Here is a 56,579-nt window from a genome sequence, read left to right as displayed (position 1 = left end):
AAGCAAGGGGCAGAGTGTTAAAAGTAGCCCCAGTTACGCCGGTCAACTTTATTTACCTGCTCGGATTGAGCAGTATCTTGTAGTCAATCACCCGTTGGACGCGCTTATGGCGCAGGAAAAGACGCGTTTTGAAGAAATCCACCGCAGCACCTAAACCTGTTGTTCCGCTCTGGCGTCAGCAATTGCACTACCGGCTCAAGGAAGGTGCATTGATCGCCATTGGAGCCCTGTGCCTGTTCTTGATGATGGCACTTCTGACCTACGGTAAAGATGATCCGGGTTGGAGTCATAACAGCAAGATCGAAGATGTGCAGAACTTCGGCGGTCCCGCAGGCTCTTACAGCGCCGATATCCTGTTTATGGTGTTGGGTTACTTCGCCTATATCTTCCCGTTGCTGTTGGCGATCAAGACTTACCAGATCTTCCGCCAGCGCCATGAACCCTGGCAGTGGAGCGGCTGGCTGTTTTCCTGGCGGCTGATTGGCCTGGTGTTCCTGGTGCTGTCTGGCGCTGCCCTGGCACATATTCATTTCCATGCTGCCACAGGCCTGCCGGCCGGTGCCGGTGGTGCTCTGGGCGAGAGCCTGGGCGACCTGGCCAAGAATGCACTGAACGTGCAGGGCAGTACCCTGATGTTCATTGCCCTGTTCCTGTTCGGCCTGACGGTGTTCACCGACCTGTCGTGGTTCAAGGTGATGGACGTCACAGGCAAGATCACACTTGACCTGTTCGAACTGTTCCAGAGCGCCGCCAATCGTTGGTGGGATGCTCGCGTCGAGCGCAAGCAACTGGTGGCGCAATTGCGCGAAGTGGATGCCCGGGTCGATGAGGTGGTGTCCCCGAGCATTGCCGACAAGCGCGAGCAGGCCAAGGTCAAGGAGCGTCTTATCGAGCGCGAACAGGCCTTGAGCAAGCACATGTCCGAGCGCGAGAAGCAGGTGCCGCCGGTGATCACTCCGGTGGTCACCAAGGCGCCGGAGCCGAGCAAGCGCGTGCAGAAAGAGAAGCAGGCACCGCTGTTCGTCGACAGCGCGGTGGAAGGCACCTTGCCGCCGATCTCGATCCTCGATCCGGCGGAAAAGAAACAGCTCAATTACTCCCCCGAATCCCTGGCGGCCGTCGGCCATCTGCTGGAAATCAAGCTCAAGGAATTCGGCGTCGAAGTTGCGGTGGATTCCATCCATCCCGGCCCAGTGATTACCCGTTACGAAATCCAGCCGGCGGCCGGGGTGAAAGTCAGCCGTATCGCCAACCTGGCCAAGGACCTGGCGCGTTCCCTGGCGGTGACCAGTGTGCGCGTGGTGGAAGTGATTCCCGGCAAGACCACCGTGGGCATCGAGATCCCCAACGAAGACCGGCAGATCGTGCGCTTCTCCGAAGTGCTCTCGACCCCGGAATACGACAACTTCAAATCCCCGGTCACCCTGGCCCTGGGTCACGACATCGGCGGCAAGCCGATCATCACCGACCTGGCGAAAATGCCTCACCTGCTGGTGGCCGGTACCACCGGTTCCGGTAAGTCGGTGGGGGTCAACGCGATGATCCTGTCGATCCTGTTCAAGTCCGGCCCGGAAGACGCCAAGCTGATCATGATCGACCCGAAGATGCTCGAACTGTCGATCTACGAAGGCATTCCGCACCTGCTGTGCCCGGTGGTCACCGACATGAAGGACGCGGCCAACGCCCTGCGCTGGAGCGTGGCGGAGATGGAGCGGCGCTACAAGCTCATGGCCAAGATGGGCGTGCGCAACCTTTCGGGCTTCAACGCCAAGGTCAAGGAAGCCATTGAGGCCGGTACGCCGCTGGCGGACCCGCTGTACAACCGCGAAAGCATCCACGACGAAGCGCCGCTGCTGACCAAGTTGCCGACCATCGTGGTGGTGGTGGACGAATTTGCCGACATGATGATGATCGTCGGCAAGAAGGTTGAAGAACTGATCGCCCGTATCGCCCAGAAGGCCCGTGCTGCCGGCATCCACTTGATTCTCGCGACCCAGCGGCCGTCGGTGGACGTGATCACTGGCCTGATCAAGGCCAACATCCCGACCCGCATGGCGTTCCAGGTGTCGAGCAAGATCGACTCGCGGACCATCATCGACCAGGGCGGCGCCGAACAACTGCTGGGCCACGGTGACATGCTCTACATGCCACCGGGCACCAGTCTGCCGATTCGTGTCCACGGTGCCTTCGTCTCCGACGATGAAGTGCACCGCGTGGTGGAAGCCTGGAAACTGCGCGGCGCGCCGGAATACAACGACGACATCCTCAACGGCGTCGAAGAGGCGGGCAGCGGTTTCGAAGGCAGCAGCGGCGGTGGTGACGGTGATGATCCGGAAGCCGACGCGCTCTACGACGAAGCCGTGCAGTTCGTCCTGGAAAGCCGCCGGGCCTCGATCTCGGCGGTACAGCGCAAGCTGAAGATTGGCTACAACCGCGCTGCCCGGATGATCGAAGCCATGGAAATGGCCGGGGTGGTGACGGCGATGAACACCAACGGCTCCCGCGAAGTGCTGGCGCCGGGCCCGATGCGCGACTGATCCCTGTTTCGTTTTCAGCGGCGTGAGGCCACGCCGCTCGCATACCCATCCAATTTATGAGGAATTCCATGCGCCTGATTCGCATGTTGCTGCTGCCGGTACTGGCTGTGACCTCCCTGTCGGCCCACGCCGACCCCAAAGACGTGGCCCGCCTGACCCAGTTGCTGGAAAAGTCCCAGACCCTGACCGCGCGTTTCTCCCAGCTGACCCTGGACGGCAGCGGCACCCAGTTGCAGGAAACCGCCGGCGAGATGTCCCTGCAGCGCCCAGGCCTGTTCTACTGGCACACCGATGCGCCACAAGAACAGCTGATGGTTTCCGACGGCCAGAAAGTTTCCCTGTGGGACCCGGACCTGGAGCAGGTGACCATCAAGAAGCTCGACCAGCGCCTGACCCAGACCCCAGCCTTGCTGCTGTCCGGTGACGTGTCGAAGATCAGCGAAAGCTTCGACATCACCTCCAAGGAGGCCGGTGGTGTGATGGACTTCACCCTCAAGCCGAAAACCCGCGACACTCTGTTCGACAGCCTGCGCCTGTCGTTTCGCAACGGCATGATCAACGACATGCAGTTGATCGACAGCGTCGGCCAGCGCACCAATATCCTGTTCACCGGGGTCAAGGCCAACGAAGCGATCCCGGCGTCCAAGTTCAAGTTCGACATCCCCAAGGGTGCCGATGTGATCCAAGAGTAAGCAGCCGCAACCGCAAGGTTTCGAAGGTAGTCCATGGACCTGTTTCGTAGTGCCCCGATCGCCCAGCCACTGGCCGCACGCTTGCGTGCGACCAACCTGGACGAGTACGTCGGTCAGCAGCACCTGCTGGCTCGGGGCAAGCCGCTGCGTGAGGCCTTGGAGCAGGGTGCCCTGCATTCGATGATCTTCTGGGGCCCTCCGGGAGTGGGTAAGACCACCCTGGCGCGGCTGCTGGCGGAAGTCTCGGATGCTCACTTCGAAACCGTCTCGGCGGTGCTGGCCGGGGTCAAGGAGATCCGCCAGGCGGTGGAAATCGCCAAGCAGCAGGCCGGGCAATACGGGCGGCGGACCATCCTTTTCGTCGATGAAGTGCACCGTTTCAACAAGTCCCAGCAGGATGCCTTCCTGCCCTACGTGGAAGACGGCACGCTGATTTTTATCGGCGCCACCACGGAAAACCCGTCCTTCGAACTCAACAACGCCTTGCTCTCCCGGGCCCGGGTCTATGTGCTCAAGAGCCTGGATGAAGCGGCCCTGGGCACCCTGGTACAGCGCGCCCTGACCGAGGAGCGCGGTCTGGGCAAGCGCCAGTTGCGCCTCAGCGACGAAGGTTTCCAGATGCTGCTGTCGGCGGCCGATGGCGATGGCCGGCGCATGCTCAATCTGCTGGAGAACGCCTCGGACCTGGCCGAAGACGGCGGCGAGATCAGTGTCGATCTGTTGCAAAGCCTGTTAGGGGATACCCGCCGCCGTTTCGACAAGGGCGGCGAGGCGTTCTATGACCAGATTTCCGCCTTGCACAAATCCGTGCGCGGCTCCAACCCCGACGGCGCCCTGTATTGGTTTTCACGCATGCTTGATGGCGGTTGCGACCCGCTGTACCTGGCCCGGCGCGTGGTGCGCATGGCCAGCGAAGACATCGGCAACGCCGACCCGCGGGCGCTGAGCCTGTGCCTGGCGGCTTGGGATGTACAGGAGCGCCTGGGCAGCCCTGAAGGCGAGCTGGCGGTGGCCCAGGCCATTACCTACCTGGCCTGTGCGCCGAAAAGCAACGCCGTGTACATGGGCTTCAAGGCCGCCATGCGCGCCGCTGCCGAGCACGGTTCCCTGGAAGTGCCGATCCATCTGCGCAACGCCCCAACCAAGCTGATGAAGCAGTTGGGTTACGGCGACGAGTACCGCTACGCCCACGACGAGCCGGATGCCTACGCCGCCGGTGAAGATTACTTTCCCGAAGAACTCGAACCCTTGCCGCTCTACCAGCCGGTGCCCCGTGGCCTGGAACTGAAGATCGGCGAGAAGCTCAAGCACCTGGCCGCCCTTGACCGGGCCAGCCCCCTGCAGCGGAGAAAACCTTGATCCCTCTGATCCTCGCAGTTTCCGCCGGCGGCGTGGCCGGTACCCTGTTGCGCTTCACCACGGGCAACTGGATCAACGCCAATTGGCCGCGGCACTTCTATACCGCGACGCTGGCCGTTAATATCGTGGGCTGCCTGCTGATCGGCGTGTTGTACGGACTGTTCCTGGTCCGTCCGGAAGTGCCGATCGAAGTGCGTGCCGGTTTGATAGTGGGCTTCCTCGGTGGCCTGACGACTTTTTCATCCTTTTCACTGGATACCGTGCGTCTGCTGGAAAGCGGACAAGTGGTGCTGGCCCTGGGCTATGCGGCACTGAGCGTATTCGGCGGGCTGCTTGCTACCTGGGCCGGCCTGTCCTTGACCAAACTTTGATAAACGAGAGAACGACATGCTCGATTCCAAACTGTTACGTAGCAACCTCCAGGACGTAGCGGATCGTCTGGCATCCCGCGGCTTTGCCCTGGATGTGGCACGCATCGAAGCGCTGGAAGAACAGCGCAAGACCGTGCAGACCCGCACCGAGCAACTGCAGGCTGAACGTAACGCGCGCTCCAAGTCCATCGGCCAGGCCAAGCAACGCGGCGAAGACATCGCCCCGCTGATGGCCGACGTTGAGCGCATGGGGAACGAGCTGAGCACCGGCAAGGTGGAGCTGGAAAACATCCAGAGCGAACTGGATTCGATCCTGTTCGGCATTCCCAACCTGCCTCACGAATCGGTGCCGGTCGGCGAAGACGAAGACGGCAACGTTGAAGTGCGCCGCTGGGGCACCCCGACCACCTTCGACTTCCCGATCAAGGACCACGTGGCCCTGGGCGAAACCCACGGCTGGTTGGATTTTGAAACCGCGGCCAAGCTGTCCGGCGCGCGCTTCGCCCTGTTGCGCGGCCCTATCGCCCGTCTGCACCGCGCCCTGGCGCAGTTCATGATCAACCTGCACACCGGCGAGCACGGCTACGAAGAGGCCTACACTCCGTATCTGGTGCAGGCTCCGGCCCTGGTGGGCACCAGCCAGCTGCCGAAGTTCGAGGAAGACCTGTTCAAGATCACTCGCGAAGGCGAAGCCGATCTGTACCTGATCCCGACCGCCGAAGTGTCCCTGACCAACATCGTGGCCGGCGAGATCCTCGATCCGAAGCAACTGCCGCTGAAGTTCGTCGCCCACACGCCGTGCTTTCGCAGTGAAGCCGGTGCTTCGGGCCGCGACACCCGCGGCATGATCCGCCAGCACCAGTTCGACAAGGTCGAGATGGTCCAGGTGGTCGAGCCGTCGACTTCGATGGAAGCCCTGGAAGGCCTGACCGCCAACGCCGAAAAGGTCCTGCAACTGCTGCAACTGCCGTACCGCGTACTGGCCCTGTGCACCGGCGACATGGGCTTCAGCGCGGTCAAGACCTACGACCTGGAAGTCTGGGTGCCGAGCCAGGACAAGTACCGCGAGATCTCCTCGTGCTCCAACTGCGGCGACTTCCAGGCCCGGCGCATGCAGGCACGCTTCCGCAACCCGGAAACCGGCAAGCCGGAGCTGGTGCACACCCTCAACGGTTCCGGCCTGGCCGTGGGCCGCACCCTGGTGGCGGTGCTGGAGAACTACCAGCAGGCCGACGGTTCGATCCGTGTGCCGGACGTGCTGAAGCCTTACATGGGTGGTCTTGAGGTCATCGGCTAAATGGAATATCTGCCGCTGTTTCACAACCTTCGCGGCAGTCGTGTGTTGGTGGTCGGTGGAGGGGAGATTGCCTTGCGCAAATCCCGTCTGCTGGCCGATGCCGGTGCGCAGCTGCGAGTGGTCGCACCTGAAATAGAAGCGCAATTGCAGGAACTGATCGTCGCCAGCGGCGGTGAGTCCCTGCTGCGCGGGTATGTCGAGGCCGACCTCGACGGCTGCACCCTGATCATCGCCGCCACCGACGACGAATCCCTCAATGCCCAGGTTTCCGCCGATGCCCATCGGCGTTGCGTCCCGGTCAATGTGGTGGACGCGCCGGCCCTGTGCAGCGTGATCTTTCCCGCTATCGTCGACCGTTCGCCGCTGGTCATCGCGGTCTCCAGCGGCGGCGATGCACCGGTGCTGGCGCGGTTGATCCGGGCCAAGCTGGAAACCTGGATTCCCTCCACTTATGGCCAACTGGCCGGGTTGGCGGCGCGTTTTCGGGCACAGGTCAAAGGCCTGTTTCCGGATGTGCAGCAGCGCCGGGCGTTCTGGGAAGACGTATTCCAGGGTCCTATCGCCGATCGCCAACTGGCGGGGCAGGGTGCGGAAGCCGAACGTCTGTTGCAGGCCAAGATTGCCGGCAAGGCGCCCCATGCGCCGGGCGAGGTGTATCTGGTGGGTGCGGGCCCGGGTGATCCGGACCTGCTGACCTTTCGCGCCCTGCGCCTGATGCAACAGGCCGACGTGGTGCTCTACGACCGTCTGGTGGCACCGGCGATTCTCGACCTGTGCCGCCGCGATGCCGAGCGCATCTACGTTGGCAAGCGCCGCGCCAATCATGCCGTGCCTCAGGAGCAGATCAACCAGCAACTGGTGAACCTAGCCCGGCAAGGCAAGCGCGTGGTGCGGCTCAAGGGTGGCGATCCGTTCATCTTTGGCCGTGGCGGCGAAGAGATCGAAGAACTGGCGGCCCACGGCATTCCATTCCAGGTGGTGCCGGGGATTACCGCGGCCAGTGGTTGCTCGGCCTATGCCGGGATTCCCCTGACTCACCGCGACTACGCGCAGTCGGTGCGCTTTGTCACCGGTCACCTCAAGGACGGCACCAGCAACCTGCCCTGGAGCGACCTGGTGGCGCCAGCGCAGACCCTGGTGTTCTACATGGGCCTGGTGGGTTTGCCGACCATCTGCGAGCAACTGATCAAGCACGGGCGCAGCGCCGACACTCCGGCGGCCCTGGTTCAGCAGGGCACCACCAGCAACCAGCGAGTCTTCACCGGCACCCTGGCCAACCTGCCGACGCTGGTGGCGGAGCACGAAGTGCACGCGCCGACCCTGGTGATCGTTGGCGAAGTGGTCCAGCTACGCGAGAAGCTGGCCTGGTTCGAAGGCGCTCAGTCCGAGGTCTGAAAAGCTTCGCCGGCAAGCCGACTCCTACAGGATCGATGTAGGAGCTGGCTTGCCAGCGAAAGCGTTCTCAACCCCTGCACCAAACCCCTTGTCCGCTCAACCGTTGCCGATCATGGGCGCGGCTGAAGTCCTGCTGCGGCCCCTTTGGCACAATTCCGGTCGGATTGATGGTGCTATGGCTGGCGTAGTAGTGCCCCTTGATATGGGCAAAATCCACCGTCTCGGCAATCCCCGGCCACTGGTACAACTCCCGCAGCCAGTTCGACAGGTTGGGATAATCGGCAATCCGCTGCAGGTTGCACTTGAAGTGGCCGTAGTACACCGCATCGAAACGGATCAGCGTGGTGAACAGCCGCACATCGGCTTCGGTCAGGTACTCGCCGGCCAAGTAGCGCTGCTTGTCCAGCAACGCTTCCAAAGCGTCCAGCTCGGCAAAGACATCATCGAACGCCGACTCATAGGCCTTTTGTGACGTGGCAAACCCGGCGCGATACACGCCATTGTTCAGCGCTGGATAGATGCGTCCGTTGAGTTCGTCGATCTGTGCGCGCAATGGTTGCGGATAAAAATCCAGGTCATTGCCGGTCAGGCCGTCGAAGGCGCTGTTGAACATGCGGATGATCTCCGCCGACTCGTTGCTGACGATGCGCTGTTGCTGCTTGTCCCACAGCACCGGCACGGTGACGCGACCGGTGTAGTCGGCGCTGTCGGCGGTATAGCGCTGGTGCATGAAGTCGAAGTGATCCAGAGCATCACCGCTGGAGCCGAAGGCGCTGTCGAAGGTCCAGCCGTTCTCGCGCATCAGCCAACTGACCACCGAGACGTCGATCAGCGGTTCCAGGCCCTTGAGCTTGCGCAGGATCAGCGTGCGGTGGGCCCAGGGGCAGGCCAACGATACATAAAGGTGATAGCGCCCGGCCTCGGCGGCAAAGCCGCCTTCGCCGCTGGGTCCCGGATTGCCATCGGCGGTGACCCAGTGGCGGCGTTGCGCCTGTTCCCGTTGGAAGGCGCCGTCCTTGCCGCTTTCGTACCACTGGTCATGCCAGCGCCCTTCAATCAGCAGACCCATGAAATGCTCCTCAGCGATTTTGCGTTGGAGTGCAGTCTATTGCGCTGGGTTCGAACAAAAAGCGCAAAACTTGGGCAATCAGGATCGATTAGATCGATCTGTCCCGGGCGTCCCAGTATTGTTGGGCGCGCTCGAAGGCCTGCTCCCGAGGCATGCCCAGGCCGCGCAAAGCCAGGGCCATGGTCGCCAGCAGGGCCAGTTGCGGGTAGCTGTCCTCAACATCACCGCGCCACAGCGCCAGGAGGTGCTCGGGTTCCAGGCTGGCCGGCTTCACATGGCGTTGTGCCGACAATGCCGGCCATTCCTCGTCCCAGCTGACGCCACCGGTGCTGCCGTACAGATGGCTGGTGGTGTCCGGGTTGATCTCGATCTCGCCGCCGTCACCCTTGATCACGATGACGTTGTCCCCCAGCAGGCCGCTGGCATCGCGGTGCACCGCCTGATAGCCGGGGTGGAAGATGCTCTGCAGGCCGCAACGGGCGCCCAGGGGATTGAGAATGCGCGCCAGGGAGTGGATCGGTGAGCGCAGGCCGAGGATGTTGCGCAAATCGATCATCCGTTGCAGCTGGGGCGCCCAGTCGCCTAGCGGCATGAAGGCCAGGTTGCCCTGGTCCAGTGCTTTGCCGACCGATGGCCAGTCACGGCACAGTGGAATCCCCAGGGGCTCCAGCAACTGTTCGGTGTACAGGCGCCCGGCGGTATGGGCGCCGCCGCCGTGGAGCAGGATGCGCACGCCGTTCTGCGCCAGGCACTTGGCCGCAAGCAGGTACCAGGGCAGGTGGCGCTTCTTGCCGGCGTAGGTCGGCCAGTCGAGGTCCAGGGCAATGGCCGGGGTGTTGAGGCGTTCGCGCAAGGCCTCGGTGAAGCCCGCCAGCTCTTCCGGGCTTTCTTCCTTGTGCCGCAGCAGCATGAGGAAGGCGCCCAGCTGAGTGTCCTCGACCTTGCCGTCCAGCAGCATGCCCATGGCTTCCCGGGCTTCTTCGCGGGTCAGGTTGCGCGCGCCGCGCTTGCCCTTGCCAAGGATGCGCACGAACTGGGCGAACGGGTGCTCTTGCGGGGTCTGGGTGATCAGGGGGGCGAAATCGTTCATAGGCAATTGGTCGGCTTCGGCAGGCCCGCCAGCTTGGCGGCAAGTTTGGCGGGAGTGCCTTTGAACAGACGGTTCAGGTGCAGGCTGTTGCCCTTGTCCGGGCCCAGCTTGAGGGCGGTGTACTTGATCAGCGGGCGGGTGGCCGGGGACAACTGGAACTCTTTATAGAAGCCCTGCAGCAATTCGAGGATTTCCCAGTGTTCCGCGCTCAGTTCCAGCTCTTCGTTGGCGGCCAGGGCTTGGGCCACGTCGGCGGACCAGTCGTCGAGGTTGACCAGGTAACCGTCCTTGTCCAGTTCGATGGCGCGAGCGCCCACAGTCAGGGTACTCATAGCCAGGTATTGACCTTGTCATGCTCAATCGACAGGTCGACGAAGCCTGGGTAATCCACCGCCTTGGCCCAGGTCGGCAGCTCCAGGCCCCGGGCTTGCAAGTCCTCTTCCAGCACATACAGCTTCAGGCCGCTGCGGGCGCCCAGTTCGCCGTAAAGAGTGGTGCCCGGCTGCAGGGCATAGGCGGCGTCGCCGCACAGCAGCAGGCCATCGGCGCTGCCCAGCAGACGCAGGCAACTGCTCAGGCGGGTGTCGGTGAAGGGCGAGTGGGACAACACGTGCAAGGTCGACATCAGAGGGTAATCACCTGGTCAAAACGGTCGATGATCCCGGCCAGTTCCGGGGCGTTGAGCAGCTGTACCGCGTCAAGGCTCAAGGTTGCCGGGTCCAGGCCACGAGCAGCTAGGCTGGCGCTGCAGGCAAACAGTTCGTCGACGCCGAACAGCGACAACGCCTGCAGGTTGGCGCTCAGGTCCTTTTGCCGCAGCAAGGAAGCCTTTTGCCCCGGCGCCAGTTGCAGCACGCCATCGTCGAGAAACAGCAGGCCGATCGGCAGGTCGAAGGCGCCGCCGGCCAGGACGATATCCAGGGCCTCCCGGGCACCAGGGCCGGACCAGGGCGCCTGACGGCTGATCAACAACAGGGATTTGGCCATCTCACGCCCCTCCAAAACAGATCAGGCGGTCGGCGGCCTGTACCGCGTCATGCAATTGCCCGAGCCCCGACAGCTCCCACGGCGCCTCGACGCTCACCGCCGTGCGCTGATAGCGCTGGGCTTCGTCGGCATTCAACACGCCGCGGCGCAGGGCCGCGGCGATGCACACCACGCCATCGAGCTGATGCTGCTCGATAAATTCGCGCCATTCCCGGGGCATGTCCTGTTCGTCCTGGGGCGTGACGATGCTGTTGGCGGCGTTGTAGACGCCGTCCTGGTAGAAAAACAGCCGGACAATCTCATGCCCGCCTGCCAGCGCCGCCTGGGCGAACAGCAGGGCGCGGCGCGAGGACGGCGCGTGAGCGGCGGAGAACAGGGCGATGGCGAACTTCATGACGGACTCGATGGATAAAACTGCGGCCATGATAAAGCTTTCTCCTTGGATCGGCTAAACCCCTTTCGCCCCGAAGGCTCTGGCTCCGGGAGCCCAGGACATATCGGGTAAAGCTTTGCCCGGGCCCTGAAGCAGCAACCAGGGATAGACTCGCGCCTTCAATCAACCTGGGACAAGGAGCAAGGGATGATGGATTTGAATTCGGCGGTGGTGGTGGTCACCGGTGCCGGTCGTGGTTTGGGCGCGGCACTGGCCATCAGTCTGGCGGACCTGGGCTGCAAGCTGATTCTCTGTGGGCGCAATGCCGAGGCCCTGGCGCAGGTGAGTGCGGCCATCGAGACGCGCACCGGCCAGGCTGCCGATTGCGTGGTGGTGGATCTGGCCAACAGCGACAGCGTCAAGGCGGCCCTGGCGGAGATTCATGTGCGCCAGCCCCAGGTGGACATTCTGATCAATAACGGCGCCATGTGGTTGGAGGCCAGCGAGCAGCCCCACAGCGCGGCCGAGGTCACCGGAGTGATCGATGCGGCCCTGACGGGCACCTTCCTACTGACCCAGGGCCTGATGCCGGCGCTCAAGGCCTCCACGCGTCCAGACATCGTCACCATCGGCTCCATCAGCGGCTTGCCCAATGCCCCCCTGCACAGCGTGTCGCTGCCGTTCTACGCGGCCAAGCACGGGCAACTGGCCCTGGCCGACGGTCTGCGCCAGGTGCTCAAGGGCACGCCGGTGCGCTCGCTGTGTGTGCATCCGCCGTATCTGGAGGACATTTCGCCGCTGGACCCGGCCTGGCAGCAGGTTCCGGCACGACAGAAGGGCGAGCAGGGCACCAACCGCGACGTGGTGGAAGCGGTGGTCTTCGCCCTGACCCGACCGCGGCACATCAGCCTGTCATCGATCGTCATCGATACCGACAGCGGCGGTCTGTTCGACTGATGGACGTACAGGTCAGCGGGTCTTGTAGCCCAGTTGCCAGCGGCGCGGAATCTTCAATGACGCCACCCCTAGCAACGCTGCAAACAACCCGCTGACATACAGCGCCTTGAGCCCCAGGTGTTGTTCCAGCAGGGCACCCAGCACCGCTCCGGCGAACATCCCGCTCCAAGGCACCAGTTGCACTCGCCAGCCGTTGCGCCGATCACCGAGCATCCAACGCCCCAGCCCACGGCCAAAGCGCGACAGGGCCCCGGTGACATAGGTCAGGCCAATGGGCAGGCCGTTCACTTCCTCCACTGCCGCATTGAGCATGCCCATGGCGATAATGGCCGCCAGCAGGGCCGGCAGATGCTGCTCGAAGGGCCAGGCGGCGGACGCGCAGAGCAATGCGCCGATGCTCAGCAGCAAGGGCAGGGCGCGGTGCCCGGCCAGGCGGCTGACCACCACGCCCAGGGCGTTACCGACGATAAAGGTCGCCACCAACAGCAGCAGGCGCAGCACCAGGCCCAGCTCGCCATCGCTGATGGCCACCGCCATGCGCGTGGTGTTGCCGCTCATGAAAGACACGAAATCGCCAGTGGCCATGAAGCCGATGGCGTCGGTCATGCCAGCCAGCACCGAAAGGCAAGCCACCAGCCCGAGGCCGACCCGCCCACGCCATTTCTGCGTGTGCTGCAGGGCGGCGCTGGCCGATTGGGTGGAAGTCGAAGGCAACATCGTCGGTTCTCCTGAACAGGGACTACGGGGGACGCGTGCGGGTCAAGGTTGTGGATCGAGAGGATGCAGGGCGCAGTATTCATCCCACGGCATGCCGGCCATTTCCGCCACTTCCCTGTGCACTTCAAGGCGCTGGGCGTGGAATTCCTCGGGGCTGGCGGCGGTCAGTTGCAGGCTCAACTCCCAGGCGAACAGCCCCAGGCGCTCGGCTTCGGCTTCAAAGGCTTCATGCAGGCGTTCGTTGCGGTACTGCTCGGGCGTCTCGCCCTTGACCTGGGCCTCCAGCGGATTGAGCTTGTCCAGGGCTTCGCGCAGTTCGGGGCGGGCGGCGAGAAATCTTTCCAAGGCTATTTCGTGGTGCAGGGCATCGGCGGGCATCGGGGCTCCTTGAGGGGAACGGACAGTCTTCAGGCATCAAGCCCGGGACAGGGGATGTGCTGGCATTTCACTGCGTATCTGCTGCAGATCCTTGTGCGGGATCACGTAGGTGCGGGCGAGCATATCGCCTATTCGCTGGCAGCGGCTTGATTCCGCACAGGCCATCAGCGGGACAAAGGCGAATGCGGCCTCCAGATGGCGGGTGGCGCTTCTGATCAGTACCTGGATCAGCGTCGGCGGCGTCCCGGCGGCGTTGATCACCACCAGGCCCAGGGCGCACTTGCCGGGCGTGCGGCCCTTGAAGAAATACTCCCAGGCCACGAAGTACAAGGGCCAGACCAGCATGAACAGCATTGAGTGTAGGTAGGGCTCCAGCCCCGTCTGTTGCTCGAGGTCGAGCAAGCGTCTGACCGGCTGCAACGCCAGCACCCCGTGCAGGCTCAGCGACAGGAGCACATACACTGCCAGCGCCAGCACCTGGTCGAGCATGAAGGCGGCGGCGCGGCGCAGGATTAGTTGGGTTCTTGAGACTTCCATGGTCGATTCCAGAGTTTTTTCCATCATATCGGGCGCAGTGTAATCCCCGCAGGGCGGGGTGTAGCAGTGGTTTTGACGGGGGCCTACTGCACCCGCACCGAGTCAGCTGACCACGGGCTGTTCGCGACCGATCTCGCTGCGCAACTGGGCAATCAGGTGCAGGCAGTGGGTGAGCCCCGGCGACGGCTCGCCGACCCGGCGGCTGAGGATGATCGGCGAAGTGGCCTCGGGTTCCTGTAGCGGGCAAAAACCGATGTCGTCGCGATGCAGCACCTGCACCGAGGCCGGCACCAGGGTGATGCCGATGCCGGCGCCCACCAGGCCGATGGCGGTCTGCAATTCGTTGGTCCACTGGGCGATCTTCAGGTTCAGGCCGCGGGCACTGAACAGCGCGATCACATGGTCGGCGTAGCTCGGCCGCGGGTTGGCCGGATACAGCACAAAGGGCTCGTTGGCCAGTTGCTCAAGGCTCACCTCTTGTCCCAGCAAGGGATGGCCGGCGGGCAGGGCGACCACCAGTCGGTCCTCGGTCAGCACCCTCTGCACGATGGCCGGGTCGTCGATGTGAATCCGCCCGAAGCCGATGTCGATGCGTCCCGCCTTCAAGGCTTCCACCTGTTGCAGGGTGGTCATTTCCGACAATCCCAGTTCCAGCTCCAGGGTTTCGTTGCTGCGCAGGCGGCGGATCAGTTGCGGCAGCACGCCGTACAGGGTCGAGGGGGCAAAACCGATGCCCAGCCAGGTCTTGTGCCCCAGGCCAATGCGCCGGGTGTTGTCGCAGACCTTGCCCAACTGCTCCAGCACCCGGTTGGAATGTTCATAGAAAAACCGCCCGGCGGCGGTCAGGCGCAGCGGTCGGCTGCGTTCCAGCAACACCACCCCCAACTCGTCCTCCAACTGCTGGATCTGCCGGCTCAAAGGCGGTTGGGCGATGTGCAGGCGTTCGGCGGCGCGGGTGAAATTGAGGGTTTCCCCCAGCACCTGGAAGTAGCGCAGATGACGCAATTCCATGACAGCTCCCCTGTAGAGAAGTACATACCTTTAAGGTATCAAGCCAGACCAATTCTATATTGGAACCCCGGAAAAAGCCGGGACAGAATCGAGCGCAGAACTTCAAGAACCTCATGGGTATGGACATGCACGCTTTTGCCATTGAATCGATCGAAACGATCATCGTCGATCTGCCGACCATTCGCCCCCACAAGCTGGCCATGCACACCATGCAGAACCAGACCCTGGTGCTGATCCGCCTGCGCTGCGCCGACGGCATCGAAGGCCTGGGGGAATCCACCACCATCGGCGGCCTGGCCTATGGCAATGAAAGCCCGGACAGCATCAAGACCAATATCGACCGCTTCTTCACCCCGCTGCTGATCGGCCAGGACGCCAGCAACATCAACGCCGCCATGCTGCGCCTGGAGCAGAGCATCCGCGGCAACACCTTCGCCAAATCCGGTATCGAAAGCGCCTTGCTCGACGCCCAGGGCAAGCGCCTCGGCCTGCCGGTCAGCGAACTGCTGGGCGGCCGCGTACGCGATGCACTGCCGGTGGCCTGGACCCTGGCCAGCGGCGACACCGCCAAGGACATCGCCGAAGCCGAGAAAATGCTCGACCTGCGCCGCCACCGCATCTTCAAGCTGAAGATCGGCGCCGGTGAAGTGGACCGCGACCTGGCCCACGTGATCGCCATCAAGAAGGCCCTGGGCGATCGCGCCAGCGTGCGGGTCGACGTCAACCAGGCCTGGGACGAAGCCGTGGCCCTGCGCGCCTGCCGCATCCTCGGCGGCAACGGCATCGACCTGATCGAACAACCGATTTCGCGCAACAACCGCGCCGGCATGGTGCGCCTGAATGCCAGCAGCCCGGCGCCGATCATGGCCGACGAATCCATCGAATGCGTGGAAGACGCCTTCAACCTGGCCCGGGAAGGCGCTGCTTCGGTGTTCGCCCTGAAGATCGCCAAGAACGGCGGCCCCCGCGCCACCCTGCGCACCGCGGCGATTGCCGAGGCAGCGGGCATCGGCCTGTACGGCGGCACCATGCTCGAAGGCGGCATCGGCACCCTGGCCTCGGCCCACGCCTTCCTGACCTTGAACAAACTGAGCTGGGACACCGAGCTGTTCGGCCCGCTGCTGCTGACCGAGGACATCCTCGCCGAGGCGCCGGTGTACCGGGATTTCCACCTGCATGTCTCAAGGGCACCGGGCCTTGGCCTGAGCCTGGACGAAGAGCGCCTGGCGTTCTTCCGTCGCGACAAAACCACCCCCGTGCTGCATCACACCTGAGGAGGGCTGCATGCTATTCCACGTGAAAATGACCGTGAACCTGCCGGTCGACATGAACCCCGAGCGCGCCGCGCAACTGAAAGCCGAGGAAAAGGCCCTGGCCCAGCGCCTGCAGGCCGAAGGCAAGTGGCGTCACCTGTGGCGCATCGCCGGGCTGTACGCCAACTACAGCGTGTTCGACGTCGACAGCGTGCAGGAACTGCACGACACCCTGATGCAATTGCCGCTGTACCCGTACATGGCCATCGAAGTTAACGCCCTGTGCAGGCATCCTTCGTCCATTCATGAGGATGACCGCTGAGTTCGCATCAGCCCGTTCACCACTCTAATAAATACAAGATGAGGATTAATCATGAACGTCAGAATTTCCCAGACTGCCAGCGCCCAACGCTTTCTTGAAGAAGCCAGCGGCCAGTTCACCGAAGGCGGCAACCCTCGGGCCAAGGCCATCGTCTACCGCATCCTGCGGGACACCGTGAACATCATCGAAGACCTGAACGTCACCCCGGAAGAATTCTGGAAAGCCGTCAACTACCTCAACGTCCTCGGCGCCCGCCAGGAAGCCGGCCTGCTGGCCGCGGGCCTGGGCCTGGAACACTACCTGGACCTGCTGATGGACGCCGCCGACGAACAGGCCGGCAAGACCGGCGGCACCCCGCGCACCATTGAAGGCCCGCTGTACGTGGCCGGCGCGCCCCTGAGCCAGGGCGAAGCGCGCCTGGACGACGGCCTCGACCCGGGTGTGGTGCTGTTCATGCAAGGGCAAGTGACCAACACTGCCGGCGAACCCCTGGCTGGCGCCATTGTCGACGTCTGGCACGCCAACACCGGTGGCACCTATTCCTACTTCGATGGCAGCCAGTCGGAGTTCAACCTGCGCCGGCGCATCGTCACCGACGCCGAGGGCCGCTACCGTTTTCGCAGCATCGTGCCGTCCGGCTACGGCTGCCCGCCAGAAGGCCCGACTCAGCAACTGCTGGATCAACTGGGGCGTCACGGCCAGCGCCCGGCGCACATCCACTTCTTCATCTCGGCCGATGACCATCGCCACCTGACCACCCAGATCAACCTGGACGGCGACCCGTACCTGCACGACGACTTCGCCTACGCCACCCGCGACGAGCTGATCGCCAAGATCACCTTCAGCGAAGACCAGGCCCGGGCCAAGGAACTGGGCGTGAGTGGCCGCTTCGCGGAAATTCACTTCGACTTCACCCTGCAGTCTTCGGCCCAGCCGCAAGAGCAGCAGCGCCACGAACGGGTGCGTGCCCTGGAGGCCTGACCCCAGCACGGCAAGACCGAGCCACGGACGCCTTGTGCGGCCCGTGGCTTTTTTCGTTGTCGGCCTGGGCTTTTTGACCTTTCGTGATTGCCTGCCTGCGCGGCCTGCCACCGCGCGGTGCAGCCCAACAAGAACAATCAGAGTGACCCGATTATGCAAATGCATCTGTTGAGTGAACGCAGCCGCGTGTTTGTTCAAGCCGATCCCCATGCCGTGTCCGGTTACGTCAATCAGCACGTGGGCAGCCACTGCATCCGCCTGCCCCGGGCTGGCCAGCCCCAGGCCAGCCTGCAGCACCGGGCCCTGGCCAGCCTGGATTTGTGCAGCATCAGCTACGGCGGCAGCGTGCGCGTCACCTCGCCGGCGCTGGAAAGCATCTACCACCTGCAAGTGCTGCTGCGGGGTCACTGCCTGTGGCGCGGCCGTGGCCAGGAACACTACTTCACCCCGGGGGAACTGCTGCTGATCAACCCCGACGACCCGGTGGACCTGACCTATTCCGACGACTGCGAAAAATTCATCATCAAGATTCCCACCCGCCTGCTGGAAACTGCCTGCCAGGAACAGCGCTGGCAGTACCCGGGGCAGGGCGTGCGCTTTCTGCGCCAGCGCTACCAACTGCAGGAGCTTGAAGGCTTCGTGCCCTTGCTCAGCCTGTTGTGCCAGGAGTCCGAAGCCCTGCAGGCCATGCCCAAGGTCCAGGAGCACTACGCGCACATTCTGGTGGGCAAACTGCTGGGCCTGATGCAGACCAACGTCCAGCGCGGCACCCTGAGCGCGTCGGCGGCGACCTTCGAATGCATTGCCGACTACATCGAACGCAACCTCAAGCACGACATCGGCTGCGAAGAGCTGGCGCAACAGGCGCGCATGAGCCTGCGCTCGCTGTACGCGCTGTTCGAACGCAATGCCCGCACCACGCCGAAGAACTACATCCGCCAGCAGAAACTGCAACGGGTGCACGCCTGCCTCAGCGACCCGCAATGCCCGGTGCGCAACGTTACCGAACTGGCCCTGGATTTTGGCTTCCTGCACCTTGGGCGTTTTGCCCAAAGCTACCGCCAGCAATATGGCGAACTGCCCTCCGACACCCTCAAGCGCCGCCACTGCCCGGCCCGCCCCGCTATGGGCATTCGTTCCGACCTGTGCCTGGCGATCACCCGGCAGACCTTCGGCGTCCTCGGGATCCCTGCGTCTCCTGCGGAGCCGTTCGCAGCCTGCGGCAGCGGTTACATACCCCTGTAACCTCTGCCGAGCCTGCGAGGCTGCGAAAAGGTCCGCAGGACCTTGCCTGGCGATCACCAGCCGAACCTCCAGTGGCCTTGAGATCCTTGCGTCCCTACGGGCCGTTCGCAGCCTGCGGCAGCGGCTACATACCCCTGTAGCCGCTGCCGAGCCTGCGAGGCTGCGAAAAGGTCCGCAGGACCTTGCCTGGCGATCGCCAGTCGAACCTCCTGCGGCCTTGAGATCCTTGCGTCCCTTCGGGCCGTTCGCAGCCTGCGGCAGCGGCTACAGAGCAATCTGCAGAAAACGGATACAGGTCTGCACGCATTGGCTATTGCCCGTTCCAAGCCCGCCCTAGCATGGCCCTGCCTGAATAAAAACAATGGAGGCGGCGGCCATGTCCCTGCGACCCGAATACCTGCATTCCCTGCTTGAAGAAGACCCCGACCAGGGCGTCTACCGCTGCAAGCGGGAGATGTTCACCGACCCCCGGCTGTTCGATCTGGAGATGCAGCACATCTTCGAAGGCAACTGGCTGTACCTGGCCCACGACAGCCAGATCCCCAATCCCAACGACTACTACAGCACCACCATGGGCCGGCAATCGATCTTCATTGCCCGCAACAAGAACGGTGAACTCAACGCCTTCATCAACGCCTGCAGCCATCGCGGCGCCATGCTCTGCCGGCACAAGACCGGCAACAAGGCGTCCTTCACCTGCCCGTTCCACGGCTGGACCTTCAACAACACCGGCAAACTGCTCAAGGTCAAGGACCCGGCCGCCGCCGGCTACCCGGCCAGCTTCAACTGCGAAGGCTCCCACGACCTGACCCGCGTCGCGCGCTTCGAGTCCTACCGTGGCTTTCTGTTCGGCAGCCTCAACCCCGACGTGTTGCCCCTGGTGGAGCACCTGGGGGAGTCGGCGAAGATCATCGACATGATCGTCGACCAGTCCGCCGACGGCCTGGAAGTGCTGCGCGGCTCCTCCAGCTACATCTACGAAGGCAACTGGAAGCTCACCGCCGAGAACGGCGCCGACGGTTACCACGTCAGCTCGGTGCACTGGAACTACGCCGCCACCCAGAACCAGCGCAAGCAGCGCGAGGCCGGGGAAGACATCCGCACCATGAGCGCCGGCACCTGGGCCAAGCAGGGCGGTGGCTTCTACTCCTTCGACAAGGGCCACATGCTGCTCTGGACCCGCTGGTCCAACCCCGAGGACCGGCCGCTGTACGAACGCCGCGACGAGCTGGCCCGGGACTTCGGCCAGGCCCGGGCCGACTGGATGATCGAGAACTCGCGCAACCTGTGCCTGTATCCCAACGTCTACCTGATGGACCAGTTCAGCTCGCAGATCCGCATCGCCCGGCCGATCTCCGTGGACCGCACAGAAATCACCATCTACTGCATTGCGCCCAAGGGCGAGAGCGACGAAGCCCGGGCCCGGCGCATCCGCCAGTACGAAGACTTCTTCAACGTCAGCGGCATGGCCACCCCGGACGACCTGGAGGAATTCCGCTCCTGCCAGCTCGGCTACCAGGGCAGCAGCACGGCCTGGAACGACATGTCCCGTGGCGCCGAGCACTGGGTCCAGGGCGCGGACGACGCAGCGAAAGAAATTGACCTGCAGCCGATCCTCAGCGGCGTGCGCACCGAGGACGAAGGCCTGTTCGTGATGCAGCACAAGTACTGGCAGCAGACCCTGCTCGCGGCCCTGGAGCGTGAAGCCTCACTGCAGATCGCAGTGGAGGCCGTGCAATGAATATTTCCTACGATGTCGTGCGCGATTTCCTGTACCGCGAAGCCCGCTACCTGGACGACAAGGACTGGGACAGCTGGCTGGAGCTCTACGCCCCGGACGCCACCTTCTGGATGCCCTCCTGGGATGACCGCGACCAGTTGACCGAAGACCCGCAGCGGGAAATCTCGCTGATCTGGTACGGCAACCGCAGCGGCCTGGAAGACCGGGTGTTCCGCATCAAGACCGAGCGCTCCAGCGCCAGCATTCCCGACACCCGCACCTCCCACAACCTGAGCAATATCGAGCTGCTGGAGCAGGGCGACGGCCTGTGCAAGCTGCGCTTCAACTGGCACACCCTCAGCTTTCGCTACAAGACCGTGGACAGCTACTTCGGCTGCAGCTTCTACACCCTGGATGTGCGCGGCGAAAACCCGCTGATCCTGGCCAAGAAAGTCATCCTGAAGAACGACTACGTTCGCCAGGTCGTCGATATCTACCACCTCTGAGGCGACTGCCATGAGCCATCAAATCGCACTCAATTTCGAAGACGGCGTCACCCGTTTCGTCAACGCCAACCCGGGCGAAACCGTGGCCGACGCCGCCTACCGCCAGGGCATCAACATCCCCCTGGACTGCCGCGACGGCGCCTGCGGTACCTGCAAATGTTTTGCCGAGGCGGGGCGCTACGAGCTGGGCGAGGACTACATCGAAGACGCTCTGAGCGCCGACGAGGCCGAGCAGGGTTTTGTCCTCACCTGCCAGATGCGCGCCCTCGGTGATTGCGTGGTGCGGGTGCCGGCTTCGTCCCAGGTCTGCCGCGCCGGGCAGGCCATCTTTCAGGCCAGCATCAGCGCGGTGCGCCAGCTGTCCGACAGCACCATCGCCCTGTCGATCAAGGGCGAAGCCCTGAGCCAGCTGGCGTTCCTGCCGGGGCAATACGTCAACCTCGGGGTACCCGGCAGCGAACAAACCCGGGCCTATTCCTTCAGCTCGCTGCAGCGCGACGGCGAGGTCAGCTTCCTGATCCGCAATGTGCCCGGCGGCCTGATGAGCAGCTTCCTCACCGGTCTCGCCAAAGCCGGTGACAGCATGACCCTGGCCGGGCCCCTGGGCAGCTTCTACCTGCGGGATATTCGCCGGCCCCTGCTGTTGCTGGCCGGCGGCACCGGGCTGGCGCCGTTCACTGCCATGCTGGAGAAAATTGCCGAGCAGGGCAGTGAGCATCCGCTGCATTTGATCTACGGCGTGACCAACGATTTCGACCTGGTGGAACTGGATCGCCTGGAAGACTTTGCCGCGCGCATCCCGCAGTTCAGCTTCAGCGCCTGCGTGGCCAACCCCGAAAGCGACTACCCGCGCAAGGGCTACGTGACCCAGCACATCGAGCCGGCGCACCTCAACCAGGGTGATGTGGACGTGTACCTGTGCGGCCCGCCGCCGATGGTCGAGGCAGTGAGCCAGTTCATCCGCGAACAGGGCATCGCCCCGGCGAATTTCTATTACGAGAAGTTCGCCGCCAGCGCCGCCTGAAGGGCGCCTCGCCGCTGTAGGAGCTGGCTTGCCAGCGAAGGCGTCCACAAGAGCGCTGCTAGGCTCAAGGGCCTCTTCGCCGGCAAGCCGGCTCCTACGTTGGGCTGCGTCCTGTCCATCTTTTTGCACTCACGAGGTTTCCATGAACCGTTTCCACAACCAAGTCGCCCTGGTCACCGGCGCCGCCCAAGGCATCGGCCGTCGCGTTGCCGAACGCCTGGCCGAAGAGGGCGCTCGCGTGGTGCTGGTGGACCGCTCCGAACTGGTCTTCGAACTGGCCGCCGAACTGAGCCCCCGCTACCCGGTCCTGGCCCTGACCGCCGACCTGGAGCAGTACAGCGAATGCAGCCGGATCATGGCGGCGGCCATCGCCCACTTCGGCCGCCTCGACATCCTCATCAACAACGTCGGCGGCACCATCTGGGCCAAGCCCTTCGAACACTACGAACCGGCGCAAATCGAAGCCGAAGTCCGTCGCTCATTGTTCCCCACCCTGTGGTGCTGCCACGCCGCCTTGCCGCAGATGCTGGAGCAGGGCAGCGGCGCCATCGTCAACGTCTCGTCCATCGCTACCCGCAGCCTCAATCGCGTGCCTTACGGCGCGGCCAAGGGTGGGATCAACGCACTCACCGCCTGCCTGGCCTTCGAAACCGCCGGTCGTGGCGTGCGGGTCAACGCCACCGCTCCGGGTGGCACCGAAGCCCCGCCGCGGCGCATTCCGCGCAACAGCGCTGAACAAAGCCCCGAGGAGCAAGTCTGGTACCAGCAGATCGTCGATCAGACCCTCGACAGCAGCCTGATGAAACGCTACGGCAACGTCGACGAACAAGCCGCAGCCATCCTGTTTCTGGCCTCCGCCGAAGCCTCCTACATCACCGGCACAGTGCTGCCGGTGGGCGGCGGCGACCAGGGCTGAGGGGCAGTCTCCTGCTGAATGACCGACCTGTAGGGGCCGGCTTGCCGGCGAATGCGTCCGCGAGATCGCTTTCGCCGGCAAGCCGGCTGTTACGGTAATCGCGTATTGGGTTGGCTTTCGCACGAGGGGTAGGCTGGGGATTGTGTGTGCCGAAAATTAATCCAGCGGATTTATTATTAATCCCGGGGTTGAATATTTATCGGCAGATGGTTCTTAATGCACCACACAGGCAACGGCTATTCATGGGAATCCCCGGCCGGCCGTGAATGCTCAAGGACGCGAGGCCCACATGAACCCAACCCTTCCTTTGTTTCACCAGCAACCCTACCTGCAAACCGTGCAATGCCAGATCCATCGGCTTGAACGGGACGATTCGGGTGCGCCCTTCGCTCTATTGAGCGAGACGGTGTTCTATCCCCAGGGCGGCGGCCAACTGGGGGATCGGGGGCTGCTGACCCTCAGCGAACCCGGGGCCGGTGATGTGTCGCAGGTGATCGAGATCACCACCACCAAAAGGAAGGACGACGAGATCAGGCATTACCTGAAGCTGGATGACGCCGGGTTCGGGCAGCTGCAATCACTCGTGCCGGGGCAAGTGGTGACGGCGACCCTGGATTGGTCCCTGCGCTATCAGCAGATGCGCATTCATTCGGCCATGCACCTGATGCACTGCCTGCTGGAGCAGACGCTGGGGCGCTCGATTCCACACCCGGTCCGCTCGCCGTTGAATGACCAGGGCGGGGAAAATCACTATGAGTTCATGGGCGAGTTCGATGAGCAGAGCCTGGAGCGCGCCACGCAAGAGCTGAATCGCTTTTGCGCGGCCGGTCATGCCGTCAGAACCCAGGCCGATACCGGCAAAGGTCCAGGTTATCGCTGGTGGCAGTGTGGCGAATGGTCAATCCCCTGTGGCGGCGTGCATGTCGGCAATACGCGAGAGATAGGGGCCGTCACTGCCAGCATGAAAATCAGGAAAAACACCACCCGGGTCGCTGTCTCGTTCGCGGTAGAGGTTGAGTAAATGTCGGAGAACCAGCAGGCCTTTGGCGCGTTTCTCACCCAGTTGCGCCTCGAAAGCGGCCACCTGAAAATTTCAACTTTTCTGGAAACCGTGAACATTCCGTTTTCCGCCAACCACTACCGGGACGTCGAGGCAGGGCGCAAGCACCTGAGCCTTGAGTCAGCCGTCGAACTGCATGACCAACTGGGCATCGTCCCCGCCAGCAAGTCGAGTTTCGATTACTACTGGCATTACTTTCGTGATTTGTTGCCGGCCCCCGTGCACGAAATGCTGTTTGGCAAAGGGGTGGAGGTCAAGGATCTTTCCGCCATGCTCGAGGTGCGCGAACACGACTCCAAGCTACTGCGCCGCGCCTTGAGCCTGAGCCGCTACGAACGTGAGTTCATCGTCACCGAAGAGATCATTGCAGCCTTCAAGGAACACTTCGAACTGCTGCCGTTGATGACCTATCTGTACATGGTGGACAGCGCCTCGGTGGCCGAAATCCAGGCGGTGTGCCAGCAGCTCGGCCTGGCCTACAACGCGCGTACCGAAGCCTTCCTGAGCCTTGTGGCCAAGGAGCGCAGCACCCCGCAGTCACCCTTCGTGCGCCATGCCCCCACCTTGAGAATGCCCAGAACCGCAGAGGCCCTGGCGCTCAAGGACCGGTTCCTGCGTCACGAGATCGACCGATCGTTGACCAAGCCCGAGCAAAGCGAATATTTCAATGTGTCCGGATCATTCAAGTACAGCGCGATGGTCACGCTCAAAGCGGCGGAAATCGAAGAGATCCAGGACCGCCTTGTCGATCTGTTTTCAGTGATCGAAGTGCACAACAAATCTTCCGGACAACTGGAAGACCCAGGGGCTGATCCCTACTTCTTCGGGTTGGTGGTGTCGGGCCGCCCGGAGTACGACGGGCGCGCGGGGCGATCGAAAAAAAACAGCAAGGGATGAAGCAGGCGCTGGCCGCTGCCACCCATGGCCACAGCCGAGCACTGGGTGGAGACGGCCCAAGCGGCGCTATGACCTGTTCTGGGGAATGGCATAGGGCAGGGTGATGGGCGGCGCGTCCTGCAAAGGCCGCGAAGACTTCGCCATCAGATAGCCGATGATCTGCGCCGAGCTGAGCTCGATATGCAACAGGTCTTCATCGTCAAACCACGCGTTGGGCCAGAAGATCAGGTCCGAGGTATTGGCCTCGGGGAAGTTGGTTTCCAGCAGGTTCAGGGCGTAGTCCGTATCAGACTCCGTGCCCTCGCCTTGGCAGATGAAATCCGCCACGGCGCACGCTTCGTCGAAGCTCAGGTCGTCAACGTAGCGCTCTTGATGAAAGGCCGTGCGCAGAAAGTTCGCCGCGCTGGTATGGCTGTGCATGTCGCGAAATTCGTGGAACTCGAAAGGCCGGCCGGCGTGGCTGTTCCACTGCTGGATCAGCGCACTGATCTCGGGGCTTTCCCGTTCCTGGTTGTCCCAGATCCGGTCGAGGATCTGCTTGAGCAAGTCTTTCATCAACGCCCGTATTTTCGGCGTCGCGGGTGTTGGTTTCAGCCGTTCCGGCATGGCCATGGGTATCTCCTTGATTGTCATTTCATACGGCTGGTGGAGGGGGCCGCGAGATCGCCTTCGCCGGCAAGCCGGCTCCTACGGGGGGATGGTGCGTGCTTGTGTAGGAGCTGGCTTGCCAGCGAAGACGCCCGCCAGACCACCCCCCATTCCCGAGCGGCGCACAGGATAGGCCTTCCGCGCCGCCGACTAAAGCGCTGGCCCCAGCAACAACAACGCACACAACCCGCCCTCAGGCCGATTGCGCAATTCCAGACGGCCACCGATCTTGCTGACGATCATCTGCACAATCGCCAGCCCCAGCCCAGCGCCATGGGCATTGCCCTGGCTGTAGAAGCGCTCCAGCAAACGCCCGCGCTCCTCTTCATTGATGCCGGGCCCGGCATCTTCCACGCACAGGTGCATCGCGCCATCGGCTTGGGGCCGCAGGCCGACCCGCACTTCGCTGCCCGCGGGGGCAAAGTTCAGGGCGTTGGTCACCAGGTTCTGCAGGGCAATGGCCAAAGCCACCGGGTCGGTGTCGATCAGGCAGCCTTCGTCGCCTTCCAGCACCAGTTCAACATCCTTCTCCAGGGCCAAAGGCGTCAGCTCCGCCAGCTCTTCGCGCACCAGGGCGCTGAGGTCGATGCGGCTCAGGCGCGGGTTGCTCAGCTGCGGCTCGATGCGCGCCATGGTCAGCAGCTGACTGCCGATGCGGGTGGCGCGGTCGACGCCGCTCAGCAAAAAGTCCAGGGCTTCCTGGCGTTGCTCCGGGCTGCCGGCGCTCTGGGCGTTCTGCGCGTGAATCCGCAGGATCGCCAGGGGCGTGCGCAGTTCATGGGCGGCGTCGGCGATAAAGCGTCGCTCGCGCTCCAGCAGGCTGTCGATCTGCGCCAACAACTGGTTGAGGGCGGTCTGCATCGGCTCCAGGTCCTGGGGCAGGGGCTTGAGACCGAGGGGTTGCAGGGTGTCGCTGCTGCGCCCGCGAATGGCCCGGGCCATGGCCCGCAGTGGCGCCAGGCCCCAGCCGATGGTCAGCCAGATCAGCAACGCCAGCAGCGGCACGCCGATCAGGGTCGGCCACAGGGTATGGCGCACGATGCGCTGGATCAGGTCCTGGCGGATGTCATCGCGCTCGCCAACCCAGATCAGCAAGCCCTGTTGCGGGTCGGCCAGCAGAAAGGCGCACCAGTCCTTGCCGTTTTCCAGGATGTCGTGGGCGCCCAGTGTTGTGGGCGGTGCCTCCAGCAGCGGGGCCTCGGCGGAGCGCATCAGCAACTGGCCGTCGTCGCGCCAGACCTGGAAGGTCAGGCGGGTTTCATAAGGGTGGGCCGCGCCGTCCACGCCGACCCGGCTCATGGCCTGGTCGAAGGCCTGGTGCAGGCGCTCCCAGTCCGCTGCGTCCGGCTTTTGAGCCGGGTCGCGCTGGCGCAGCACCCCTTGCAGAAGGCGCGCGCTCTGGGCCAGCTGGGCGTCGTAGACCTCTTCGATTTCATGGTGGCTGTCGCGCAGCACCAGCCAGCTGATCAGCAAATCCCCCAGCAACACCAGGACCAGGACCGGCAGCAGAATCCGCGTGCGCACCGAGTTCATGGCTTGAGCGCCAGCACGTAACCGACGCCGCGCACGGTGCGGATCAGCTCGCTGCAGAGCTTCTTGCGCAGGTTGTGGATCAGCACTTCCAGGGTGTTGCTCTCGACCCGGTCCTGCCAGCCGTACAGCGCCCGGGACAGGCGCTCGCGGGTCACCACCTTGCCCGGGCGTACCATCAGCTGGTGCAGCAACTGGTATTCCATAGGCGTCAGCACCACTTCGTTGTCTTGGTAGTGCACCTGCTGGTTGGCCGGGTCGAGGCGGATGCCGGCGTGTTCCAGCAGCGGCTGGGCACGACCCTGGCTGCGGCGCAGCAGGGCGCGGACCCGGGCCTTGAATTCCTCGACATCGAAGGGCTTGACCAGGTAGTCGTCGGCCCCGGCATCCAGCCCGGCGATGCGCTCGGCGGTGCCGTCGCGGGCGGTGAGAATCAGCACTGGCAGGTCCTGCTGGGCGGCGCGCAATTGCTGCAACAACTCCAGACCGTCGAGCCGCGGCAGGCCCAGGTCCAACAGCAACAGGTCGAAGCTTTCCGTGCGCAGGGCGTGCAGGGCGCTGGCGCCGTCCTGCAGCCAGTCCAGGGTGTAGCCTTCGGCGCTCAGCGCCACGCGGATGCCCTGGCCGAGGGCACGATCATCTTCGACAAGCAGCAGGCGCATGGGGCGGTTCTCGGTAGGGCGAGGGGGCAGGGAAGGGGCGCATGATGACGCCGGCCAGGGTCCATCGGCAGGGGTTTTTAGCGGGGAAAATGTTACCGCGCGTTGCCAACTAAGCTTTCACTAAGCTTGGTTTTGCACAGTGCAATCTCCCCCATTACCGGAGCGTTTCTCTATGCGCAAAGTCCTGCTGCTGTCCCTGGTTCTCGCCAGCCCCCTGGCCATCGCCGGCCCGCAATGCACCACCGCCGAACGTTCGCAATGGCAAGACCCGCAAGCCTTCCAGGACCAGCTCAAGGCCCAGGGCTATCAGATCAACAAGTTCAAGGTCACTGACGGCAACTGCTACGAGATCTACGGCTTCGACAAGGACCAGCGCAAGGTCGAGATCTACCACGACCCGGTCACCGGCAAAGCGGTGAAGACCGAGATCAAAGGCTGATGCCGCACGCTTCCCTGCGGCTGTGGGACCCGCTGGTGCGACTGTTTCACCTGTCCATCGCCGGGGTCTTTATCGGCAACTACTTCTTCAATGAAGCCGGTGACGACTGGCATGTCTGGCTCGGCTACTACGCCATGGCCTGGCTGCTGCTGCGCACGCTGTGGGGATTTGTCGGGCCGCGCAGTGCGCGCTGGTCCGACTTCTGGCCGACCCGGGCCCGGCTGGCGGGGCATCTGCGCTCGCTGCGGGCCGGGCGCCCCGAGCATCGCCTGGGGCATTCACCCCTCGGTGCCTTAGTGATGCTGCTGATGCTGCTGGCCCTGTTGCTGATCGGCATCAGCGGTTTTCTGATGGAAGAGGTCGATGCCCTGTGGGGCGCCGACTGGCCGCTGCAAGTGCACGAAACCAGCGCCGATGTGCTGCTGGGCCTGGTGCTGCTGCATGTGTGCGCGGCGATTTTTGAAAGCTTCCAAGTGCGCGACAACCTGCCGTTGTCGATGCTCACCGGCCGCCGCCGACCCTTGCCGGACAGTGATCGGCACTAATGGTTTTTCCCTTGTACCCACCCTGTATTTGCCACGGGCTCCTGTATGCGTGCGCTGTCCTTTCGCCTGAGCTTCATCTGCAGCAGCCTGCTCTTGGCCGCCGTCTTTATCGCCGCCTGGCGCAGCCATCCTCCCCATCAGCTGGCGCCGTTTGCCCAGGCTGCGGTCAGCAGCGATACGGCTACGACCAACAGTACGCCGCAATACAACAGCCGCTTCGTCTCCTCGGACCTGGATGACTTCGTGCATTCGTCCTCGGTGACCGCCTTACCCGGCGGCGACCTGATGGCCGTGTGGTTCGCCGGCTCCCGGGAAGGCGCCGCCGACGTCCAGGTGCGCAGCGCACGCTTTGACGCCAAGACTGGCGAGTGGGGCGCCGAGCAGGTGCTGGCCACCCGCGAATCGACCCGTGACGGCACCGGGCGCTATATCCGCAAGCTCGGCAACCCGGTGATCGCCCTGGGCCCGGACCAGCGCCTGTGGATGTTCTACGTTTCGGTGTCGGTGGGCGGCTGGGCCACCAGCGCCATCAACCTGATGGTTTCCGACGACCTGGGGCGCAGCTGGTCGGCGCCGCGACAGCTGGTGACCTCGCCGTTCTTCAACATCAGCACCCTGGTGCGCGCCGCGCCGGTGTTCCATGCCGACGGCTCGATCGGCCTGCCGGTGTACCACGAGTTCATGGGCAAGTTCGCCGAGTATCTGTACCTGAGCGCCGATGGCGCGGTGATCGACAAATTCCGCATCAGCCGTGGCAAGCACTCCCTGCAACCGACCATCGTGCCCCTGGACGAACGCCGCGCCATAGCCATGCTGCGCTACGCCGGCGACACCCACCACAAGGTCCTGGCCAGCCGCACCGAAGACGCCGGGCAGACCTGGAGCGAGCCCTATCCGCTGCAACCGTCCAACCCCAACTCGTCCCTGGCGGCGGTGGGCACCGACGACCAGGGCCTGCTGGTGGCCCTTAACGACCTGCAGGACGGGCGCTTCAAGCTCAGCCTGTACGGCACTGACGCCGGCCTCAGCCAATGGCGCCCTCTGGTGGAACTGGACCAGTCCCCCGACCCCCTGGGCCAGCCGTTTTCCCACGAGGCCTACAAGGACATCATCGGCGAAGGCTTCCGCGCCTCCAGCGGCGCCCGCCGCCTGCCCCTCGAACAGCGCTTTCTGAGCAACCTCGACTACCGGGTGTGCAAGCCCCAGGGCTGCGACTTCGAGTACGAATACCCCTACTTCAGCCGCGGGGCGGACGGCCTGTACCACCTGGTCTATTCCTGGAACAACACCTTTATCAAGCACGTCAGCTTCAACGCGGCGTGGCTGGCGGAGCGCTTGTGATGATGTCGCTATGGCAAGCCCACCTGAGTTTTATCCTCCTGGGCTTTGTGCTGCTTGGCAGCCTGCGCCTGACCGCACCCTGGCGGCCCTGGCTGCTGCCCGTGCTGGCGCTGGTCAGCTTTATTCCGCTGAACCAGCTGCCGCTGGCGGCCTATGTACGCAGCTTCACCGATGATCTGGCCATCAGCACCCTGGTGCTGCTGGGCTGGGTCAGCCTGCGGCACTTGGGGGTGATTGCGCCCTTGCCAGCCAAACACCGGGTGCAGGTTTTGCTGCTGTTTATCGGCCTGACCCTGAGCCTGTACCCCGCGACCCTGGGCCTGACCTACCTCGACCCCTACCGCTGGGGCTACAACCCACGGCCGATGATCGTGCTGATGGGCCTGGCGGCGCTGGTGCTGCTGTGGCAGCGCAACCTGCTGGGGGTACTGATGCTGGCAGCCGGGACCCTGGCCTTTGCCCTGCGCCTCAAGCCTTCGGAAAACTACTGGGACTACCTGCTGGACCCGCTGCTGGCGGGCTACTGCCTGATCGCCGGCAGCGGCGGTCTGCTGCTGTGGCTGTGGCGCCGCGTCACCCAGCGCCGCCGCGGGCAGCCCCTTGCCGGGTAAACCAACCGGCCGCGCCGCGGCCTTCGACAACACCACACAGAGGTCAATGATGGGCGGGTTGCAATCACGCCGCCTGCGCTACGGCGTGGGCGCAATCGGGCTGGTATTCGGCTTGCTGGCACTGCTGCGGCTGCTGTTCGCCGTGGGTTTTTCCGGGGTGGACCTGAGCGCCGCCGATCAGCGCGAGGCCATTCTGCAGACCCTCGGCATCGGCCTGCGCTTCGACCTGCGCCTGACCCTGCTGCTACTGCTGCCCCTGGCCCTGCTGGCCTGGCTGCCGCGCTGGAACCTGCTGCGCCTGCCAACTTTGCGCTGGCTGGCCCGGGCCTACCTGCTGCTGGTGCTGGGCGGGGTAGGGCTGCTGTACATCATCGACTTCGGCCACTACGCCTACCTCGGCGTACGCATCAACGCCACGGTGCTGCGCTACCTCGACGACGCACAGATCTCCCAGCAAATGCTCTGGGAAAGCTACCCGGTGCTGTGGATCGTCCTCGCCTGGGGCAGCGCCCTGAGCCTGTGGTGCTACGCCTTGCTGCGCCTGGAACGCCTGACCCTAGACCGCCCGGCGCAACCCCTGGGCCGCTGGTCCCTGGCCAGCGTCAGCGCCCTGGGCATCGCCGCCGTGTTCCTCGCCCTGCTGGGCCGGGTGGAAAACCTCAACCTGGAAAACCCCGTGCCCCTGCGCTGGAGCGACGCCTATTTCTCCGGCAACAGCCAGATCGCCGCCCTGGGCCTCAACCCCATGCTGTTCTTCTACGACACCCTCAAGGCCGGCCAAGCCCAGTACGACGAAGCCCAAGTGCGGCAACACTACCCGGCCCTGGCCCGCTACCTCGGCGTCGACCACCCGGACCCGCACAGCCTGAACTTCACCCGCCAACAAGGCATTCAGCCGTACCGCATCGACCGCCCCCGGCCGCCCAACGTCATCTTCGTCATGCTCGAATCCCTCGGCACCAGCGCCGTGGGCGCCTACGGCAACCCGCTCAACCCCACCCCCAACCTCGACCGCCTGGCCAGCCAGAGCTGGTTCTTCAAACACTTCTACGTCCCGGTCACCGGCACCGCCAAGACCGTGTGGGCCAGCATCACCGGTGTGCCCGACGTCACCCGCCAAGAGACCGCCACCCGCCAGCCCCTGATCACCCGCCAACACAGCCTGATCAACGCCTTCAGCGACTACCACAAGCTCTACCTGATCGGCGGCAACGCCGGCTGGGCCAACATCAACGGCCTGATCCGCCAGAGCATCGACAACGTGCGCCTGTACGACGAAAGCCACTGGCAATCGCCCCAGGTGGACGTCTGGGGCATCTCCGACCTCGACCTGTTCAAGGAAAGCGACCGCCTGCTGCGCGCCATCCCCCAGGACCAGCCGTTCTTCGCCTACCTGCAAACCTCCGGCAACCACCGCCCGTTCACCATCCCCAAGGACAACGACGGCTTTCAAGCCCAGGACCTGCCCCTGGAACAGGTCCAGGCCGCCGGTTCCCGCAGCCTGGAGCAATACAACGCCGTGCGCCTGCTGGACTTCAACATCGGCCGCCTGATGGACATCGCCAAAGCGGGGGGCTACTACGACAACACGATTTTCGTGTTCTTCGGCGACCACAACACCCGCATCAGCCAGATCCCCCACATGGCCCCCGCGTTTGAACAGCTAGGGCTGGAAAGCAACAACGTACCGCTGCTGATTCATGCCCCGGGGATGTTGCAGCCCAGAGTGATCGAAGAAGCCGTCGGCCTCGCCGACCTGCTGCCCACCGTGGCCGGCATGGCCGGGATGCCCTTCACCAATGGCGCCATGGGGCGGGACATTCAACAGCCTGCTCCGGAGGGGGAGCGGGTGGTGCCGCTGGTATTGAGGGAAGGGACCTTTCCGGTGATTGGCGGCGTGACCAAGGACTTTTTGTTGCAGATGCAGCACGACGGTAGCGGACCGACCCTTCACGATTTGGCCTCACCCACCCCACGCGACGACGTGGCCCAGCAACACCCTGAAGAGTTTCAGCGGTTGCTGGAATTGACTAGGGGGCTGCACGAAACGGCACGCCTGATGCTGTATAGGAATGTGCGTTAGACCTTTCGACTTCATCGCATTAACTAACGTACTGGCTCACATTCCGGTACAGGTGTTGTCGTCTTGATTGACATCGAGTGGTCGCTTTAATAAGTTCGGCGCCCGATTGATGACCTATAGCCAAAACGGCTGAGAACATCGAGCTTTGTTGAAGTCCACAGGCCAGCGTCAGCAAGGAGGCTGCATGTCTCAGCAACACAATGACAATCACTACGTTCCACAGCTGTATCTCAAGCAATGGGCGATTGAGGGCAAAGTACTTGCCTATCGACTGCTGGTTCAAAACCCCAACGTACCTCAATGGAAAAAGTACACGCCCAAAGGTATTGCTTACTATCGGCACCTTTATGTCTACACCTACGCCAAAGGTGAAACCGACGAGTTCGAGCGATGGCTTGATAGCGAGTTTGAGTCTCCGGCTAAAGCTGCCATTGAGAGGGCGACAACTGGGCAGCGCTTAACTCCGCGAGATTGGGAACTTTTAATACGGTATCTCGCTGCGCAAGATGTTCGGACGCCTGCCCGACTAAGGGAGTTTCTTGTGTATCAGCAGGAGCATCTTCCAAGCCAACTAGACGAGGTGCTCCCGCGTACTCTTAAACAGTTGGAAACCCAAGCCAGCCTCGGTCTGGACATTCAAGTTTCTACTCAGCAGCAACTCGATTCAGCACCAGTAAAGGTGACCTTTGAGCCCCATTCGGATCGACCAGGCGGTACGATTCAGGCAAAGACTCTCATTGGCCGCAAGCTTTGGGTGGATGCCACGCGGTATGTACTGCAAAACGTGATGCCTGAGCTGATGAAGCACAAGTGGACGATTTTCACTGCACCTGGTGATTTCGAATGGTCTACCAGTGACGATCCTGTAATACGCCTGGATACGTTGAGCAAACCGTATAACTTTAAAGGAAGATGGGGCGGCGAAAGTGGCTTTATCCTGCTTCCTCTAAGTCCTAAGCATCTATTGTTCACAAGTTTTGGTCAGCGTATGCCTCCTCGTGGAAAGAAGGTGTCCATTGAGTTTGCTATGCAGATAGAAAAAATCATTGTGGAGCATGCTTATCGTTATGTGTTCTCTACAAAAAAACACGATATGCGTACCCGCCGTCCAAGAATTGAGTGTGCAGAGTCGTTTAAAGAGGAAGAAGCAATCTGGAAAAATTGGCATCGCGATCAAAGTCATGCGGAGCGACAACTGCTTTAAATCAACCAATTTTCAGGTAACAGATAAGGGTTAGGGCCTGCCCTGGAGCTTGCAAGGGCGCTTAAGCTGTCCTCTTTTCCAGACGGCGTTAGCCGTCAGCGAAATGGTATTTAACAACCATTAATGGGTATTTGATTTTTGGTTTGTTTGGTAGCGCTCCTTGACTTCAGCCACGCTCAGCCACTTGCGTTGCTAATGCACCACCCGATGGCAATTGGCACACAACAACGCCAAATCAGCGAGCTTAGTTTTGTCACCCGGCTGGAGCGTGTGCAGAGGTTTAGTGTGATGGACATCAATCACACCCTCCACATCTGCACCACAGGTTTGGCTGAAGTTAAAACCACACGCCTAACACTGCAGCGCTCCATGTTGCTTCAGCGCCTCTTCCTTTTTGCGCTTAACGATTTTCTTGTCTCTTTCCCGTACCCGATGCACCCGGGTGAGCACTTTGCCTTCCTCTGCTTCGAAGAAGCCTGGGTCATCCGCTGCACTTAAATCGATAGGGTATCCGCGCGCCAGTGTCCTTTAGCCCGCTCTGAAAACTATGGTGTCCATCCTTTGGGCGAGTCGGTGAAACAGAGTGACTCGTCTACTCATCTGCTCCACCGGAGCACGCTAAACCTAGGTCAGATTCAACCCGCCGTCTGAGAGGAGTATCTCGCCGGTTAAGTAGTCCGACTCGACCAGCATTACAACAGCTTTTGCGATGTCGTCTGGGCTAGCGGCCCTGCGCATAGGGGCGCGAGTTCGCCATAGCTCTTGGGCACCCGTCCACTCTGCGGTCATAGGTGTGTCGACCAAGCCAGGCGCCACAGCGTTTACGCGAATATCTGGCCCCAGGGATAACGCGAGCAAGCGGGTCATGTGATTAAGCGCGGCTTTACTGACCGCATAGGGAATCGATGCACCTTTAGGACGAATACCGGCATGGGAACTGATATTTACGACGCAACCTGCTCGACGGTAACGGGCGGCATCGCGCAATGCCGACTCGGCCAATGTGACGAGGTGGAACGGCGCCACGACATTCACCTCGTTAAGTTCGTGCCACACCGTCGAGTTGGCCGAGGCAAGGTCGCCGTGGGGAATCACTTTGCTAATACCGGCGTTATTGACCAATACGTCGAGCTGCCCCCACGCGGCGATCGCCTCGTTAATAAGCCTGACCCTGTCAGCTTCGACAGCAAGATCAGCTTGCACGTAAATAGCCTGCTGCATTTCGGCAGCCATAGTGCGTCCCGTATCCGCAGAATTTCGCGAATGGATCACCACCGCATAGCCTGCCTGGCTTAGTACACGTGCAATGGCTGCGCCGATACCGGAAGTGGATCCTGTAACCAAGGCGACGCGTAATACGTTATCGATTGTCGGATTGGGGTTCATATGGATTTCTCTAATGGGTTGCTGGAAAGCCAACACCTGAGCACCAAGCGAGCAACGTCGGCGTCAGGCAGTCACGATGGGCAGGTATCCATCTTCAAATCAGGTTGGCGCTTACCGGGTAAACCGTTGCGGTGAAGGAGATACCGGTTCAGGGCAAGAGCGAGCTCGTCGCGGCTCCAAACAGGGTTGGATTGATTGCGGGTAGGTGCAGGGGGCATGCGGGAGCTATCCGTAGGTTTCCCGATTCGCTGTACGACACAGCGCAAGAGGCCGTAAGGATATTCTTTTCCCAACAGGTTTGGGAGTTCAGCAGTGAGTAGGAAAGGGAGGCGAGCAGGGGAGGGACGGGATGCTCTCACTACGCGGCCACGGGTGTGGCAGATCATTGAGAGTGCTTTAGCAATATCGAGTACCACAAGCTCTAGCTGATCGGCGGCAACGCCGGCTGGGCCAATATCAACGGCCTGATCTGCCGAAGCATCGACAACGTCCGCCTGTACGACGAAAGCCACTGGCAATCGCCCCTGGTGGACGTCTGGGGCATCTCCGACCTCGACCTGCCCCTGGAACAAGCCCAGGCCGGTTCCCGCAGCCTGGAGCAATACAACGCCGTACGCCTGCTGGACTTCAACATCGGCCGCCTGCTGGAGATCGCCAAAGCGGGGGGCTACTACGACAACACGATTTTCGTGTTCTTCGGCGACCACAACACCCGCATCAGCCAGATCCCCCACATGGCCCCCGCGTTTGAATAGCTTGGGCTGGAAAGCAACAACGTACCGCTGCTGATCCATGCACCGGGGATGTTGCAGCCCAGAGTGATCGAAGAAGCCGTCGGCCTCGCCGACCTGCTGCCCACCGTGGCCGGCATGGCCGGGATGCCCTTCACCAATGGCGCCATGGGGCGGGACATTCAGCAGCCCGCGCCGGAGGGGGAGCGGGTGGTGCCGCTGGTATTAAGGGAAGGGACGTTTCCGGTGATTGGCGGCGTGACCAAGGACTTTTTGTTGCAGATGCAACACGACGGCAGTGGCGCGACCTTGCATGATTTAGCGTCGAGCACCCCGCGAGAGGATGTGGCACAGGAGCATCCGCAGGAGTTTGAACGGTTGCTGGAGTTGACGCGGGGGATGCATGAGGGGGCGCGGTTGATGCTTTATCGGAATGTTCGCTGACACCGCACAGTCATCGGTTGACGCCAGCACGTGTAGGAGCTGGCTTGCCAGCGAAGGCAGCCGAAATACCACTACGGCCTAGAGGCCAAACCCCGCCGGCATGCCTGAAAAGCTAGGGTCCCCGCTGAATCACAATTGTTTTCGCCTGCTCGCACGTCCACCTGTTGAGGCGTTTGTATTTGACTAAAGGCGCACTAGTCAGAATGATGGCTCTCAGCCATTATTCGTGGTCGGGATTAGCCAACACAACAATCATCAACAAGGACGCCGGTTCGCAATGAGCAAGGAATTAACGGAAAGCAAGCTCCAGCAAGCACTGGAATGGGCCTACGAAAAGGCAATGGACGGTATCCCAGGCACAGGTACAGCGAAAGAATTCGCAGATGAATACCTGAGCAACAACGACAACGCGTTAGACGCAACCAACTCCCTTATCCGCTGGCAGAACACCAAAGCCGCGACCTCCGGTTTCCTGACAGGCCTAGGTGGTGTTATCACCTTGCCGGTGACCATCCCGGCCAACATCGCCAGCGTCATGTACGTGCAGTTACGCATGATCACCGCCATTGCCTATATCGGTGGCCACGACCCTCGTGATGATCGGGTCAAAACGCTGGTCTACACCTGCCTGGCCGGTAACGCCGCCAAAGACATCCTCAAGGATGTAGGCATCTCCTTTGCCAATAAACTGGCCATCAGCTCCATTCAGAAAATCAGTGGAGCTACCCTCACTAAAATCAACCAGGCCGTGGGCTTTCGCTTGTTGACCAAATTTGGCAGCACCGGCGTGGTCAACCTGGGCAAAGCCGTTCCTCTGCTGGGTGGACTAGTAGGTGCGACGTTTGACTCTGTGACTACAAACACGGTGGGCAATGTGGCTCGTGACGTGTTTGTGGGGGATGGCAGTAAAGCCAAGGCGGAGGTTGAGGTAGGAGTGACTAACGAGTAACCGATATCAGAGTTAGGCCTGAGTAGGTGGCCAGTTGTTTTTAATCTCGCAGCGAAAAACAACTGGTTCGCCACGCGCTCCAGTGGTCGCAGCTTTCCTTCTTCTGTACTTACTCAGCAGTCACTTCGGTTCTTTTTCGCCAGGACAATGACTAACCTTCAAGCGACGTTCCATTGATCGTCCTCTGCTTTACGGCGTTTATGGCTCAGGATAAGGTGCTGGCATAAGGATATGAGTTCTGGCGTTGAGCCAAGGATGGTTTCCCTACTAGTGGTGCGAGTTTTTCGCTCTCCTACATCGACATGATTTTTCTACAAAAAGCTGCCAAGCAAAGTGCTGTCATCGATTGCCAATAGGTATGGCGATGGATGTTCCAGCTAATTTAGCTGGGCATCCCGAACGTCAAATACTGGTAATTGAAGGCTAGAATCATGGATTTTTCGACGCTGGTGCAGTTGTGGAGTGCCGCGAGCTCAGAGCAACTCATCGCACCACGAATGGTAGTTAGCCTGGTTGTCATTTTGTGTGTTTGGTACTTGATTCGCTATTTCTATCGTTCGTTCCGGTTGAGTGCACGGCTAAAGAGACTGACAGCGAGCTTGCTGATAGCTAAGACTCTACCTGCTCCTCAACGCCGCTCTGAACTTGAGAGTCTGTTCAAAGATACTAACCTCGACCACTCATGGCAGGAATATGCTGAAACGCTTCACGACCAGTTCGAGCTTATAGAGGGGGAGCAGGTTCTTGTCCGTTCGCGTGCGACTGCTGGTGCCGCACATTTCTTCTCGCCTCAGAGTGTTATCGATACTCCGTTGGGTACAGAGTTTTATAAGCACCTACCTGGCATCTTGACTGGCATAGGCATTGTCGGAACTTTTTTCGGTTTGATGTTGGGCTTACAGCACTTCGACCCCAGTACTCCAGAGTTGGTAAACAGTAGCGTTGATAAGCTTCTAAAAGACGTGCTGTTTGCGTTTATCGGTTCTTTCATTTCGATCATGGCGTCTATTGCTGTGACGATTACTGAGAAATGGCGCCTGAGTCGTTGCTATAAGCACCTTGAAACCTTCAACGAAACAATCGATTGTCTCTTCGATAGCGGTGTTGGCGAGGAGTATCTGGCGGAACTTGTGCGCTCGAGTGCTGAAAATTCCGTGCAAACCCGTCAGCTCAAGGACAGCCTGGTAACCGATCTGCGGGAAATGCTGCAGAACCTCGTAGATACCCAAGTCCGCGAAAGCCTCAAATTAGCGGATACCTTGTCAACGACTTACCGTGACTCTGGGCAGTTGTTGGCCGATCAGGTAAGCCGTGCGATTGAAAGCAGTCTCAAATCCCCCCTTGAAGCTATCGCGGGTGCGGTTCAAGCCGCCAGTGGCGACCAGTCAGGGCAAGTACAGAACCTTCTTCAGGATGTTCTAGTTGCCTTCATGAACAAGCTCGAAGGTACGTTCGGCCAGCAGTTCAACGGTCTACACGAACTGATGGGGCAGTCCGTTGCTGCCATGCAGTCGATGCAACAAGGCTTTTCGACGCTGATTCAAGATATGCGCTCGGCTAGCGAGTCCTCGGCCCAAAACAGCTCGACCATGATCGCCCAGTTACTTTCCGATATGCAGGCCGGACAGAACGCCATGCAAGCGGGGATGAACGAGATGCTTGCCAATCTCCAGGATTCGGTTGCCCGTATCGGCAACGAAGGGGAGGGGGCAGGTGTTCGAATGGCCGAGCAGTTGGAGAAGTTGTTTGCTCAAAGCGAGGCGCGCCAACAGGCAATGGCTGAGAATCTCCAGGCTTTTGTTGAGACGATTAAGCAGAACATCGGCCAAGGTCAACAGGAAACCATGGCGAAAATTGCGGGCTCTGTTGAGGTGCTGAGTGAGCAACTCTCGGCAGTCTTTAAGCAACTGGAGCACGGCCAGCAGCAGATGGATCAAACCACCCGCGCTGCACAGGCTGACCTACATCAAGGCACCCGCGACCTGGTAGGCGGCCTTGACGAGCAGGTCAAGGCGTTGCTGCAAACAGTTTCTGAGCAACAGAAGTCTGCACAGGACACTGTTAAGGCATTGAGCGCCCAAACCGAGCAGCATTTGCAGAGCATGCAGTTAGGCGCAGACAAGATGAGGGCTGCTGCAGAGCGGTTTGAAACGGCCGGACAAAGCGTTGCGCGGGCCAGTGAATCCACTGCGGGTCTGATGGGAACAATCCAGGGTGCAGGTACTGAGCTTGCGCAGGCATCACGTGAGCTGAACACCGTGGTCGCAGATTATCGAAACAATCGTGAAGCGCTGGCGAAAACTCTCACAGTCATCGAAGGGGTTGTCGCTGGTGCACAAGGGGAGGCCAGTGGTCGTAGCCAGTATCTCCAGGACCTGAAGGTCCAAAGCGAACGGATGCAGGCGCTTAACCGTGAAGTGTATGAATACTTGGAAAACATCAGTGGTGTGCTGGGTAACGGCTTCAAAGAGTTCGGTGATGGCATGGAAGGCGCGTTGAAACAAACTTTGGGCAGCTTGGATAACGAGCTTCATAAAGCGGTGACTAGCCTCGCGGGCGGAGTAGACGGGGTCAAGGACAGTCTCGAGGAGTTTGGTGAAATCATGGAAAAAATCAGGCAATAACGGAGGCTAGTTGATGTTTGGTAAGCAAATGCCTTCGGTTGCCCGTTCAAAAGACGAGGGAGAGAAGCCTTTCTGGATCTCCTTCGCTGATTTGATGACCGCGATGATGATTCTATTTCTTGTGGTCATGGTGGCAGCGTTGAGTTCTGTGACACAGCGCATTAACCAAGCGGAGCAAGGAGAGAAGCAGCGTAATAGGGATATCAGTCAGATCTGCGAGCACCTGAGCCTTAAGGCGAAGACTGCCAGCAAGACCATCGTGGTGGATTGCAAAGACAACCGGATTAGCTTCGGCGATGCTGGCCGTTTTGGGCACAACCAGTACGCGCTGAGTAACGATGGTCAGTCGGCGCTTCAAGAGGTTGTGCCGATGATTCTGGAGGCGGCCAACAGTGAGGTAGGCCGTAAATGGTTCAAGCAGGTTGTGATTGAGGGATCGACAGACACCGATGGCTCCTACCTTTATAACCTGCACCTTTCACTGCAACGTTCAGAGTGGGTGATGTGCAGTTTGCTCGATAGCCGCAGCCCACTCCAAGTTGGATTGTCGCCAGAACACCAACAGCAAATCAGATCTATGTTCTTAGCGGGCGGTGTGTCTTTCAACAATGCAAAGGACACCAAGGAAGAAAGCCGGCGAGTGGAGTTGCGCATGCAGTTCTTTGGTTTGAAGGAAAAGGAATACAACCTCAAGCCAGAGGTCCCGGTTTTCAACAACACTGATATGGAAAAATGTCAGTTGGCAATGAATCGATGACCAGCCCAATCGCGAGGCTTTCCGCTGCTATTAACCTGAGTCTTTCCACGCATCGAACGGGGCAGGTGCCTGAACCGTTGGCGCGATTCCCCCGTCTGGGGGCTGCGGGGATTGATCTTTACGAGCGATTCGAACGCGCTGAAAAGGCCTTGCCGCCACCTCAGGAAAAGCGCCGTGCTGCGATAAGCAAGTTCCGCAATGTACTCCCACTCAACGCCTCTGAATGGCGCTTGGTTTTCGCAGGCCTCTCGGACAAGAGTGAGCGAGTCGGTCCGATACTGGACGATGATCATCTTTATGCCCGAGTGCATGAAGAAATTCATCACCGTATCGAAAAGCGAAAGTTGAGTCGTCGAGACTGGTTGGCGCTGTGCTTTAGCTACTTTGGGTACGAGGCCGCCAATCCTGATCAGAACGCCAATTGGTGTGTGTTGCGGACCGACGTTCAGCTTGGTTTCGATTGCGTCAGAGGTCAGCAAAAACGCGAGAAGGAATGGGTACATATCGTCCAGCATCATCAGGAGCTTTTTTCCGAGCAGGCAGGCGCCAGGCTGGGCGACCAGATGTTCAATGGTGAAATTAGCGACCTTTCAGCGTTGCAGACGATTGCGCAGATCCCTGACAGCAGTTGGCTGTGGCGAAGGATCTTTAACGTACTGATTTCTCGTATTTTCATGTTGGATGACACCGAGTTTTCTCAGCGCTTAGCCGACCTTGTCGACATCGGCCGGCAGCATCCGCGCTACATGAACGAAATTCTGAGTGCGTGTCTGTCGCGCTATCACGTAGCTGCTTATCGAGAAAAGCCGTCGTCGCTGCTCAAACAGGTTGCACTCGAGAGTTGGGGCAGCCCTCAGATCCGCTCCAGGCAAAACAGCTGGCTGCAGTATGTTGAAAAAGATGTCTGTGCAATGGTCGTTGCGTGGTTCGCGAAGGAAGATCTGGAGCACTTCTTCAACCTGTTGAAGGGAGACTCCGAGGTTGATCAATCGCGTCTGTATTACTGGCTAAGATTTGCCAACCAAATGAGCTATACCCGAATTGTCATGGGCGCGGATGCGTGGAATGACCGCGGGCGGGACTTCGTTCATTTCCGTGAAAAAAATAAAGGGCGCTTGAGCAAGCTGGTAGGCGGTCCTGGGTATAACAATGCTGTGGTGATGCAGATTGGGAACTACTTTTTCGTGGAGTTCTCTGGAACAGGTAATGCCTGCTATGTGTACAAAGCAGATGATTCGCCGTTTAACCCAGACAAATCCCAGCTTGAGCTTACTGCCGAGCTGAAGCAGGCAAATCGAGCGTTGGACCGAATGCGGCACTCACCTGCACCTAGTCGCCCGAACCGTATAGAGGGTTGGCTGAGCAAGTTCGATGACTCTCTAGGGAAATTGGGCATTCGTGTGCAGAGTCAGGCCGGCTCGCCCGGATCATCTAAGCCTATGGCTTTTGAAGAGCAAGTCCGTGACGCCCTAAAGTCGGTCAAACACAAAGTCTATGACCAGCGCGCGCGCGGTGGCGCATTTCAGGTCCAGCTTGATAGCAATGATCAGGCTGCTATTGCAGCGCTCCAACGCCTGGGCTTCAAGCCCGTCAATCACCAACCACTCAGGTTTTGGAGGCAGTAATGCTCAAGCGTTTGCTGAAAGGCATCGGCCGGCAGCCAAGTTCGGCGATAAAAAATACTGAGCCTGTTTTTTCCATTGAGGAGCAGGGCATTTGTTACCCCCTGAGCTTGGCGGAGAACGGGGAGTCCTGGCCTCTGGCAAGCTATCTCGATCAGTTAGAAGAGGAGGAGTTTGTCTCCCAGCTCAGTGATCGCTGGCTGATGACATGGGATGAGCTTTATCGGCTTCTTGATGAGCCAGAGCACTTAACAAGTCTGCCGCTATTGGGGTTGCCATCAAAGACAGCTCTCATTCCTCAACTGAGCAGCCAGGGCAGCCTTGCCTCCGATGATTTCAAAGTAACCGTTAGTGGATGGCGCGACCCGCAATCCAACGCAAATATGCAGGTGCAGCGTACGGGCGCTATAGTCTGGCACCACGGAAAAATGGAGATTTTGTCTGAGGCGTGCTGGAAACTGACCTGTGCCTTACGGCAACTTTACATGGCTCAACAAAATGAGCCGGGTGAAATAACCAACCAGATCGGCTGGGCCAGCATCAGGAAGTTGGCACGCAAGGCTGGTGCTGGTATGGATGGCTTTCTGGATAAGACCGTCGTTATCAAACCTGAAAGCCTGCGACTCAATCCTCGAAAATCGACAGTAGGTAATACGCCGATTATAGAGCTGCAACCAACCTTCGAAGGTCAGCCGGCAAACTGGGTTGAGAGTTTTGACGGTGCCAATCAGGTTCAGGATCGATACCGGGTGACCGGTGATGATGGATCTTTGACCCACGTCTTGATTGAGCCTGAAGTCAAATCTGTATTGGACTATGTGCGCTCGTTGCCCGGGCGTCGGGTCGCTGGGGACGATGCACTTTCCTTCCTGCGCAACCCTTACAGCGCACTCGGTGAAAGCGCCGCGCAAGTATTGGATGCTGAGACCTATGAAGATGAACTAGCGGAGGCTGGGATTTTCTTTCACCGCTTTCATCTGGAGCCCAAACTGGATGAAATGGGACAGTACATTGAGCAGGTAAACCTGACACTCGAACCAATCTCACCAACTCCGCAAGCCCCTATCGAAGTTGAATTCAAAGCGGCCTATGACCTCGCGCCCTTCGTGCATGAGTTGCAGCTGAAATTAGCCGCTGGCATGCCAGCTGGTTTCTGGCAGGGTTATGAGCTGGAACTCAGCGATTTTGATTTGCGACAGATGGCAGGTATCAGTGACCTGCTTAAGCGTTGGCAAAACGAAGCGGCCGGTATTGAGTTCGACTCAGTCCTGGACCTGTCTCTATACGGCGACCGTGTGACTGGCATCGGGGAGGCGGAAAAAATAACTTCGCCTTTCCTCGTCAAAGAGGCGACCGAAAACTGGTTGCCGAAGGATGTGGCGGCGTTGGGCATCGATGCAGAAACTCTTGGCCGTTGGGATCCATCCGACCGTTCTCAATTTGAAGCTTTTGGGCAGCGTTTGGACGAAGCTCGTGCTGCCGGTGATGAAACGGTCTTCTTACCAGAGTCCAAAACACCACTCTCGATTGCCGCCGCCGAGCAACTGTTTGATGTCTGGTCCAGGAAGATCGCCCCTGTTGAGACCAGCCTGCTCCAGCAACAGGAAAAGGTTGGCCGCGCCATACTACAAATCGGCCATAACATCGAAGAGCCGACCTACGTTCAAATTCGTCAGGCAGCCCTACGCGCTGCTTTGGACGCAACGCCAGAGTTGCCCGGTTTGCTCAAGCCTGAGGTCGTCTTGCGTGAGCACCAGCTTCAAGGTGTTGCGTGGTTGCAGCATTTATTCCGTTTGTCACCCTCGGACGTATCAGGTTGCTTACTCGCTGATGACATGGGACTTGGAAAAACGATCCAGTTGCTCACCTTCCTGGTCTGGTATCTGGAACAGTACCCAGATGACCGACCAACCCTGATCGTTGCCCCTGTTTCGTTGCTCGATAACTGGGAACAAGAGCTTCACCGATTCTTCTTCGCTGATGCGCTGCCAGTGCTGAAGTTGTATGGCTCAGCCTTGAGTGCGGTGAAGTTCAAGAAAGAAGAAATCCCAGCTGACTTGAAAGCCAAGGGCATCAGGAATCTGTTGCGTCCGGGTTGGATGGGTGACTCCCGAATCGTTCTGACGACTTACGAGACGCTTCGCGATCAGGAGTTTTCCCTGGCGCGCCAGCAGTGGTCGATAGTCGTGTGTGATGAAGCACAGAAGCTGAAGAACCCCGCAGCACTGGTGACTCAGGCGATTAAAGCCATTCCTGCGAGATTTCGAGTGGCGTGCACTGGTACGCCTGTCGAAAATACCCTGATAGACCTCTGGTGCTTATTCGACTTCATCCAGCCAGGCTTTCTGGGCGGCTTGAACCAGTTCGGTCGTGAGTATCAACGCCCAATCGAAGCCGTGTTCGAGCGCGATACAGCTGCCCTAGAGCGCCTTCGAGGGCTTATTGATCCACAGACTCTGCGCCGTACCAAGCAAGACATTGCCAAGGATCTGCCTGCCAAAATCGAAGATACGGCCTGCCGTTCACTGAGCATGCATACCTTGCAGCGAAACCTGTACCTGTCCGAAGTATCTGCGTACAGCCAGAAGCAACAGATCGAAGAGAAGCTCGATCAAAAGACCTCCGGCATGCTTGGGTTGCTGCACAAACTCAAGCTCATTTGCGCCCACCCGTATAGCGTCCAACCTGACAAGCGACTGCGCGACAATTCGCCAAAACTGCAATGGTTGTTGCAGACGCTTGAGTCGATAAAAAAAGCTGGGAACGGCGACAAGGTCATCGTCTTTACCGAGTTGCGTGATATCCAGCGGGAATTGCAGCATTCGATTCAAGAGCATTTCGGGTTTCGGGCGACTGTCATCAACGGCGATACCAGTACCAGCAGTCAGAGCGCCAATAGTCGACAGAAGTTGATCGACCAATTTCAAGAATTGCCTGGCTTTGCAGTAATCATCCTGTCCACTATCGCAGTCGGGTTTGGAGTGAATGTGCAGGCGGCCAACCACGTTATTCACTTTACTCGGTGTTGGAATCCAGCCAAGGAAGATCAAGCTACGGATCGGGCTTATCGGATTGGGCAGGAGAAAGATGTGTATGTGTACTACCCGACGGTTCGGGATGCGGTGATGCCGACGTTTGAGGCAACGTTGGATGAGTTGTTAAGTAAACGACGAGCGTTGGCGCGGGATATGTTGAGTGGGGCCTCGGACATCCAGGCTTCGGATTTTGAGGCGGTGCTGAAAGCACGGTGAGAGCCGATTTGCTAGGAATTAATGCTCGGCAATGTGTCAGTTATGGGCTCGAGCCACTTAAGCCTACCTAGGGCTCAATCTGACTAAGTATCATACAAAGCTATCAGGGCTTGGCTGTACTTCTGAAGTAAGCCGCCCCCTGAATACTTACGCCAGTCGAGCTAAGCCAGCTGGACGCTTACAACTTACTCCTCAGCAAAATAATCACTGTCGAGCTGCTTCACCTCGTACACCTGCTTCACGCTCACCCCGAGGTTGTGCTCGACCATTAACCGAGCAAGTTCGACGCCATCGATCAACACCACTTTGATATCCAAGCCCAGCGCCGCGTCCCTTGCGCCCATGGAGAAATCCGAGGTGGTGATAAACACACCTTTGCGCGCCCGCTGGCGGGTCAGGGCGCCGATGAATTTGTCGATCTCCGGGCGATGTACCGTGTTGCTCCAACGCTTGGCTTGTAGGTAGATCACGTCGAGGCCGAGTTTGTCTTCCTTGATGATGCCGTCGATGCCATCGTCATTCGTGAGTTGGGTGGCTTTGCCGGCTTCTTTACGTGAGCCTCCGTAACCCATGGCTAGCATCAGGTCGACCACCACTTGCTCGAAGAAGCTCGGTGTTGCGGCTCGTACTTGAGCAAGCAGTTCATCGGCCAGTGATTGCACCAGTGCCTGATGAGCCTCGGCCAGTTGTTCGTCGGGAGTGGTTTCCGATGGGGCGATATCCAGCGCAGCGGGGATGTCCGCCGTTTGTGGCTTGGCGGTATGGAAGTCAGCGAACTCGGGGAATTGTTTCAGCCAGCTCACGGTGATGCGCGCGGGCCCATTGGCCAAGGCGTCGAGGCCACGTGGGGTGATTTGCACCATGCCTTTGGCGGGAATGGTCAGCAGCCCTGCTTTGTTGAGATACGTTCGGGCCCAGCCTACGCGGTTATTGATTACCGTCTGATTCCCAGAGGGCAGGTATTCTTTGCGCTCCTCCTCGGTCAGTTGGAACTGATCGGCAATGCGCTCGCGCAGTTCTCTGAGTAGCAACGGTGCACCGTTCTGCACCGTAGTGAGCACCGGCCGCATGACGCTTTGAAAGTCCGGAATTGCCATGGTCACTCCTTAACCCAGTTGATCGCTCTCAGCGAGGCCTGCCGCTGCCTTGAGCATTTTCAAAATCACCAGCGCAAAGGCTCGGCTCTTGGTTTCGTTGTCCAGCACTGACAACGACAATTTCTCGTTGTCAGTGATGGCGTCGAGTACGGTGTCCACCACGCGTTTTGGCAGCAGGCCGTGCATAACCTGGTCCACCGAGTGGCTGTTGACTTGAGCCATCAAGTCATCCTGGCGCAACAGGCGTTGGGTGATGCCCGTAGCAAAATGCAGTTGGTCATCATCTTGCGTTTCGGCACCAAAGATATCGTTCAGCGCGTCGATGATTTCTGACAGGCGCTTTTTCTCTGGGTCATGGGGCTTGCCGCTGCCCACATCACTGCCGGGCTTAAGGGTGTATTCGCCTTTTTCTTCGCTCAGGCGCAACTGGTGCTCAGCACGCTTGCTTAGGCGGTAGTGGCTCAATTGCAGCTCGCCCACATCGACGTCGTCTTGTTGCAGACGATCCGAACGCAGCAGCGTGTGCAGGTGCTTGGCGTACACGCAGAGCTGCTCCAGTTCGCGATCCTCATAAGGGATGATCTGCGAGAGGAACTCATATAGGCGCACAAAGCTCTGTAGGTTTTTGCGGAACAGGTCGAGCTGATCGATCTGTTCGCCGGCTTCTTTCAATGCATGCTCGGCTTTTTTCAAGCCAGCGCTGTCGCCATTGGCTTCGGCGGTGCGTTTGTAATCAAGTGCCTGCTGGTGCGACTCCAGCGAAAAGGCGTAGCGCTTGGCAAAGCGCTCCCTGGCGGGTGTGCAGTAATAGCTGAGCTTGCTGGCGGCCGCTTTGGGGTCGAAGAAGGCCATGGCGAATGCCTCGACCTCCTGCCAGTGATAGATCCCCTCGGCATCCAGTTTCTTCTGCAGGTCGTAGATGATCTGCGGGTCGGTGACATCGGTCAGCTCGGCCTTGGTGTAGTAAGGCAAGAAGGCATCGAGAATGTCCTGAGGCTCGTTGAAGAAGTCGAGGATGAAGGTTTCTTTGCTGTCACCAAAAGTGCGGTTCAGCCGCGACAGGGTCTGCACGCAGTCCACGCCTTGCAGCTTCTTGTCCACGTACATGGCGCACAGCTTGGGCTGATCGAAACCCGTCTGGTACTTGTTGGCGGCAATCATCACGTTGAAGTCTTGGGTGTCGAAGGCCACTGCCAGGTCACGGCCATGCAGGCCGGGGTTAAGCAGGTTGCTGTTTTCCGTCACCTCTTCGGGGATCACCTCATCCGCGAGCACACTGCCAGAGAACGCCACCAACGGGTGCACATCCTTGTAGCCCATTTGATGTACGTAGGCCCGCACCGCCAACTGGTAGCGCACCGCTTCCTGGCGGCTACTGGTCACCACCATGGCCTTGGCCTGGCCATTGAGTAGCTTGCGGATATTGGCGCGGAAGTGCTCGACGATCACTTCCACCTTTTGGCTGATGTTGTACGGGTGCAAACGCACCCAGCGCGCCAGCTTGATGCGCGCTTTTTTGCTGTCCACCTCGTCGTCATCGCCCTCCGGGTGGGCGATCTTCCAGGCGGTGCTGTAGGTGGTGTAGTTGCGCAGCACGTCGAGGATGAAGCCTTCCTCAATGGCCTGACGCATGGAATACAGATGAAACGCCTCCGGCTTGTTGTTGGCACTGCGCGGTAACGTCGGATCAGGCTCACGACCAAATAGCTCAAGCGTTTTGGGCTTGGGCGTAGCGGTGAAGGCGTAGTAGCTGATGCGCTCGTTGGGTTGGCGCGCCTGCACGGCTGCGTCCAGCAGTTCTTCGGCGCTGATTTCCTCACCATCCAGTGCATCGCTGCCAAGAATCTGTTTCAGCTTGCTGGCCGACGAACCGGTCTGCGAGGAGTGCGCCTCATCGGCAATCACCGCATAGCGCCCGCTGGCAAGCTTGGGGTACTTGTCCAGGGCATCGAACAGGGCAGGGAAGGTCTGGATAGTGACGATGATGATGCGCGTTTGCTCAGCCAGCGCCTCGGCCAGTTGTTCGGATTTGCTCTGATTGCCGAGGTCTCGGCTGATGGGTTTGACCACGCCCTGGGCGTGTTCGAATTGGTAGATGGTGTTTTGCAGTTGGCTGTCCAGCACCGTGCGGTCGGTGACCACGATCACCGAATTGAACAACCGCTGGCCGGCATCATCGTACAGCGAGGCCAGTTGATGGGCCGTCCAGGCAATGGAGTTGGACTTGCCCGAACCGGCGCTGTGCTGGATCAAGTAACGCTTGCCTGGCCCTTCGGTGCGGGTGGTGTTGACCAGCTTGTTGACCACTTCCCATTGGTGGTAACGCGGGAAGATCATCGTTTCCTTGGTGACCAGCGTGCCGTCGAAGCCTTCGCTGGTTTTTTTGTCCAGGTGCAGAAAGCGCCCCAGCACCTTGAGCCAAGCATCGGGCTGCAACAGACGTTGCCAGAGGTAGCTGGTGGCGTATTGGCTGTCGTCGGCGGGCATTGGGTTGCCGGCGCCGCCTTCCTCAGTGCCGAGGTTAAAGGGCAGGAAGAAGGTGTCCTTGCCCGCTAACTGGGTGGTCATCGCAACTTCGTTCTGGCCCACGGCAAAGTGCACCAGCGCGCCACGCTTGAAGGTCAGCAGCGGTTCGGGCTTGCGTGTTAGCGGGTCTTTTACCGGGCGGTCGTAACGGTACTGACGCTTGGCGTTTTCCACCGACTGCTTGAACTCGCTTTTCAGCTCCAGCGTAGCGGTGGGGATGCCGTTAACGAACAGCACCAAGTCCAGCCGAGGGTTGTAACTCTGCCCACTGCCACCCGCTTCGCGGGCGTGTGGCGAGTAAGACACCTCTGGCACCACCCGCAGGCGGTTGTGCTGGTAGCGCTTGAGGGTGTCGGGGTTCATGCCGTGGTCGGGCTGGAAGCTGCACAACTCCACCTTCACCGCTGGCAACTTGAAGCCATGACGCAACACATCCAAGGTGCCGCTCTGCTCCAGCTCGCGCACCAGTTTCTGGATCAGTACGTCCTCAGGGGCATTGGGGTTGGCCTTGGCGAACTTGTCCCAACGCTCCGGCCAGGCGTCCTTGAAGTAGCCCAGCACATCTTCGGTGTACAGCGCAGTGCGACGGTCGTAACCACTGGCCGTGCCGACTAGCCAGCCTTGGGCGGATAGGGCCGCGATAATGTCCTGCTGAAACTGAGCTTCCTTGCTGTCCGCCATTACACGGCCTCTTGTGCTAATTCAGGGGATGTTGCACTGGCTGGGGGCTGCCAGCCGCGTACGTCGATTTTGCCGGTGACGGCGGCGGAGATTAGAGCGGAGCGGCGCTCGCGAAGTAGTCCGACCGCATACTCACAGTCGGATATTCCTTGATCAAATCTAGATGAGGCTGCTTTGATTTCTAGCAATAATTCTTCCTGCCCTTCGGGAGGAGGAACAACAATAACCAAATTCGCAATTATCTCGGAGTTCAGCCCTGACAGGATTGCCCCCCGTTTCACAAGGCTCAGTTGAGTAGAAATATAACCAGCTTCATGCAGGAGAAGTTCGAGATAGTCCGGATTTATTATTTGACTCTGAACTCTGACGCGAATGGTGTCCGAATCAATAATTCCTGCTTGCGGCAGTAGTGAAATCCTTCGGCAGTTGCCTAAACTTCCCTTTCTGGTCAGGACGATATCCCCAACTTCAAGGTGGTAGTTCGAGAGCGCGACATACCGAGACTCTGGAACCCACCTATTTCCAGAAGAGAAATCCCCTGAGATAGTGTTTTCCTGACCGTAAACCTTGTATCCCGTATCAGAATCATCAAGATCGACCAACATTCCACCAAACGGCCCCATCTGGATGCCTGCGGCATCCAATACGAGCTGTTTGAGTCGCTTGATTGCCCAATGCGCCGGCACCTCGCCCAGCCACTCCACGCCGGAGTCTTTCATCGGAACCGTGGGCTCGAGGCCTTTTGTGACTGCGTGGGAGATGACAGCCTGGCGCTTTTCCTTGAGCAGTTCGATCAGGCGCTGCTGCTCTTCGATTAGTGCGTCGATGCGGGCAGTTTCGTGGTCGAGGAAACTGGCGATTTGGGTTTGCTCTTGAAATGGCGGCAACAGAACTGACATGCGTGAGTGCTGCTGTGGTTCCAAATCCCACTGATTTACCCGAATGCCCTTTGAATTAGCCAAGTAACCAGCGATGTATTCGTTGCACCGGAAAAGATGATGGAGATATTGTGGGGCTTCTGAATGGTTTGGTGCATAAACATGGTAGGCCGGGCTAACAATGCCTTTGTAAATAGATATCCCAACAGATCCCTGCCAGGCTTTCATTTTATTTATTGCTAAGTCGCCAGCCTGGACAAGTTGGTACGCACCCAAATCGTCCGAAGGTTTATTGAAATTGTCATCGCGGGATGCTTTAGGAATGACGCCATAGTCGCGATAAACAGAAAGCAATTGCTCATTGGGGAAGCCAGTTAGTTTGTGCCTTCGAAATAATGCCCAGAGAGGCTTAATGCTCCAGCCTTTAGGGATGGCTCCCAACCAATCAACTCCAGAATCCTTGTATTCCGGATACGCTGAAAAACTCATGCCGAAAGTCCCTCAATCATCTGTTTGATCCGGTCGGTGCAAGCTTTTAGATCGCGGTCGATCTCTTCCAGCGGGCGTGGTGGCTGGAACACATAGAAGTGCCGATTAAACGGAATCTCGAAGCCGACGAATCCGACTTCTCCGTCCAGTGCATCGGTTTTGCTTTCGTCGATCCAGGCATCCGGTACATGAGGAATAACTTCCCGCTGGAAGTAGTCATACACTGACTCACCCAGCGGTACGTTTTCATTGTCACGCAGTCCTGCGTCCGCCTCCGGCTGGCCTTTGCTGGTGCAGATATCCGCTTCGGGGTCACGTTCGCTCAAGGCATTGAGCAACGCTTTTAGCTCTGGCGTGCTGAGGCTGATGCCGTGCGCGGTGAGGGCTTTTTTCAGTAGCTTGCTGAACTGCTCGCGGTTGCGGTGCAGTTGACTGGCATCCATCGCTTGCAGGGCTGTAATCAGTTGCTGCTGCGCGGCGCTGTCGAGTTTCTGGATGGCTTTTTCTTCCAGCACTTTGGCGACGCGCTCGGCGCTGGTCTGGAAGTTCAGACGCAGCGGACGTTCGACGGTAATGCGTCGATAGCCGAAGGCCTCGATGGGGAAAATCTTGCTCTGCGCGGTTTGCTCAAAGTTGCCATACAGGCGCACCAGTTCGTTGATTTGCTCCTCGGTGATGTACTGACGTTTGCTGCCTAGTGACTTGCGCATTTTGGCGTAGTGCTGGCTGCCATCAATCAACTGCACCTTGCCCAGGCGCGCAGCAGTCTTGTGGTTGCTGAGTATCCACACATAGGTGGCGATGCCGGTGTTGTAGAACATGTCCGTCGGCAGCGCGACGATGGCTTCGACCAGATCGTTTTGCAGCAGGTAGCGGCGAATCTCCGATTCACCCGAGCCCGCGCCGCCGGTAAACAGCGGCGAGCCGTTGAGGATGATGCCGATGCGCGAGCCACCGTCGCGCGGGTCACGCATCTTGCTGACCAGGTGCAGGAGGAACAGCAGCGAACCGTCGGACACGCGCGGCAGGCCGGGGCCGAAGCGGCCGTCGAAGCCCTTGTGGCTGTGCTCATCGGTGATCTGCTTCTGCACCTTCTTCCATTCCACGCCAAACGGCGGGTTGCTGAGCATAAAGTCGAAGCGCTTGTCGGCCAGTTGGTCGTTGGACAGGGTGTTGCCGAGCTTGATGCTGGCCACGTCCTGGCCCTTGATCAGCATGTCTGCTTTGCAGATGGCGTAGGACTCGGGGTTCAGCTCTTGGCCGTGCAGAGAGACGCTGACCTTTTCGCTGATGGACTGAATGTATTCATCACCCTCAGACAGAAAGCCGCCCGTACCTGCGGTTGGGTCATAGATGGTGACGATGCTATTGGGGGCCAGCTTGTGGTCCTGATTGGTGATCACCAGCGAGGTGGTGAGATGCACGATATCCCGTGGGGTGAAGTGTTCACCTGCGGTTTCGTTGGAGCTTTCAGCAAACTTACGGATCAGCTCTTCGAAGATGATGCCCATGCCAAAGTTGCTGATGCGCTCGGGGCTCAGGTCGGTGGCAGCAAAACGTTGCACCACCTGGTAAAGCAGGTTGGCGCTGGCCAGTTGCTGAACGAAGTCCTCGAAGTGGAAATGTTCGAAGATCTCGCGGGCGTCTTTGCTGAAGGCTTGTACGTAGCTCATCAGGTCAGCGGCGGTCTGGGTATCCGACAGGGTTTCCAGGGTCAGTGGCGAAGCATTGAAAAATTGTTGACCCGCTGTTCGCAGCAGAATTATCTCGCGTACGGTATCTGGACGGCCTTCCTGAGCGAAGGTCTGTTTGATTACTTCGGCCTTAGTCGGTGCCAGCACGCACTCCATCCGCCGCAGCAGGGTAAATGGCAGGATGATGCGGCCGTACTGGGATTGCTTGAAATCACCACGCAGCAGGTCGGCAATCGACCAGAGAAAGGCGGCCGTCTGGGAATGATTTTCAGTGTTCACGCGGGAGTTCCTTGGAGTGCAGGCAAAGCGGCAAGTCTAACCTGTCGGACAGCCTATCTGTAGCGGTCCATGTAGAAATGGCGGTTATGGGTTGGGACAGGAGCTAGTGCTCCGGTGTGGGTTCTATTCCCATTGATCAAAGATCAGGCCGCATACGAACATGCCGCTAGCAACGATATGCCTGATGAAAAGTGCTGAAAGTTTGGATATGGACCCAAGTAAGGAAGGGAACTATGTCCTTCAATACTGGCGTTTTTTTACAAACGCTTGAGGCATTAAAAAGCCGGCTCGTAGCCGGCTTCCTTGGCGCCTAAATCACTTGCTAAATGCCCTTGTTTGAATCGCAGCCAACACATCCCGCACATCCTGAAGTAATAACCGGGCTGTATTGGTCACAGTACCAATGTCCTTATCGCTCGCGTCTCTCAACGTGGCGCAGGCCATCAGATTCAGATAATCAAGCGCAGTCACCAGCCGCTCACTCGCACACGCATGCAGATCCACCAATGGCGCCTGACTGTCGATAAACAACACTGGGCCATCGCTAGCAATTGGAGTGAGCGGGATAAAACGTTCGGACGGGTCAATATTGCTCATGGTGTCGTTCCTTCCAAGAATGAAAAGTCGCCACCTGTTGCTGCGAATCAACCGGGGTGTAGTTTGTTCCTTTCGACGGAGCTTTGAAGTGCTGCTGACCAGAATCGAGGGTCTGAAAAACTATAGGAGTGCCAGGAATTAGGGGCAACAGGTGTGCTGTAGGAACGGTCTCCATACCGGGTAGGGACAGGCTGAGTTTCCTGAAGATTTCATATCCGCTGCATTAGAGGCGAGCCGCATCAGCAATACCCTCTGTCTCCCAGCGATTTTGCTATCCTGCGCCCCTTTTCCCCATCGCAAGGAACGCAGGCATGACCCAGCCCATTGGCAGCAGTTCACAAACAAGGGCTGGCCAACAGCGTCACCTGCCACACCTCCTGTTCCGCCTGACCGCAGCACTCTTGCTCGGCCTCGGGCTAATCACCCCAACCGCCCAAGCCAACCCCACCACCACCTACCGCGGCACCCTCGGCGACACCCCGGTTGAACTGGCGCTCACCTACGACTCCCAATACGGCGGCGGTATGTCCGGCTACTGGTTCTCCGAGTCCGAGCGCCTGCCCATGGCGTTGGAATCCACGCCTTTCCATCCCGGCTCTGCGCTCTTGATCAACATCATGGACAACCCGACCCTGCCGGCGACGGCGGTGTCGTTGCAGCCTTTCGCCGAGGGGGCGGAGGCGCTGCAGGGCAGTCTGGTGGATTTGCGTACGGGCACGCAGCAGCCGTTGCAGTTGCAGCGGGTGACACGTTTTGGCGACAGTCAGCGGCAGGCGTTTGAGGGGGAGTTGTTGCAGCCGGTGTTCGATCGGGATTTCTATTTCAGTGTGCATGCCGCGCGCAAGGCCGGGGAGGAGGTGGCGCAGGTGGACAGTATCCGGGTGATCAGCCGGGCCACCGGTAAGCGGGTGCAGGAGATTAGCGGGCAGTGGTGTCTGTCGTCCGTGGGCACCAGGACGTTGACCTTCGGGCATTTTCATGCCGAGGCGCGGATGGACTTTCAGGTCCAGGGCTATCGCGTGGGGGAGGCGGATGGCCGGGTGTGGTGCTCGCCCACGCAGTATTACCTGTACAGCCGGGATCTGCGGACCTATCGGCGTCATCCGCAGTTGGAGCAGTTCGCGGTGGACGGTGATCTGCGCTTTTCCCCCAGTGGGCAGATGGAGTTCAGCAAGCAGGACTTTATCAATTACGACCAGCGCACTCGGCGTTGGGATTATTACCGGGTGATCACCCCTGAGCGTTTGGAATATCTGTCGTCGAGCGAGGAGCGTTTCTGATGCGCGGGTTTGATGTTGCTCGGGGGCTGGTGGTGCTGGTGTTGGCGCTGTGGTTGTTGCCGGCGCAGGCGTCCCACGGGGTGTATGAGGGGACCTTGGGCAAACAGGCGATTGTCTTGACCCTGGGTAGCCAGAATGCGGTCTACCAGGGCACCTATGCCTATCAGCGCTATCGCACGCCGATCCGCCTCAAGCCGACCTTCAGCTACAGCAACAAGACGCTGGCCATGGATGAGCTGGACGAGCAGGGCTTGCCGGTGGCGCGTTTGCAGTTCAATGACTTGATGAATTCCCGCCAGCAGGAGCAGGTGCGCGGCACCTGGACCAGTTATCGCACGGGCAAGTCCTTGCCCATTGCGCTGAAGCTGGTGGGCCTGGTGGATTCGGATCGCTCGTGGCCGCAGCCGGTCACCACGCTGTTGCAGAGTGCTTCCACCAAACGCTGGTATTTCCAGGTGCCGATGCCGGGCAATGATCAGCGAATCACGACGGTGGAGGTGATGGACAAGGCCTCCGGCAAGTTGCTGCAGAGCCTGGCGGTTGCGGCGCCGGGGTGTCGCAACCTGGGGGTGGATACCTTGCAGGTGCAGGCTGAGGGGGAGCAGTTGCGGATTGGCTTTCAGGACTGCAAGTTGCCGGGGTTTGCGTGGAATGCGGGCAGTGGGCGGTTTGAGCCGTTGCCTTGAGGCAGGGGATGGAAGCCTTGGGTAATAGAACAAGGATCAGGTGTTGAACCTGGAAACTGTGGAGCCTCGTATGGATGACAAGCAATCCCCTGTGTTGATTCAGGTGTACATGGCCGATGACGATGGCGCCGTTCGCGAGGAGTTGCTGGCGCGGCAGATCGATGAGCATACCTACGAGTTGCTGTCCTCGCCGGGGCTGGCACAGAACCTGGCGCGGGGCGATATCGTTTCAATTCGCAATCCCGATGCTCCGGCGCAAGTGCTGAAACGGGGCGGGAATTTCTGCATTCAGATCTATGCCGATTACATTGATCCTTCGGTGATCAGTGCGCTTGAAAACGAGGTCGCTGGTGAGCTGGGTGGAACCCTGGATGGGCTGTTCGAGGGGAACCTGTCATTCGCTGTTCCCGCGAGGAATGGCATGGACCGTATCAATGCGGTGTTCGATCGCTTCCGCGAGCAAACCGGGATCGAGTGGTACTACGCCAATGTCTATAAAAATCTCGATGACGATGAGGACGAGACGCTGTTGAACTGGTGGTTGGACTGCTGATCTTCCCCGGGGCCTGGGCATGCCACCCAACAAACCGACCAAGTAGCGACCAAGTAAGCGATCAAGTAAGCGATCAAGTCAGCACCCGGTAGTGCTACAGCGGCCGTTCTGTGGGGCGGGTCTGCATTTGGGTGTGCTTTCTGCTGGCGAGGGCGGTCTTGAGGACGCCTTCGCCGGCAAGCCGGCTCCTACGGGAGAGGTAGGAAGGGGCGGTCTGCATCAGAAATTCACCGAAGCACTCAACCGCGCCGTCAACGGCGCGCCCTGGAACAGGTAGTCGTCGCCCATGTATTCCCCT

At 60.1% G+C, this 56,579-nt stretch carries 51 protein-coding genes and 2 pseudogenes (1 of these 53 only partly in view); 32 read left to right on the top strand and 21 right to left on the bottom strand.

Annotated elements, in window-relative coordinates; genetic code table 11:
- The first annotated feature begins 128 nt into the window (after positions 1 to 128).
- The 6 genes from PFZ56_RS24845 (at position 129) to cysG (ending at position 7,651) form a co-directional block, all read left to right on the top strand.
- Positions 129 to 2,537, top strand: coding sequence for a DNA translocase FtsK (locus tag PFZ56_RS24845; protein WP_102881781.1), 2,409 nt, complete (start codon positions 129 to 131; stop codon positions 2,535 to 2,537).
- Between the two features lie 68 nt (positions 2,538 to 2,605).
- The gene (gene lolA, locus PFZ56_RS24840; protein ID WP_102881780.1) at positions 2,606 to 3,229 is read left to right on the top strand and encodes an outer membrane lipoprotein chaperone LolA; all 624 of its coding nucleotides are present in this window, start codon (positions 2,606 to 2,608) and stop codon (positions 3,227 to 3,229) included.
- A 33-nt stretch (positions 3,230 to 3,262) separates the two neighbouring features.
- Complete coding sequence (locus PFZ56_RS24835) at positions 3,263 to 4,588, top strand: replication-associated recombination protein A (RefSeq protein WP_170004537.1); 1,326 nt, start codon at positions 3,263 to 3,265, stop codon at positions 4,586 to 4,588.
- Positions 4,585 to 4,959 (top strand): fluoride efflux transporter CrcB, encoded by a 375-nt coding sequence (gene crcB / locus PFZ56_RS24830; RefSeq protein ID WP_102881779.1) that lies wholly within the window; start codon positions 4,585 to 4,587, stop codon positions 4,957 to 4,959. Before PFZ56_RS24835 ends, crcB begins: the two co-directional genes overlap by 4 nt.
- A gap of 16 nt (positions 4,960 to 4,975) precedes the next feature.
- Positions 4,976 to 6,256, top strand: coding sequence for a serine--tRNA ligase (gene serS / locus PFZ56_RS24825; RefSeq protein ID WP_102881778.1), 1,281 nt, complete (start codon positions 4,976 to 4,978; stop codon positions 6,254 to 6,256).
- Positions 6,257 to 7,651 (top strand): siroheme synthase CysG, encoded by a 1,395-nt coding sequence (gene cysG, locus PFZ56_RS24820; protein ID WP_102881777.1) that lies wholly within the window; start codon positions 6,257 to 6,259, stop codon positions 7,649 to 7,651.
- A 67-nt stretch (positions 7,652 to 7,718) separates the two neighbouring features.
- Here the strand turns inward: cysG and PFZ56_RS24815 are convergent, their stop codons facing one another.
- From PFZ56_RS24815 to tusD, 6 genes are all read right to left on the bottom strand, one after another.
- Positions 7,719 to 8,720: a glutathione S-transferase family protein gene (locus PFZ56_RS24815; protein WP_170004539.1), complete on the bottom strand. Its 1,002-nt coding sequence runs from the start codon at positions 8,718 to 8,720 to the stop codon at positions 7,719 to 7,721.
- Between the two features lie 88 nt (positions 8,721 to 8,808).
- Positions 8,809 to 9,810 (bottom strand): glycosyl transferase family protein, encoded by a 1,002-nt coding sequence (locus PFZ56_RS24810; RefSeq protein ID WP_170004541.1) that lies wholly within the window; start codon positions 9,808 to 9,810, stop codon positions 8,809 to 8,811.
- Positions 9,807 to 10,142, bottom strand: coding sequence for a TusE/DsrC/DsvC family sulfur relay protein (locus PFZ56_RS24805; RefSeq protein ID WP_016966956.1), 336 nt, complete (start codon positions 10,140 to 10,142; stop codon positions 9,807 to 9,809). Before PFZ56_RS24805 ends, PFZ56_RS24810 begins: the two co-directional genes overlap by 4 nt.
- A complete protein-coding gene (gene tusB, locus PFZ56_RS24800; RefSeq protein ID WP_102881774.1) occupies positions 10,139 to 10,435 on the bottom strand; it encodes a sulfurtransferase complex subunit TusB in 297 nt (98 codons plus the stop codon). Before tusB ends, PFZ56_RS24805 begins: the two co-directional genes overlap by 4 nt.
- On the bottom strand, positions 10,435 to 10,797 hold the full coding sequence (gene tusC / locus PFZ56_RS24795) for a sulfurtransferase complex subunit TusC (RefSeq protein ID WP_102881773.1): 363 nt from the start codon (positions 10,795 to 10,797) through the stop codon (positions 10,435 to 10,437). Before tusC ends, tusB begins: the two co-directional genes overlap by 1 nt.
- 1 nt (position 10,798) lies before the next feature.
- Positions 10,799 to 11,191, bottom strand: a complete 393-nt coding sequence (gene tusD / locus PFZ56_RS24790; protein ID WP_123394598.1) for a sulfurtransferase complex subunit TusD — start codon at positions 11,189 to 11,191, stop codon at positions 10,799 to 10,801.
- 186 nt (positions 11,192 to 11,377) lie between these two features.
- Between tusD and PFZ56_RS24785 the strand changes: the two genes are divergently transcribed.
- Positions 11,378 to 12,127 carry an SDR family oxidoreductase gene (locus PFZ56_RS24785; protein ID WP_102881771.1) on the top strand — a complete coding sequence of 250 codons (750 nt, stop codon included), beginning with the start codon at positions 11,378 to 11,380 and terminating at the stop codon, positions 12,125 to 12,127.
- A gap of 12 nt (positions 12,128 to 12,139) precedes the next feature.
- On the opposite strand, the gene PFZ56_RS24780 is transcribed toward PFZ56_RS24785, so the two are convergent.
- The 4 genes from PFZ56_RS24780 to PFZ56_RS24765 all read right to left on the bottom strand — a co-directional run bounded on the left by PFZ56_RS24780 (position 12,140) and on the right by PFZ56_RS24765 (position 14,770).
- Entirely contained in the window at positions 12,140 to 12,844 is a 705-nt protein-coding gene (locus tag PFZ56_RS24780) for a YoaK family protein (RefSeq protein ID WP_110596117.1), read from the bottom strand.
- Between the two features lie 42 nt (positions 12,845 to 12,886).
- A complete protein-coding gene (locus tag PFZ56_RS24775; protein ID WP_110596116.1) occupies positions 12,887 to 13,222 on the bottom strand; it encodes a DUF6388 family protein in 336 nt (111 codons plus the stop codon).
- Between the two features lie 36 nt (positions 13,223 to 13,258).
- Positions 13,259 to 13,759 (bottom strand): RDD family protein, encoded by a 501-nt coding sequence (locus PFZ56_RS24770; RefSeq protein WP_102881768.1) that lies wholly within the window; start codon positions 13,757 to 13,759, stop codon positions 13,259 to 13,261.
- 102 nt (positions 13,760 to 13,861) lie between these two features.
- The gene (locus PFZ56_RS24765) at positions 13,862 to 14,770 is read right to left on the bottom strand and encodes a LysR family transcriptional regulator (RefSeq protein WP_110596114.1); all 909 of its coding nucleotides are present in this window, start codon (positions 14,768 to 14,770) and stop codon (positions 13,862 to 13,864) included.
- A gap of 125 nt (positions 14,771 to 14,895) precedes the next feature.
- Here PFZ56_RS24765 and PFZ56_RS24760 point away from each other — a divergent pair, with 125 nt between their 5' ends.
- The 10 genes and pseudogenes from PFZ56_RS24760 (at position 14,896) to PFZ56_RS24715 (ending at position 24,694) form a co-directional block, all read left to right on the top strand.
- Complete coding sequence (locus PFZ56_RS24760; RefSeq protein WP_170004545.1) at positions 14,896 to 16,044, top strand: muconate cycloisomerase family protein; 1,149 nt, start codon at positions 14,896 to 14,898, stop codon at positions 16,042 to 16,044.
- Positions 16,045 to 16,054: 10 nt separating this feature from the next.
- Positions 16,055 to 16,345 (top strand): muconolactone Delta-isomerase, encoded by a 291-nt coding sequence (gene catC, locus PFZ56_RS24755; protein WP_016966965.1) that lies wholly within the window; start codon positions 16,055 to 16,057, stop codon positions 16,343 to 16,345.
- Positions 16,346 to 16,396: 51 nt separating this feature from the next.
- The gene (gene catA / locus PFZ56_RS24750) at positions 16,397 to 17,326 is read left to right on the top strand and encodes a catechol 1,2-dioxygenase (RefSeq protein WP_102881766.1); all 930 of its coding nucleotides are present in this window, start codon (positions 16,397 to 16,399) and stop codon (positions 17,324 to 17,326) included.
- A 153-nt stretch (positions 17,327 to 17,479) separates the two neighbouring features.
- A pseudogene (locus tag PFZ56_RS24745) lies at positions 17,480 to 18,433 on the top strand (AraC family transcriptional regulator); the annotation flags it as partial.
- 514 nt (positions 18,434 to 18,947) lie between these two features.
- Entirely contained in the window at positions 18,948 to 20,312 is a 1,365-nt protein-coding gene (gene benA, locus PFZ56_RS24740) for a benzoate 1,2-dioxygenase large subunit (RefSeq protein WP_170004832.1), read from the top strand.
- Complete coding sequence (benB, locus tag PFZ56_RS24735) at positions 20,309 to 20,797, top strand: benzoate 1,2-dioxygenase small subunit (RefSeq protein ID WP_170004834.1); 489 nt, start codon at positions 20,309 to 20,311, stop codon at positions 20,795 to 20,797. The genes benA and benB overlap by 4 nt, the downstream gene beginning before the upstream one ends.
- A gap of 10 nt (positions 20,798 to 20,807) precedes the next feature.
- On the top strand, positions 20,808 to 21,821 hold the full coding sequence (gene benC / locus PFZ56_RS24730) for a benzoate 1,2-dioxygenase electron transfer component BenC (RefSeq protein ID WP_170004836.1): 1,014 nt from the start codon (positions 20,808 to 20,810) through the stop codon (positions 21,819 to 21,821).
- Between the two features lie 142 nt (positions 21,822 to 21,963).
- Positions 21,964 to 22,737, top strand: a complete 774-nt coding sequence (locus PFZ56_RS24725; RefSeq protein ID WP_102881761.1) for a 1,6-dihydroxycyclohexa-2,4-diene-1-carboxylate dehydrogenase — start codon at positions 21,964 to 21,966, stop codon at positions 22,735 to 22,737.
- Positions 22,738 to 23,026: 289 nt separating this feature from the next.
- A complete protein-coding gene (locus tag PFZ56_RS24720; protein ID WP_222933857.1) occupies positions 23,027 to 23,758 on the top strand; it encodes an alanyl-tRNA editing protein in 732 nt (243 codons plus the stop codon).
- Positions 23,759 to 24,694 (top strand): hypothetical protein, encoded by a 936-nt coding sequence (locus tag PFZ56_RS24715; protein ID WP_222933858.1) that lies wholly within the window; start codon positions 23,759 to 23,761, stop codon positions 24,692 to 24,694.
- 66 nt (positions 24,695 to 24,760) lie between these two features.
- Here the strand turns inward: PFZ56_RS24715 and PFZ56_RS24710 are convergent, their stop codons facing one another.
- The 3 genes from PFZ56_RS24710 to PFZ56_RS24700 form a co-directional block, all read right to left on the bottom strand.
- On the bottom strand, positions 24,761 to 25,306 hold the full coding sequence (locus PFZ56_RS24710) for a hypothetical protein (protein WP_170004838.1): 546 nt from the start codon (positions 25,304 to 25,306) through the stop codon (positions 24,761 to 24,763).
- A gap of 186 nt (positions 25,307 to 25,492) precedes the next feature.
- The gene (locus PFZ56_RS24705) at positions 25,493 to 26,875 is read right to left on the bottom strand and encodes an ATP-binding protein (protein WP_123394591.1); all 1,383 of its coding nucleotides are present in this window, start codon (positions 26,873 to 26,875) and stop codon (positions 25,493 to 25,495) included.
- Positions 26,872 to 27,534, bottom strand: a complete 663-nt coding sequence (locus tag PFZ56_RS24700) for a response regulator (protein ID WP_019092959.1) — start codon at positions 27,532 to 27,534, stop codon at positions 26,872 to 26,874. The genes PFZ56_RS24705 and PFZ56_RS24700 overlap by 4 nt, the downstream gene beginning before the upstream one ends.
- Positions 27,535 to 27,706: 172 nt before the next feature.
- Between PFZ56_RS24700 and PFZ56_RS24695 the strand changes: the two genes are divergently transcribed.
- The 6 genes from PFZ56_RS24695 to PFZ56_RS24670 all read left to right on the top strand — a co-directional run bounded on the left by PFZ56_RS24695 (position 27,707) and on the right by PFZ56_RS24670 (position 33,757).
- Positions 27,707 to 27,973, top strand: a complete 267-nt coding sequence (locus tag PFZ56_RS24695; RefSeq protein WP_110596106.1) for a PepSY domain-containing protein — start codon at positions 27,707 to 27,709, stop codon at positions 27,971 to 27,973.
- Positions 27,973 to 28,518, top strand: coding sequence for a cytochrome b/b6 domain-containing protein (locus tag PFZ56_RS24690; RefSeq protein ID WP_102881757.1), 546 nt, complete (start codon positions 27,973 to 27,975; stop codon positions 28,516 to 28,518). Before PFZ56_RS24695 ends, PFZ56_RS24690 begins: the two co-directional genes overlap by 1 nt.
- A gap of 45 nt (positions 28,519 to 28,563) precedes the next feature.
- Positions 28,564 to 29,859 (top strand): exo-alpha-sialidase, encoded by a 1,296-nt coding sequence (locus tag PFZ56_RS24685; RefSeq protein ID WP_170004839.1) that lies wholly within the window; start codon positions 28,564 to 28,566, stop codon positions 29,857 to 29,859.
- Entirely contained in the window at positions 29,859 to 30,470 is a 612-nt protein-coding gene (locus PFZ56_RS24680; protein ID WP_170004841.1) for a hypothetical protein, read from the top strand. The genes PFZ56_RS24685 and PFZ56_RS24680 overlap by 1 nt, the downstream gene beginning before the upstream one ends.
- A gap of 49 nt (positions 30,471 to 30,519) precedes the next feature.
- The gene (locus PFZ56_RS24675; RefSeq protein ID WP_170004845.1) at positions 30,520 to 32,553 is read left to right on the top strand and encodes an LTA synthase family protein; all 2,034 of its coding nucleotides are present in this window, start codon (positions 30,520 to 30,522) and stop codon (positions 32,551 to 32,553) included.
- A gap of 184 nt (positions 32,554 to 32,737) precedes the next feature.
- Positions 32,738 to 33,757, top strand: a complete 1,020-nt coding sequence (locus PFZ56_RS24670) for a DUF4238 domain-containing protein (protein WP_170004843.1) — start codon at positions 32,738 to 32,740, stop codon at positions 33,755 to 33,757.
- A gap of 192 nt (positions 33,758 to 33,949) precedes the next feature.
- Here PFZ56_RS24670 and PFZ56_RS24665 read toward each other — a convergent pair whose 3' ends face one another.
- Positions 33,950 to 34,060 carry an HNH endonuclease gene (locus PFZ56_RS24665; protein ID WP_394304497.1) on the bottom strand — a complete coding sequence of 37 codons (111 nt, stop codon included), beginning with the start codon at positions 34,058 to 34,060 and terminating at the stop codon, positions 33,950 to 33,952.
- Between the two features lie 321 nt (positions 34,061 to 34,381).
- Positions 34,382 to 35,143, bottom strand: coding sequence for an SDR family NAD(P)-dependent oxidoreductase (locus PFZ56_RS24660; RefSeq protein ID WP_077934476.1), 762 nt, complete (start codon positions 35,141 to 35,143; stop codon positions 34,382 to 34,384).
- 425 nt (positions 35,144 to 35,568) lie between these two features.
- Here PFZ56_RS24660 and PFZ56_RS24655 point away from each other — a divergent pair.
- The 6 genes and pseudogenes from PFZ56_RS24655 to zorD all read left to right on the top strand — a co-directional run.
- Positions 35,569 to 36,318 (top strand): annotated as a pseudogene (locus PFZ56_RS24655) (LTA synthase family protein); the annotation flags it as partial.
- Between the two features lie 277 nt (positions 36,319 to 36,595).
- The gene (locus PFZ56_RS24650) at positions 36,596 to 37,267 is read left to right on the top strand and encodes an EcsC family protein (RefSeq protein ID WP_170004770.1); all 672 of its coding nucleotides are present in this window, start codon (positions 36,596 to 36,598) and stop codon (positions 37,265 to 37,267) included.
- A 431-nt stretch (positions 37,268 to 37,698) separates the two neighbouring features.
- The gene (zorA1, locus tag PFZ56_RS24645) at positions 37,699 to 39,891 is read left to right on the top strand and encodes a type I Zorya anti-phage system protein ZorA1 (RefSeq protein ID WP_170004768.1); all 2,193 of its coding nucleotides are present in this window, start codon (positions 37,699 to 37,701) and stop codon (positions 39,889 to 39,891) included.
- Positions 39,892 to 39,904: 13 nt separating this feature from the next.
- On the top strand, positions 39,905 to 40,648 hold the full coding sequence (gene zorB1, locus PFZ56_RS24640) for a type I Zorya anti-phage system protein ZorB1 (protein ID WP_170004766.1): 744 nt from the start codon (positions 39,905 to 39,907) through the stop codon (positions 40,646 to 40,648).
- Positions 40,645 to 42,273, top strand: coding sequence for a type I Zorya anti-phage system protein ZorC (gene zorC, locus PFZ56_RS24635; protein ID WP_170004764.1), 1,629 nt, complete (start codon positions 40,645 to 40,647; stop codon positions 42,271 to 42,273). Before zorB1 ends, zorC begins: the two co-directional genes overlap by 4 nt.
- Entirely contained in the window at positions 42,273 to 45,521 is a 3,249-nt protein-coding gene (gene zorD, locus PFZ56_RS24630) for a type I Zorya anti-phage system protein ZorD (RefSeq protein WP_170004762.1), read from the top strand. The genes zorC and zorD overlap by 1 nt, the downstream gene beginning before the upstream one ends.
- A gap of 185 nt (positions 45,522 to 45,706) precedes the next feature.
- Here the strand turns inward: zorD and PFZ56_RS24625 are convergent, their stop codons facing one another.
- The 5 genes from PFZ56_RS24625 to PFZ56_RS24605 form a co-directional block, all read right to left on the bottom strand.
- A complete protein-coding gene (locus PFZ56_RS24625) occupies positions 45,707 to 46,618 on the bottom strand; it encodes a restriction endonuclease (RefSeq protein WP_170004760.1) in 912 nt (303 codons plus the stop codon).
- A gap of 9 nt (positions 46,619 to 46,627) precedes the next feature.
- Positions 46,628 to 49,825, bottom strand: coding sequence for a type I restriction endonuclease subunit R (locus PFZ56_RS24620; RefSeq protein ID WP_170004758.1), 3,198 nt, complete (start codon positions 49,823 to 49,825; stop codon positions 46,628 to 46,630).
- Entirely contained in the window at positions 49,825 to 51,192 is a 1,368-nt protein-coding gene (locus PFZ56_RS24615; RefSeq protein ID WP_170004756.1) for a restriction endonuclease subunit S, read from the bottom strand. The genes PFZ56_RS24620 and PFZ56_RS24615 overlap by 1 nt, the downstream gene beginning before the upstream one ends.
- A complete protein-coding gene (locus PFZ56_RS24610) occupies positions 51,189 to 53,165 on the bottom strand; it encodes a class I SAM-dependent DNA methyltransferase (RefSeq protein ID WP_170004754.1) in 1,977 nt (658 codons plus the stop codon). Before PFZ56_RS24610 ends, PFZ56_RS24615 begins: the two co-directional genes overlap by 4 nt.
- Positions 53,166 to 53,480: 315 nt before the next feature.
- Entirely contained in the window at positions 53,481 to 53,762 is a 282-nt protein-coding gene (locus PFZ56_RS24605) for a fructose-bisphosphate aldolase (RefSeq protein ID WP_170004752.1), read from the bottom strand.
- A 311-nt stretch (positions 53,763 to 54,073) separates the two neighbouring features.
- Between PFZ56_RS24605 and PFZ56_RS24600 the strand changes: the two genes are divergently transcribed.
- The 3 genes from PFZ56_RS24600 (at position 54,074) to PFZ56_RS24590 (ending at position 56,281) form a co-directional block, all read left to right on the top strand.
- Positions 54,074 to 55,042 (top strand): hypothetical protein, encoded by a 969-nt coding sequence (locus PFZ56_RS24600; protein ID WP_170004750.1) that lies wholly within the window; start codon positions 54,074 to 54,076, stop codon positions 55,040 to 55,042.
- Positions 55,042 to 55,728 (top strand): hypothetical protein, encoded by a 687-nt coding sequence (locus tag PFZ56_RS24595; protein WP_170004748.1) that lies wholly within the window; start codon positions 55,042 to 55,044, stop codon positions 55,726 to 55,728. Before PFZ56_RS24600 ends, PFZ56_RS24595 begins: the two co-directional genes overlap by 1 nt.
- Positions 55,729 to 55,798: 70 nt before the next feature.
- Positions 55,799 to 56,281, top strand: a complete 483-nt coding sequence (locus PFZ56_RS24590; RefSeq protein WP_170004746.1) for a DUF4265 domain-containing protein — start codon at positions 55,799 to 55,801, stop codon at positions 56,279 to 56,281.
- 219 nt (positions 56,282 to 56,500) lie between these two features.
- Here the strand turns inward: PFZ56_RS24590 and PFZ56_RS24585 are convergent, their stop codons facing one another.
- Positions 56,501 to 56,579: the 3' end of a TonB-dependent siderophore receptor gene (locus PFZ56_RS24585; RefSeq protein WP_170004744.1), read on the bottom strand. 2,111 nt of this gene lie beyond the right edge of the window; only the last 79 of its 2,190 coding nucleotides appear in the window; its start codon lies beyond the right edge, outside the window; its stop codon occupies positions 56,501 to 56,503.

Source organism: Pseudomonas danubii (genome assembly GCF_042980055.1).
In the GTDB taxonomy this organism is placed as follows: Bacteria; Pseudomonadota; Gammaproteobacteria; order Pseudomonadales; family Pseudomonadaceae; genus Aquipseudomonas; species Aquipseudomonas danubii.
This window is presented reverse-complemented; position numbering and strand designations above follow the sequence as displayed.

Excerpts from the sequence above, each read along its gene's own strand:
- lolA (WP_102881780.1), top strand. The coding sequence starts at position 2,606 with ATGCGCCTGATTCGCATGTTGCTGCTGCCGGTACTGGCTGTGACCTCC.
- PFZ56_RS24835 (WP_170004537.1), top strand. The coding sequence starts at position 3,263 with ATGGACCTGTTTCGTAGTGCCCCGATCGCCCAGCCACTGGCCGCACGC.
- serS (WP_102881778.1), top strand. The coding sequence starts at position 4,976 with ATGCTCGATTCCAAACTGTTACGTAGCAACCTCCAGGACGTAGCGGAT.
- cysG (WP_102881777.1), top strand. The coding sequence starts at position 6,257 with ATGGAATATCTGCCGCTGTTTCACAACCTTCGCGGCAGTCGTGTGTTG.
- PFZ56_RS24815 (WP_170004539.1), bottom strand. The coding sequence starts at position 8,720 with ATGGGTCTGCTGATTGAAGGGCGCTGGCATGACCAGTGGTACGAAAGC.
- PFZ56_RS24810 (WP_170004541.1), bottom strand. The coding sequence starts at position 9,810 with ATGAACGATTTCGCCCCCCTGATCACCCAGACCCCGCAAGAGCACCCG.
- PFZ56_RS24805 (WP_016966956.1), bottom strand. The coding sequence starts at position 10,142 with ATGAGTACCCTGACTGTGGGCGCTCGCGCCATCGAACTGGACAAGGAC.
- tusB (WP_102881774.1), bottom strand. The coding sequence starts at position 10,435 with ATGTCGACCTTGCACGTGTTGTCCCACTCGCCCTTCACCGACACCCGC.
- tusC (WP_102881773.1), bottom strand. The coding sequence starts at position 10,797 with ATGGCCAAATCCCTGTTGTTGATCAGCCGTCAGGCGCCCTGGTCCGGC.
- tusD (WP_123394598.1), bottom strand. The coding sequence starts at position 11,191 with ATGAAGTTCGCCATCGCCCTGTTCTCCGCCGCTCACGCGCCGTCCTCG.
- PFZ56_RS24785 (WP_102881771.1), top strand. The coding sequence starts at position 11,378 with ATGATGGATTTGAATTCGGCGGTGGTGGTGGTCACCGGTGCCGGTCGT.
- PFZ56_RS24780 (WP_110596117.1), bottom strand. The coding sequence starts at position 12,844 with ATGTTGCCTTCGACTTCCACCCAATCGGCCAGCGCCGCCCTGCAGCAC.
- PFZ56_RS24775 (WP_110596116.1), bottom strand. The coding sequence starts at position 13,222 with ATGCCCGCCGATGCCCTGCACCACGAAATAGCCTTGGAAAGATTTCTC.
- PFZ56_RS24770 (WP_102881768.1), bottom strand. The coding sequence starts at position 13,759 with ATGGAAGTCTCAAGAACCCAACTAATCCTGCGCCGCGCCGCCGCCTTC.
- PFZ56_RS24765 (WP_110596114.1), bottom strand. The coding sequence starts at position 14,770 with ATGGAATTGCGTCATCTGCGCTACTTCCAGGTGCTGGGGGAAACCCTC.
- PFZ56_RS24760 (WP_170004545.1), top strand. The coding sequence starts at position 14,896 with ATGCACGCTTTTGCCATTGAATCGATCGAAACGATCATCGTCGATCTG.
- catC (WP_016966965.1), top strand. The coding sequence starts at position 16,055 with ATGCTATTCCACGTGAAAATGACCGTGAACCTGCCGGTCGACATGAAC.
- catA (WP_102881766.1), top strand. The coding sequence starts at position 16,397 with ATGAACGTCAGAATTTCCCAGACTGCCAGCGCCCAACGCTTTCTTGAA.
- benA (WP_170004832.1), top strand. The coding sequence starts at position 18,948 with ATGTCCCTGCGACCCGAATACCTGCATTCCCTGCTTGAAGAAGACCCC.
- benB (WP_170004834.1), top strand. The coding sequence starts at position 20,309 with ATGAATATTTCCTACGATGTCGTGCGCGATTTCCTGTACCGCGAAGCC.
- benC (WP_170004836.1), top strand. The coding sequence starts at position 20,808 with ATGAGCCATCAAATCGCACTCAATTTCGAAGACGGCGTCACCCGTTTC.
- PFZ56_RS24725 (WP_102881761.1), top strand. The coding sequence starts at position 21,964 with ATGAACCGTTTCCACAACCAAGTCGCCCTGGTCACCGGCGCCGCCCAA.
- PFZ56_RS24720 (WP_222933857.1), top strand. The coding sequence starts at position 23,027 with ATGAACCCAACCCTTCCTTTGTTTCACCAGCAACCCTACCTGCAAACC.
- PFZ56_RS24715 (WP_222933858.1), top strand. The coding sequence starts at position 23,759 with ATGTCGGAGAACCAGCAGGCCTTTGGCGCGTTTCTCACCCAGTTGCGC.
- PFZ56_RS24710 (WP_170004838.1), bottom strand. The coding sequence starts at position 25,306 with ATGGCCATGCCGGAACGGCTGAAACCAACACCCGCGACGCCGAAAATA.
- PFZ56_RS24705 (WP_123394591.1), bottom strand. The coding sequence starts at position 26,875 with ATGAACTCGGTGCGCACGCGGATTCTGCTGCCGGTCCTGGTCCTGGTG.
- PFZ56_RS24700 (WP_019092959.1), bottom strand. The coding sequence starts at position 27,534 with ATGCGCCTGCTGCTTGTCGAAGATGATCGTGCCCTCGGCCAGGGCATC.
- PFZ56_RS24695 (WP_110596106.1), top strand. The coding sequence starts at position 27,707 with ATGCGCAAAGTCCTGCTGCTGTCCCTGGTTCTCGCCAGCCCCCTGGCC.
- PFZ56_RS24690 (WP_102881757.1), top strand. The coding sequence starts at position 27,973 with ATGCCGCACGCTTCCCTGCGGCTGTGGGACCCGCTGGTGCGACTGTTT.
- PFZ56_RS24685 (WP_170004839.1), top strand. The coding sequence starts at position 28,564 with ATGCGTGCGCTGTCCTTTCGCCTGAGCTTCATCTGCAGCAGCCTGCTC.
- PFZ56_RS24680 (WP_170004841.1), top strand. The coding sequence starts at position 29,859 with ATGATGTCGCTATGGCAAGCCCACCTGAGTTTTATCCTCCTGGGCTTT.
- PFZ56_RS24675 (WP_170004845.1), top strand. The coding sequence starts at position 30,520 with ATGGGCGGGTTGCAATCACGCCGCCTGCGCTACGGCGTGGGCGCAATC.
- PFZ56_RS24670 (WP_170004843.1), top strand. The coding sequence starts at position 32,738 with ATGTCTCAGCAACACAATGACAATCACTACGTTCCACAGCTGTATCTC.
- PFZ56_RS24660 (WP_077934476.1), bottom strand. The coding sequence starts at position 35,143 with ATGAACCCCAATCCGACAATCGATAACGTATTACGCGTCGCCTTGGTT.
- PFZ56_RS24650 (WP_170004770.1), top strand. The coding sequence starts at position 36,596 with ATGAGCAAGGAATTAACGGAAAGCAAGCTCCAGCAAGCACTGGAATGG.
- zorA1 (WP_170004768.1), top strand. The coding sequence starts at position 37,699 with ATGGATTTTTCGACGCTGGTGCAGTTGTGGAGTGCCGCGAGCTCAGAG.
- zorB1 (WP_170004766.1), top strand. The coding sequence starts at position 39,905 with ATGTTTGGTAAGCAAATGCCTTCGGTTGCCCGTTCAAAAGACGAGGGA.
- zorC (WP_170004764.1), top strand. The coding sequence starts at position 40,645 with ATGACCAGCCCAATCGCGAGGCTTTCCGCTGCTATTAACCTGAGTCTT.
- zorD (WP_170004762.1), top strand. The coding sequence starts at position 42,273 with ATGCTCAAGCGTTTGCTGAAAGGCATCGGCCGGCAGCCAAGTTCGGCG.
- PFZ56_RS24625 (WP_170004760.1), bottom strand. The coding sequence starts at position 46,618 with ATGGCAATTCCGGACTTTCAAAGCGTCATGCGGCCGGTGCTCACTACG.
- PFZ56_RS24620 (WP_170004758.1), bottom strand. The coding sequence starts at position 49,825 with ATGGCGGACAGCAAGGAAGCTCAGTTTCAGCAGGACATTATCGCGGCC.
- PFZ56_RS24615 (WP_170004756.1), bottom strand. The coding sequence starts at position 51,192 with ATGAGTTTTTCAGCGTATCCGGAATACAAGGATTCTGGAGTTGATTGG.
- PFZ56_RS24605 (WP_170004752.1), bottom strand. The coding sequence starts at position 53,762 with ATGAGCAATATTGACCCGTCCGAACGTTTTATCCCGCTCACTCCAATT.
- PFZ56_RS24600 (WP_170004750.1), top strand. The coding sequence starts at position 54,074 with ATGACCCAGCCCATTGGCAGCAGTTCACAAACAAGGGCTGGCCAACAG.
- PFZ56_RS24595 (WP_170004748.1), top strand. The coding sequence starts at position 55,042 with ATGCGCGGGTTTGATGTTGCTCGGGGGCTGGTGGTGCTGGTGTTGGCG.
- PFZ56_RS24590 (WP_170004746.1), top strand. The coding sequence starts at position 55,799 with ATGGATGACAAGCAATCCCCTGTGTTGATTCAGGTGTACATGGCCGAT.